Source organism: Croceibacterium selenioxidans (genome assembly GCF_018599195.1).
Lineage (GTDB): Bacteria > Pseudomonadota > Alphaproteobacteria > Sphingomonadales > Sphingomonadaceae > Croceibacterium_A > Croceibacterium_A selenioxidans.
The window spans coordinates 57,672-115,342 of the sequence record NZ_JAHFVK010000002.1 but is presented as its reverse complement, the minus strand read 5'-3'; the positions used below and the strand labels follow the sequence as shown (position 1 = coordinate 115,342).

41 protein-coding genes (2 of these 41 cut by a window edge) are annotated in these 57,671 nt (G+C 64.3%); 25 read left to right on the top strand and 16 right to left on the bottom strand.

All coding sequences use genetic code 11. The features are described from left to right. Window positions 1–842, bottom strand: the 5' portion of a protein-coding gene (gene ispH / locus KK137_RS09420; RefSeq protein ID WP_214536191.1) for a 4-hydroxy-3-methylbut-2-enyl diphosphate reductase. It extends 148 nt beyond the left edge of the window; the window shows 842 of its 990 coding nt (coding positions 1–842); the start codon lies at window positions 840–842; its stop codon lies off the left edge, out of view. Between the two features lie 77 nt (window positions 843–919). On the opposite strand from ispH, the gene KK137_RS09415 reads away from it, so the two are divergent. From KK137_RS09415 to tatC, 11 genes are all read left to right on the top strand, one after another. After that, window positions 920–1,570, top strand: a complete 651-nt coding sequence (locus tag KK137_RS09415) for a hypothetical protein (RefSeq protein ID WP_214536190.1) — start codon at window positions 920–922, stop codon at window positions 1,568–1,570. Between the two features lie 65 nt (window positions 1,571–1,635). Then, window positions 1,636–3,381 carry an arginine--tRNA ligase gene (argS, locus tag KK137_RS09410; RefSeq protein WP_214536189.1) on the top strand — a complete coding sequence of 582 codons (1,746 nt, stop codon included), beginning with the start codon at window positions 1,636–1,638 and terminating at the stop codon, window positions 3,379–3,381. A gap of 2 nt (window positions 3,382–3,383) precedes the next feature. Then, the gene (locus KK137_RS09405; RefSeq protein ID WP_214536188.1) at window positions 3,384–4,094 is read left to right on the top strand and encodes an SPOR domain-containing protein; all 711 of its coding nucleotides are present in this window, start codon (window positions 3,384–3,386) and stop codon (window positions 4,092–4,094) included. Between the two features lie 676 nt (window positions 4,095–4,770). After that, window positions 4,771–6,468: an FAD-dependent oxidoreductase gene (locus KK137_RS09400; RefSeq protein WP_214536187.1), complete on the top strand. Its 1,698-nt coding sequence runs from the start codon at window positions 4,771–4,773 to the stop codon at window positions 6,466–6,468. Next, complete coding sequence (locus KK137_RS09395) at window positions 6,461–7,024, top strand: NADPH-dependent FMN reductase (protein WP_214536186.1); 564 nt, start codon at window positions 6,461–6,463, stop codon at window positions 7,022–7,024. The genes KK137_RS09400 and KK137_RS09395 overlap by 8 nt, the downstream gene beginning before the upstream one ends. A gap of 65 nt (window positions 7,025–7,089) precedes the next feature. Continuing rightward, the gene (gene nagZ, locus KK137_RS09390; RefSeq protein WP_214536185.1) at window positions 7,090–8,109 is read left to right on the top strand and encodes a beta-N-acetylhexosaminidase; all 1,020 of its coding nucleotides are present in this window, start codon (window positions 7,090–7,092) and stop codon (window positions 8,107–8,109) included. Beyond that, window positions 8,106–8,909: a segregation and condensation protein A gene (locus tag KK137_RS09385; protein WP_214536184.1), complete on the top strand. Its 804-nt coding sequence runs from the start codon at window positions 8,106–8,108 to the stop codon at window positions 8,907–8,909. Before nagZ ends, KK137_RS09385 begins: the two co-directional genes overlap by 4 nt. Next, window positions 8,909–9,544, top strand: coding sequence for an SMC-Scp complex subunit ScpB (gene scpB, locus KK137_RS09380; RefSeq protein WP_214536183.1), 636 nt, complete (start codon window positions 8,909–8,911; stop codon window positions 9,542–9,544). The genes KK137_RS09385 and scpB overlap by 1 nt, the downstream gene beginning before the upstream one ends. A 31-nt stretch (window positions 9,545–9,575) precedes the next feature. After that, window positions 9,576–9,821 (top strand): twin-arginine translocase TatA/TatE family subunit, encoded by a 246-nt coding sequence (gene tatA, locus KK137_RS09375; RefSeq protein WP_338028033.1) that lies wholly within the window; start codon window positions 9,576–9,578, stop codon window positions 9,819–9,821. 34 nt (window positions 9,822–9,855) lie between these two features. Continuing rightward, a complete protein-coding gene (tatB, locus tag KK137_RS09370) occupies window positions 9,856–10,227 on the top strand; it encodes a Sec-independent protein translocase protein TatB (RefSeq protein ID WP_214536181.1) in 372 nt (123 codons plus the stop codon). An 11-nt stretch (window positions 10,228–10,238) separates the two neighbouring features. Continuing rightward, complete coding sequence (gene tatC, locus KK137_RS09365) at window positions 10,239–11,099, top strand: twin-arginine translocase subunit TatC (protein WP_214536180.1); 861 nt, start codon at window positions 10,239–10,241, stop codon at window positions 11,097–11,099. A gap of 33 nt (window positions 11,100–11,132) precedes the next feature. Here tatC and KK137_RS09360 read toward each other — a convergent pair whose 3' ends face one another. Together KK137_RS09360 and KK137_RS09355 are read right to left on the bottom strand one after the other, a co-directional pair. Then, window positions 11,133–12,821: an amidohydrolase gene (locus KK137_RS09360; protein WP_214536179.1), complete on the bottom strand. Its 1,689-nt coding sequence runs from the start codon at window positions 12,819–12,821 to the stop codon at window positions 11,133–11,135. After that, the gene (locus KK137_RS09355) at window positions 12,818–13,711 is read right to left on the bottom strand and encodes an NAD(P)-dependent oxidoreductase (RefSeq protein ID WP_214536178.1); all 894 of its coding nucleotides are present in this window, start codon (window positions 13,709–13,711) and stop codon (window positions 12,818–12,820) included. The genes KK137_RS09360 and KK137_RS09355 overlap by 4 nt, the downstream gene beginning before the upstream one ends. Before the next feature lie 92 nt (window positions 13,712–13,803). Between KK137_RS09355 and KK137_RS09350 the strand changes: the two genes are divergently transcribed. The 4 genes from KK137_RS09350 (at window position 13,804) to KK137_RS09335 (ending at window position 22,411) form a co-directional block, all read left to right on the top strand. Continuing rightward, window positions 13,804–15,039: a threonine ammonia-lyase gene (locus tag KK137_RS09350; protein WP_214536177.1), complete on the top strand. Its 1,236-nt coding sequence runs from the start codon at window positions 13,804–13,806 to the stop codon at window positions 15,037–15,039. A 160-nt stretch (window positions 15,040–15,199) separates the two neighbouring features. Next, complete coding sequence (locus KK137_RS09345; RefSeq protein ID WP_214536176.1) at window positions 15,200–16,051, top strand: arginyltransferase; 852 nt, start codon at window positions 15,200–15,202, stop codon at window positions 16,049–16,051. After that, the gene (locus KK137_RS09340; RefSeq protein WP_214536175.1) at window positions 16,011–18,203 is read left to right on the top strand and encodes an autotransporter assembly complex protein TamA; all 2,193 of its coding nucleotides are present in this window, start codon (window positions 16,011–16,013) and stop codon (window positions 18,201–18,203) included. Before KK137_RS09345 ends, KK137_RS09340 begins: the two co-directional genes overlap by 41 nt. Beyond that, a complete protein-coding gene (locus KK137_RS09335) occupies window positions 18,203–22,411 on the top strand; it encodes a translocation/assembly module TamB domain-containing protein (protein ID WP_214536174.1) in 4,209 nt (1,402 codons plus the stop codon). Before KK137_RS09340 ends, KK137_RS09335 begins: the two co-directional genes overlap by 1 nt. A 25-nt stretch (window positions 22,412–22,436) precedes the next feature. On the opposite strand, the gene KK137_RS09330 is transcribed toward KK137_RS09335, so the two are convergent. The 6 genes from KK137_RS09330 to KK137_RS09305 form a co-directional block, all read right to left on the bottom strand. Continuing rightward, complete coding sequence (locus tag KK137_RS09330) at window positions 22,437–22,658, bottom strand: hypothetical protein (RefSeq protein ID WP_214536173.1); 222 nt, start codon at window positions 22,656–22,658, stop codon at window positions 22,437–22,439. A gap of 169 nt (window positions 22,659–22,827) precedes the next feature. Then, a complete protein-coding gene (gene glnA / locus KK137_RS09325; RefSeq protein ID WP_214536172.1) occupies window positions 22,828–24,237 on the bottom strand; it encodes a type I glutamate--ammonia ligase in 1,410 nt (469 codons plus the stop codon). Between the two features lie 112 nt (window positions 24,238–24,349). Beyond that, on the bottom strand, window positions 24,350–24,688 hold the full coding sequence (locus tag KK137_RS09320; RefSeq protein ID WP_055921951.1) for a P-II family nitrogen regulator: 339 nt from the start codon (window positions 24,686–24,688) through the stop codon (window positions 24,350–24,352). 242 nt (window positions 24,689–24,930) lie between these two features. After that, entirely contained in the window at window positions 24,931–25,857 is a 927-nt protein-coding gene (gene argC / locus KK137_RS09315) for an N-acetyl-gamma-glutamyl-phosphate reductase (protein ID WP_214536171.1), read from the bottom strand. After that, window positions 25,854–26,183 (bottom strand): SH3 domain-containing protein, encoded by a 330-nt coding sequence (locus KK137_RS09310; protein WP_214536170.1) that lies wholly within the window; start codon window positions 26,181–26,183, stop codon window positions 25,854–25,856. Before KK137_RS09310 ends, argC begins: the two co-directional genes overlap by 4 nt. A gap of 104 nt (window positions 26,184–26,287) precedes the next feature. Then, window positions 26,288–27,664 carry a leucyl aminopeptidase family protein gene (locus KK137_RS09305; RefSeq protein WP_214536169.1) on the bottom strand — a complete coding sequence of 459 codons (1,377 nt, stop codon included), beginning with the start codon at window positions 27,662–27,664 and terminating at the stop codon, window positions 26,288–26,290. Between the two features lie 47 nt (window positions 27,665–27,711). Between KK137_RS09305 and KK137_RS09300 the strand changes: the two genes are divergently transcribed. From KK137_RS09300 to KK137_RS09280, 6 genes are all read left to right on the top strand, one after another. Further along, the gene (locus KK137_RS09300; RefSeq protein ID WP_214536168.1) at window positions 27,712–28,533 is read left to right on the top strand and encodes a DUF4163 domain-containing protein; all 822 of its coding nucleotides are present in this window, start codon (window positions 27,712–27,714) and stop codon (window positions 28,531–28,533) included. A gap of 25 nt (window positions 28,534–28,558) precedes the next feature. Then, window positions 28,559–29,386: a type I methionyl aminopeptidase gene (gene map / locus KK137_RS09295; protein WP_214536167.1), complete on the top strand. Its 828-nt coding sequence runs from the start codon at window positions 28,559–28,561 to the stop codon at window positions 29,384–29,386. Between the two features lie 115 nt (window positions 29,387–29,501). Then, window positions 29,502–29,633 (top strand): hypothetical protein, encoded by a 132-nt coding sequence (locus tag KK137_RS16745; RefSeq protein WP_275950698.1) that lies wholly within the window; start codon window positions 29,502–29,504, stop codon window positions 29,631–29,633. Between the two features lie 6 nt (window positions 29,634–29,639). Then, window positions 29,640–30,101: a YaiI/YqxD family protein gene (locus KK137_RS09290; protein WP_214536166.1), complete on the top strand. Its 462-nt coding sequence runs from the start codon at window positions 29,640–29,642 to the stop codon at window positions 30,099–30,101. Between the two features lie 264 nt (window positions 30,102–30,365). Continuing rightward, complete coding sequence (locus KK137_RS09285; RefSeq protein ID WP_214536165.1) at window positions 30,366–30,572, top strand: cold-shock protein; 207 nt, start codon at window positions 30,366–30,368, stop codon at window positions 30,570–30,572. Between the two features lie 57 nt (window positions 30,573–30,629). Further along, the gene (locus KK137_RS09280) at window positions 30,630–30,857 is read left to right on the top strand and encodes a hypothetical protein (RefSeq protein ID WP_214536164.1); all 228 of its coding nucleotides are present in this window, start codon (window positions 30,630–30,632) and stop codon (window positions 30,855–30,857) included. Between the two features lie 72 nt (window positions 30,858–30,929). Here KK137_RS09280 and KK137_RS09275 read toward each other — a convergent pair whose 3' ends face one another. Then, window positions 30,930–31,148 carry a tautomerase family protein gene (locus tag KK137_RS09275; protein ID WP_214536163.1) on the bottom strand — a complete coding sequence of 73 codons (219 nt, stop codon included), beginning with the start codon at window positions 31,146–31,148 and terminating at the stop codon, window positions 30,930–30,932. A 97-nt stretch (window positions 31,149–31,245) separates the two neighbouring features. Here KK137_RS09275 and KK137_RS09270 point away from each other — a divergent pair, with 97 nt between their 5' ends. Beyond that, complete coding sequence (locus KK137_RS09270; RefSeq protein WP_214536162.1) at window positions 31,246–32,823, top strand: winged helix-turn-helix domain-containing protein; 1,578 nt, start codon at window positions 31,246–31,248, stop codon at window positions 32,821–32,823. 130 nt (window positions 32,824–32,953) lie between these two features. Continuing rightward, window positions 32,954–33,340 (top strand): DUF2501 domain-containing protein, encoded by a 387-nt coding sequence (locus KK137_RS09265; RefSeq protein WP_214536161.1) that lies wholly within the window; start codon window positions 32,954–32,956, stop codon window positions 33,338–33,340. A gap of 89 nt (window positions 33,341–33,429) precedes the next feature. On the opposite strand, the gene KK137_RS09260 is transcribed toward KK137_RS09265, so the two are convergent. Next, complete coding sequence (locus KK137_RS09260) at window positions 33,430–33,900, bottom strand: substrate-binding domain-containing protein (RefSeq protein ID WP_250893884.1); 471 nt, start codon at window positions 33,898–33,900, stop codon at window positions 33,430–33,432. Further along, window positions 33,846–34,322 (bottom strand): LysR family transcriptional regulator, encoded by a 477-nt coding sequence (locus KK137_RS09255; protein ID WP_214536159.1) that lies wholly within the window; start codon window positions 34,320–34,322, stop codon window positions 33,846–33,848. Before KK137_RS09255 ends, KK137_RS09260 begins: the two co-directional genes overlap by 55 nt. A gap of 102 nt (window positions 34,323–34,424) precedes the next feature. On the opposite strand from KK137_RS09255, the gene KK137_RS09250 reads away from it, so the two are divergent. Beyond that, window positions 34,425–35,126, top strand: coding sequence for a type 1 glutamine amidotransferase domain-containing protein (locus KK137_RS09250; protein WP_250893808.1), 702 nt, complete (start codon window positions 34,425–34,427; stop codon window positions 35,124–35,126). A gap of 196 nt (window positions 35,127–35,322) precedes the next feature. Here the strand turns inward: KK137_RS09250 and KK137_RS16830 are convergent, their stop codons facing one another. The 4 genes from KK137_RS16830 to KK137_RS09235 all read right to left on the bottom strand — a co-directional run bounded on the left by KK137_RS16830 (window position 35,323) and on the right by KK137_RS09235 (window position 57,514). Then, window positions 35,323–35,532, bottom strand: a complete 210-nt coding sequence (locus KK137_RS16830) for a helix-turn-helix domain-containing protein (RefSeq protein ID WP_338028109.1) — start codon at window positions 35,530–35,532, stop codon at window positions 35,323–35,325. Between the two features lie 441 nt (window positions 35,533–35,973). Next, window positions 35,974–41,601 carry an autotransporter outer membrane beta-barrel domain-containing protein gene (locus KK137_RS09245; RefSeq protein ID WP_214536158.1) on the bottom strand — a complete coding sequence of 1,876 codons (5,628 nt, stop codon included), beginning with the start codon at window positions 41,599–41,601 and terminating at the stop codon, window positions 35,974–35,976. 770 nt (window positions 41,602–42,371) lie between these two features. Continuing rightward, window positions 42,372–55,619, bottom strand: coding sequence for an autotransporter-associated beta strand repeat-containing protein (locus KK137_RS09240; RefSeq protein ID WP_214536157.1), 13,248 nt, complete (start codon window positions 55,617–55,619; stop codon window positions 42,372–42,374). 446 nt (window positions 55,620–56,065) lie between these two features. Further along, window positions 56,066–57,514: an NAD-dependent succinate-semialdehyde dehydrogenase gene (locus KK137_RS09235; RefSeq protein WP_250893807.1), complete on the bottom strand. Its 1,449-nt coding sequence runs from the start codon at window positions 57,512–57,514 to the stop codon at window positions 56,066–56,068. A 38-nt stretch (window positions 57,515–57,552) separates the two neighbouring features. On the opposite strand from KK137_RS09235, the gene KK137_RS09230 reads away from it, so the two are divergent. Further along, window positions 57,553–57,671: the 5' end (the start) of a hypothetical protein gene (locus KK137_RS09230; protein ID WP_214536156.1), read on the top strand. 1,078 nt of this gene lie beyond the right edge of the window; only the first 119 of its 1,197 coding nucleotides appear in the window; its start codon is at window positions 57,553–57,555; the stop codon falls past the right edge of the window.

The following is a 57,671-nucleotide window of genomic DNA, read 5'->3' as shown; positions in this document are numbered from 1 at the left end:
AGTGACGATACGCCATCGAGCCAGGAAGGGTCGATCTCGCCTGCTCGTTGGATCAGCCGCGCCTTGGTCCCGCAGCGCTCCGCCACTTCGACCAGGCGCACCGAGTTGGAAGAATTGGGTGCGCCGATCACCAATACGAGTTCGCACTTGCCGGCGATCTCCTTGACCGCGGCTTGCCGGTTGGAAGTGGCGTAGCAGATGTCTTCGGCCTTGGGCCCGACGATGTGCGGATACTTGGCTTTGAGAGCGGCCACGACCTGGGCGGTGTCGTCCACCGAAAGCGTCGTCTGCGTCAGGAAAGCGAGTGGTGCCTCAGCGGGGAAATCGAGGCTTTCGACCTCCTCGACCGTTTCGATCACGGTCATCGAGCCCTCGGGCACCTGTCCGTAAGTCCCGACGGCTTCGGGATGGCCGCGATGACCGATGAAGATGATGTGGCGGTTCGCTTCCAGTTGGCGTTCGGCCTGGCGGTGGACCTTGCTCACCAGCGGGCAGGTAGCGTCCAGGTAGGTCATCTCCCGGCGCTTGGCTTCCGCGGGGACGGACTTGGGCACGCCATGCGCGCTGAAGACTACCGGAACACCTTCCGGCACCTGGTCAAGTTCGTCCACGAAGACCGCGCCCTTGGCTTTCAGGCTCTCGACCACGAAGCGGTTGTGCACAATTTCGTGTCGTACGTAGACCGGAGCCCCAAACCGATCGATCGCGCGCTCGACGATTTCGATAGCGCGATCGACCCCGGCGCAGAAACCTCGCGGAGCGGCGATCAGCACCGTTAGCGGCGCTTTGGCTTCACCGGTTTCACTCGGCCCGGTGGCCTCATTCTGAAAGGGCGCGTTCATCGGGGCCCCTCTAGCTGTTGTCGCGTCGTGGCGAAAGGGCTAGGGCCTGCGCCGATAATTTGGGACAAGGAATTGGGATGCGCTTCCGGACAGCTCTGTTTACCGTGACCGCCGCGTCAGCCGCCCTGGCCGGTTGCGCCAAGACCGGTGATCTCGTGGTACAGGAAGGTGTCGGCATCACTGCGCTCCGGTCGGTGTGTCCGGCGGTGGGCGTCCCCGACTATACCGGCAACATCACGCTGTTCTCTCCCGAATCCGCCCGCACGATCGACGCGCTCGACATGACCGCGTCGATCACCAACGTGCGTAGCCAGTGCGACGATACCGGCAACGACGTCTACGCCAACGTGACGTTCGACGTGGTCGCCCAGCGCCGCGACGTACGCGGGCCGCGCACCGTCACGCTGCCCTATTTCTCCACCGTCGTGCGCGGCGGAGACGCGGTCGTGGCCAAGCGGATCGGTTCGGTCACGCTCAACTTTGCCGACGGCGAAGAGCGGGCGCAGGCCAGCGGCACCGCCGGTGGCGTGGTCAACCGCGCCGCCGCGACGCTTGCGCCGGACGTTCGCGAGCGCATCGTTCGCCGCCGCCGCGCGGGCGAGGAAGAGGCCGCCATCGACCCGCTGACCGATCCCACCGTGCGGGCGGCTCTGGCGCAGGCGACCTTCGAGGTGCTGGTGGGCTTCCAGCTGACCGAAGACCAGCTGGCCTATAACGCCACGCGCTAGTCGGCGCAGACAAGCTTAAGACCGCTCCTTCCCCGCGCCGGCCAAACAGGCTAACGGCGCGGCCCATGGACCAGTCGCACACCCTGTACGCCGCCTTCGCGGCCAAGATCGATGCAGCCCTTGCCGCGCTCGAGAAGGAGGCGGTGCTGCCGCCCCATGCCACCCGCGGATCGGTGAGCGTGGAGCCGCCGCGCGATCCGTCGCACGGCGATCTCGCCACCAACGCCGCCATGGTGCTGGCCAAGGAAGCGAAGACCAACCCGCGCGCGCTGGCCGAACACATCGTGGCAAAGCTGACCGGCGATCCGCTGGTGACTAGCGCCGAAATCGCCGGCCCGGGCTTTATCAACCTGCGCCTTGCTCCGGCCAACTGGCTGAGCGAGCTCCACGCGATTGCGGAGCTGGGGGCCGACTACGGGCGCTCGACGATGGGAGCGGGGCGGACGGTCAACGTCGAATACGTCTCCGCCAACCCCACCGGTCCGATGCACATGGGCCACTGCCGCGGCGCCGTTGTCGGCGATGCCCTGGCGGCCCTGCTCGAGTTTGCCGGACACCGGGTCGTGCGCGAATACTACGTCAACGACGCCGGCGCGCAGGTTCAGACGCTCGCCCGTTCGGCGCATCTGCGCTACCGCGAGGCCCTGGGCGAGGACATCGGCGAGATTCCCGCGGGATATTATCCCGGCGACTACCTCAAGCCTATCGGCGAACGCCTGGCCCAGGAATTCGGCCCGGCCTACGTAGCGGCACCGGAGAGCGAGTGGCTGGACATGTTCCGCCAGCGCGCGGTTGTCGCGATGATGGAGATGATCCGCGCCGACCTGGCCCTGCTCGGCATCCATCACGACGTCTTCTCGTCGGAGGCCGAACTGCAGGCGGCCAAGAAGCCGGAGCAAGCCGAAGCCTGGCTGCGGCAGCACGACCTGGTGTTCGATGGCCAGCTCGAAGCCCCCAAGGGCAAGACAGTCGAGGACTGGGAGCCGGTCGAACTGCCGCTGTTCCGCTCGACCCGTTTCGGCGACGATCAGGATCGTCCGATCCGCAAGAGCGACGGCAACTGGACCTACTTCGGCGCCGACCTCGCCTACCACATGCAGAAGGCGCAGGGCGCCGACGAACTGATCGACATCTGGGGCGCCGACCACTCGGGCACCGTCAAGCGCATCAAGGCTGCGGTCGCAGCCTTGTCCGAGGGGGAGGGCAAGCCAATCCCGTTCGACGTCAAGCTGGTTCAGATGGTCCAGCTCTTGCGTGGCGGTGAACCGGTGAAGATGTCGAAGCGGTCGGGCACCTTCATCACCATTGCCGACATGGTCGAGGAAGTGGGCAAGGACGTGGTCCGCTTCACCATGCTGACGCGCAAGCCCGAAGCGCAGATGGACTTCGACTTCGCCAAGGTGGTCGAGGCGAGCAAGGACAACCCGGTCTTCTACGTGCAGTACGCGCATGCTCGCATTCACTCGACCTTGCGGAAGGCGGGAGCCGAAGGGATCGTGCCCTCGGCCGATGCACTGGCCCGGTTGGGCGAAGACGAGTTGGCGCTGGTCAAGTTCGCGGCGCAGTTCCCGCGTGAGGTCGAAGCCGCGGCCAAGGCGCGCGAGCCGCACCGGATTGCGTTCTATCTTTATGACCTCGCCGCCGAATTCCACGCGTTCTGGAATCTGGGCAATGACGACCCGGCAAAACGTATCATCCTGACGCAGGATCGCGAGCTTACGGCTGCGAGGCTTTTCCTCGCCGCGCAAATCGGGCAGGTTATCCGCAACGGCCTGGCTCTTCTCGGAGTGCAAGCCGTCGAGGAGTTGTGATCATGCCCATGGCGGGAATGGGGCGCGGGGACGAATTCGGAAACCCGGCTGACGGAGCCGAAAGCGTAGAGGCGGAACTCGCTTTCGCCGACGGTGACGAGCGGCTGCCCTGGCTCGAGTCGGACGACGACTTTGACCCGGCCGGGGTCGATACCAGCCGCGTCGCGGTGTTCGCGGCGGCGGGACTGTTGGTCATCGTGCTGCTTCTTGGCGCCGTGTGGTGGGCCCTGCGCGACGATTCGGGCCGGGAGCTGGTCGCCGACGGCAGCGTGATCGAAGCGCCGGATGCACCTTACAAGACCCGCCCGGACAATCCGGGCGGGCTGCAAGTCGAAGGCACCGGCGATACCAGCTTCAAGGTTGCCGAAGGCAAGGAGATCGACGGCCGGATTGCCGGCAGCGGCGAAGTCGCGGCGCCGAGCATCGATCGTGAGCAGGCAGACGCCGATGGCGAGGACGCCCCTGTGGCCACGGCGCGGGGGGTTGGCGTTCAGGTAGGGGCCTATTCGACCAAGGAACAGGCAGAAGCCGGGTGGAACACCCTGTCGGGACGTTTCGATTCCCTGCAGGGCCGCAACCATCGGGTGGTTCAGGGCATAGCCGACAGCGGCACGATCTTCCGCCTGCAGGCCGTCGCCGGCAGTGTCGAAGAGGCCGACACGCTGTGCCGCGCGCTCAAGGCGCAGGGCGGGGATTGCCAGGTCAAACGCTAGCGCGAAATTCTAATTCTCCCTGTGAGGCGCAGCCTCATGGGGAGACCCTCTGCGCAGCGGAGGGTGGAGGGGCTGGCAATGTGCCCGGGCCCCTCCACCCCGACTGCGTCGGCGGTCCCCTTCCCCGATCGAGCTGGGGGAGGATTTGGAGGTATCCCCCCTCCCGCTTGCGGGAGGGGCGCAGGCACAGCCAACCACCCGCGGGCGAGTGCGGGCCTAACGCCGGGAAGACCAAAGTCGCGGACGGGCAAAGGCCGGCGCGTCCTGGGCGTCACAGGATTGCCTTGCGCGAGCATGGGAGGCGAACGGCGGCGAGGGCTGCGGCCAACCTCGCTGCTCGGCCCTGTCGGACCGGAGGCGCTGGCGGTTAGGGCTCGCAGGTCCCGCCAGCGGTTGTCATCCCCGTATCCTACGGACACCCTCTGACGATGTCGGAAGGGCGCCGGCCTTGCGCGGGAGAGAGAAGCGAAGCGCTAACCGCTCCCGCACCCGTCGCTGGTGTCAGTGGCATTCTGACGGCGGGGCCGGTAACCGATATGGTTCGTAATGTCAAGGGAATGTCGCCAAAGCCCGTGTCGCCGCCAGGAGGGCACAAAAGGGGCTCCAAGGCCGCTTTCTTTCCTTGATCGTCTGCCTATGATGCCCAGCGATCGCGTCGGTCGAGGAGCGTACTGGCATGAGTGACTCACTGCATATTCTGGAGCCCAGCCAGCTTGCATCTCCGACCAGGGATGCCCGGTTCGACCAGATGTTCCCGCTCCTCGATCCCGGCGAGGTCGAACGGCTCGGCCGGTTCGGGGAGCCGCACAGCTATGCGGCCGGGGAGTATCTCGCTCGCGTGGGTGATCCCGGAATAGGGCTTCGCGTCGTACTCCGTGGTTCGGTCGAGGTCAGCCAGCGGCAACATAAGGGACCCAACCTGCCCATCGTAGTGCACGAGGCGGGCGGGTTCCTCGGCGAGTTGGCGCAATTGTCGGGCAGGCCCTCGCTGGTCGACGCGGTGGCGCTGAGCGATGTCGAAGTCCTGCTGATCTCTCCTCAGTCCTTGCGCGCCATGCTCATCGCCGAGGCCGATCTGGGCCAGAAGATCATGCGGGCGCTGATCTTGCGCCGCGTGGGTCTGATCGAGTCCGGCGGGGGTGGGCCGGTTATCATTGGGCCGAAGGAACATGCCGACGTCTTGCGTCTGCAGGGGTTCCTGTCGCGCAACGGGCATCCGATGACCTATCTTGATTCGGAGACCGACAACTGCGCGCGGACCTTGATCGCCCAGTTCGAAGTCACGCCGGAAGAACTGCCGATCGTGCTCTGTCCGAGCGGTGCCCTCTTGCGCAATCCGTCGGAAAGCGCACTCGCCCGCTGCCTGGGGCTGGTCGGGGCGATCGATCCGGAGCGGGTCTACGACGTTGCCATCGTCGGCGCCGGGCCCGCGGGTCTGGCGGCCGCGGTCTATGCGGCGTCCGAGGGGCTTGAAGTGCTGGCCCTCGACTGCCGCGCGTTCGGCGGACAGGCCGGAGCTTCGGCGCGGATCGAGAACTTCCTCGGCTTCCCGACGGGCATCTCGGGCATGGCGTTGATGGCGCGAGCTTACAATCAGGCGCAGAAGTTCGGCGTTGAAATGGCCATCCCGGACGAGGCCTTGCGGCTGGAATGTCCGGTGGAGGGCGACGGGGGTTGGCACACTCTCACACTGGCCAATGACGAACGGACTCGCGCCCGGGCGGTGGTGATCGCCACAGGAGCGAAATACCGGCGCCTCCCTGTCGAAGGGCTCGAACGCTACGAAGGCGCCTCGGTGCATTACTGGGCGTCGCCGCTTGAGGCGCGGCTCTGCGCGCGGCAACCCGTCGCGCTGGTGGGCGGGGGCAACTCCGCGGGGCAGGCCGCAGTGTTCCTCTCGGGCTATGCCAGCCACGTCACGGTCATCGCTCGCCGGCCACTGGCCGACACGATGTCGCGCTACCTGATCGACCGAATCGCCGCGCAGAAGAATATCGAGGTGATCGAAGGCGCCGAGGTTGTGGCGCTCGAAGGCGAGGGCAGTGCGCTTCACGGGATCGAGTGGAGGCGGCGGGGCGAGGAGGTAACCACGCCACTCGGCATTCGCGAACTCTTCCTGTTCATCGGGGCCGAGCCCAACACTGACTGGCTTTCGGGCACCGGCATCACACTAGACCCGCGGGGATTCGTCGTGACCGGCGAGAGTGCCGCGCCTTCGCGCCTCCCGCTCGAATGCAGCCGCCATGGTATCTTCGCCGTGGGGGACGTTCGCTCGGGCTCGGTCAAGCGTGTCGCGGCGGCGGCCGGAGACGGCGCGCAAGTCGTGTCCAACATTCATACTTTCCTTTCTCAGGGTGGAGCCGCGCATGGGTGACGAAGTTCGCGTTCTGGCATTTGCAGGCAGCTTGCGGGCGGGATCGTTCAACCGCTCCCTGCTACGCGCGGCGCAGGAACGGGCGCCGCAGGGGATGCGGATCGAGATCTTCGACATCATCGAAGTGCCGCTCTACAACGGCGACGTCGAGGCAGAAGGCAATCCGCCGGCGGTGGCCGCGTTCAAGCAGGCGATAGCTCAGTCCGATGGCCTCCTGATCGCCACGCCTGAGTACAACCACGGCGTTCCCGGCGTCACCAAAAACGCCATCGACTGGGCTTCCCGCCCGCCGGGCAGCGCGCCGCTGGGTGGCAAGCCTGTCGGCATCATCGGCGCATCGCCGGGGATCACCGGGACGGCCCGGGGCCAGAGCCAGCTTCGACAGGCGTTTGAGTTCACCAATTCCTATTGCATGCCCCAGCCGGAGCTTCTGGTGTTCAAGGCGCACGAGAAGTTCGATGCGGAAGGGAACCTGGTCGATACGGCGACGGCGGATTATCTCGGCCGCTACCTCGTCGCGCTGGGAGACTGGATCAGACTCTTCGCATCGCGCTGACTCTGTCCACACCGCTGGAGTGAAGTAATCTTGCCCGTGCAGCGCTTTCCTGCGACTTTCGCGCTATGACGCCCGCCATCTTCGGCTTGTCAGGTATCACGCTTACCGATGACGAACGCGCCTTCTTTCGTGAGGCGGATCCTGTTGGCTACATCCTGTTCGGACGCAATGTCGCCGACCGGGCGCAGTTGCTTGCGCTGACTGACGATCTCCGCTCGCTCCATGGCCGCGATCGGCTGCTGATCTCGATCGACCAGGAAGGCGGCCGCGTGGCACGGATGAAGCCTCCGGAGTGGGAGGCGTTCCCGCCGGGAGAGGCTTTTGCCCGCCTGTGGCAGGTCGCGCCTGCCAGTGCCATCGAGGCGGCGCGGGCCAACGCCCAGGCGCTGGCGCTGGACCTGGCCGAAGTTGGGGTCACTGTTGACTACCTGCCGTTGCTCGACGTCCGGCAGCCGGAGGCACATGACGTGATCGGTGACCGTGCGCTTGGCAACGAGCCGATGCAGGTGGCGGCGCTCGGCCGGGCCGTACTCGACGGCTTGGCGCGCGGCGGCGTGACGGGCTGCGTCAAGCACATGCCCGGCCATGGCCGCGCAGGGGCCGACAGCCACAAGGAGCTTCCGACGGTTGAGGCCAGCGAGGCGGAGCTGGAGACGGACATCGAACCGTTCCGCACGCTCGCCAACGCCCCCATCGGCATGACCGCTCACGTTCGCTATCTGGCGTGGGACCGCACCAATCCGGGCACCACGTCTCCGTTCGTGATCAACGAGATCATCCGCAAGCGGATCGGCTTCACCGGCCTGCTGCTGACCGACGACATCGACATGGAAGCGCTCGACGGCACCGTGCCGGAGCGCGCTGAGCGGGCCCTTGCCGCGGGGTGCGACGTGGTACTGAACTGCTGGGCCAAGATGGGCGACATGACCGGCATCGCCGAGCGCCTCCCGGCGCTTTCGAGCGAAGCGGCCGATCGTCTCGCAGCGGCGCTCAACAGCGCCCATGTTGGGCGCGAGGGCTCCGAGCGCGCCCATCTCATCGCCAAGCGCGACAGCCTGCTCGACCTGGCGAGAAACCTGGCATGACCGAAGACGGCCTCCTGTTCGAAACGCCGGCCGATCCGGGGGACGATTGGGAAGGTCCGGGCGGTACGCCAAATGGGGAAGAGGCGCTTTACCTGGAGCTCGACGGATGGGCCGGTCCGCTCGACCTGCTGCTCGACCTCGCGCGGCGGCAGAAGGTCGACCTCAAGGCGATCTCCATCCTGGCGCTGGTCGATCAATATCTGGCCTATATCTCCCGGGCCGAGGCGTTGAAGCTGGAGATTGCCGCCGATTATCTCGTGATGGCGGCCTGGCTGGCCTACCTCAAGTCGGCCCTCCTGCTGCCCAAGGAAGAACAGGAGGAGCCAAGCCCCGAAGAACTCGCGCTCAAGCTGCAATTGCGGTTGCAGCGGTTGGGCGCGATGCGCGAGGCGGCGGCGCGGTTGCTGGCGCGCGACCGGATCGATCGCGACGTTTTCCTGCGCGGCGCTCCCGAGGGGCTTCGGGTCGACCGCAAGAATGCCTGGCAGTGCGACTGGTATCAGCTCGTCTCCGCTTATGCCCAGATCAAGGCGCGGACGGAGCCCGTCGTGCACATGGTGCGCGAACGGCCGGTGATGACGCTCGATTCTGCGCTCAACCGTGTCGCGGCCATGTTGGGCGTGAAGCTCGATTGGATGGAGTTGCGAGACTTTTTGCCTGCCCACGCCGATCCGCGGCTCAAGCGCTCGGCGCTGGCCTCCAGCTTCGTCGCCGCGCTGGAGCTGGCGCGGTTGGGCAAGGCGGAAATCCGGCAGGAGGACACTTTCGGTCCGCTCCACTTGCGGCGAGTGGCAGTCTGATGGAACCGGCTGACGAGCTTCTTCGCGCTGTCGAGGCGACGCTGTTCGCGGCCGAGGAGCCGATGACGGTGGAAGCCCTGTCGGCGCATCTTGGCGGTGCGGACGTGCGGGCGGCGCTCGACGAATTGCAGGGCCATTACCGCGCGCGCGGCATCCAGCTGGTCGAGCGAGGGAAGCGCTGGCACTTCCAGACCGCGCCTGACCTTGCCCATCTGCTGCGGCGCGAGCGGGAGCAGGTCCGCAAGCTGAGCCGCGCCGCCACCGAAGTGCTCGCGATCGTCGCCTATCACGAACCGGTGAGCCGCGCTGAAATCGAATCGATCCGCGGGGTCCAGACCAGTGGGGGCACGCTCGACGTGTTGATGGAGGCGGGCTGGGTGCGAGTTGCCGGAAGGCGCGAGGTGCCGGGTCGCCCGGTGATCTATGCGACGACCCCAGAATTCCTTAGCCACTTCGGCCTCAAGAGCCGCCGCGATCTGCCGGGAATCGATGAGCTGAAGGCGGCGGGGCTGCTCGATCCGGTCGACGATGCTTATGACGAAATGACTGAAAAGGCTCGCGACGAGCCGACAGGCGGCAACGACGGACCGCCCGAGGATGCCACCGCGCTGGAAAACCCGCAGGAAAGCGCCTAGACTCGGGCGTGAAGCCACTCGGAGAATTCCAGTGAGTATCGGTCTGTTTCAGATCCTGATAATCGCGCTTGTCATACTCGTGTTGTTTGGCCGTGGCAGGATCAGCGAGATGATGGGTGATTTCGGCAAGGGCGTGAAGAGCTTCCGCCAGGGAGTAAGCGAGGATGACGCGAGCCCTGCGGCGGCTAATCCGCCAGCCGCCGAAGGACAGAACCAAGAGGCGCTTTCTGCCGAAGCGGCCGTCGAACCCCAGCCTGCGGACAAGACCGCGGGCTGATACCAACTCACTAGTCTAAGATTACACACAGCCCATGTTTGATATCGGTCCAGACGAATTACTGCTGATCGTCGTCGTCGCGGTGATCGTCATCGGCCCCAAGGATCTACCCTTGGCGCTGCGCACTGCCGGCCGCTGGATGGGCAAGATGCGCAAGGTCTCCGGCCATTTCCGCACCGGCCTCGAAGCCATGATCCGCGAGGCGGAGATGCAGGAAATGGAAGAGAAGTGGCGCGAACAGAACGCCAAGATCATGCGCGAGCATCCGGCCGACGCTCCGCCCGAGGCGGAGCCGACCGGGGCTTATCCCTCACCGGCGGTCCAGGCGGCATCGGCCGAAGCGCGTGTGGCCGAAGCTGCGCCTGAAAAGCCCACCGACGCGCCCGCTCAGCCGCCTGCAGCCTAGGTTCCCGAACGATGCTCAAGGTTAAGGATATCGACGAAACCCAGGCTCCGCTCCTCGATCACCTGATCGAGCTGCGTAATCGGCTAGTCCGTTGTGTGCTCGCGCTGGCGGTCGGCTTCGGAATCTGCCTCTACTTCGCCAAGGACATCTTTGGGATACTGGTCCGTCCACTCGCCCAGGCCTTCCCAGCTGGCGAGGGCAAGCTGATCTACACCAAGCTCTACGAGGCGTTCTTCGTCGACATCAAGGTGGCGCTGTTCGGCGGGTTCTTCCTGAGCTTCCCGATCATCGCCAACCAGCTCTGGCAGTTCGTTGCGCCGGGGCTCTACGCGCGAGAGAAGAAAGCTTTCTTGCCCTTCCTGATCGCCACCCCGGTGCTGTTCGCGATGGGCGCTTCGCTGGCTTACTTCGTGGTCATGCCGACGGCGTTCACCTGGTTCCTAGGGTTCCAGGGCGAAACCGCCAACGGCATCCCGGTCGAAGCCTTGCCCGCGATGGGCGACTTCCTGAGCCTCGTGATGCACTTTCTGCTGGCGTTCGGAATCAGCTTCCTGCTCCCCGTGCTCCTGTTGCTGCTCAACCGGGCGGGCCTGTTGACCAAGGAACAACTGACCAAGGGGCGGCGCTATGTGATCGTCGGCATCTTCATCGTTGCCGCCGTGGTCACTCCGCCGGACGTGATTTCGCAATTGATCCTGGCGATCCCGCTGATGCTGCTGTTCGAGGGTTCGCTGTTCCTTATGAAGTCCGAAGCCAAGATCGCCGAGGAAAAGGCCAAGGCCGAGGCCGAAGAGGCGGCTCAGGAAGCGGCTGAAGCAGCGGCGCGGGCTGCGGCGGTTGAAGAGACAGCCGAGACGCCCACAGGCGGCTGAAACCCTCCGAGCTTACTCGGGGAGGATCGAGCGCTACCGTCCCGGCCCTTCCACGGACCGCCTCTCTTCCGGACTGGCGTCGTAGACCTTCTCACCGCCGATCCAGGTTTCGAGCACGCGGACGTTTCTGAGGTCGCTCGGGTCGGCCGTCAGCGGGTCGGTATCCAGCACCAGGAAGTCTGCGCGCTCGCCGGCAGCCAGCCTGCCGAAGCGGCCCTCGGCAAAGCCGGCATAGGCCGCGCCTGATGTGTAGGCGGCGAGCGCCTCCTCGCGGGTGAGGCGCTGCTCCGGGTGCCAGCCACCGGGCGGTTGGCCTTGGGCGTCCTCGCGAGTGATTGCCGCGGCTATTCCGACGAAGGGCTCGGGCGCCTCTACAGGGGCGTCGGAGCCGAAAGCCAGGGGAGCCCCGGCATCATGCAGCGAGCGCCAGGCATAAGCGCCTGCCAGCCGATCCGGCCCCAGCCGCGCTTCGGCCATGAGCCGGTCGGAGGTCTGGTGAACAGGCTGCATCGAGGCGATCACGCCGTGCTGTCCGAAGCGCGGGATATCCGCCGGATCGACTATCTGCGCATGCTCGATGCGCCAGCGCCGGTCGCCGGTATAGTCCGCGGAGAGTTCCTCGATCGCGTCCAGCGCCTCGGCGTTGGCGGCGTCGCCGATCGCGTGGATCGCGACCTGGTAGTCGTCCATCGCCGCGCGGCTCATGTTGTTGCGCAACTGGGTACCGTTGATCACCGGTAACCCCTTGTTCGCGGGATCGTCGGCATAGGGCGCCTTCAACATCGCCCCGCGCGAGCCGAGCGCGCCGTCGAGATAGAGCTTGAGGCCGTTGAGCCGGAGCCTGTCCTCGTACAGCCATTGGGTGGGTCCAGAACCGCCGATCAGCACCATATCCGGTACGCTGCTGGCGTAAGCCATGATGCGGACGCGCAGCCGTCCCTCGTCGCCGGCGCGGCGGAAGGTCATCCAGTCCTCGATGCTCGTGCCCATGTCGGCGACGGCTGTGACTCCGTTCCGGACCAGCAACTCCTGCGCTTTGTGCAACGCCACGTCACGGTCGGTGGCGCGGGGCGGGGGCACGTTCTTGCCGACGAGATCCATCGCGGCGTCCACGAAAACCCCGGCGGGTTGCTTGCCGCCTGGCAGACGCTCGACTCGTCCGCCAGCGGGGTCGGCGGTGGCGGCGGTAACACCGGACACGCTGATGGCGACGCTGTTGGCCCACCCCGCGTGGCCGTCGACACGCTCGAGCCAGACCGGCCGGTCGGAAACGGCGGCGTCGAGTTCGGCGGCGGTCGGGAAGCGGCCCAGACCCCATTGCTCTTGGTTCCAGCCGCGGCCGACGATCCAGGGGCGCTCGGGATTCGCGGCCGCGTAGGCGGCGATTTTCGCCTGGGCTTCGGCCAGCGATCGCGTGTCAGAGAGGTCGACCGTTAACTGGGCAAGTCCGAGTGCCATCACGTGGACGTGGGCATCGATCATGCCCGGGATGACGGTCCGGCCGCGCCCGTTCTCGCGATAGTCGATATTTTGCGGAGGTCGCTCGCCGTTGCCGATCACCTGAGAAATTCGGCCGCGGTCGTCGATCACCATGGCCGAGAAGTGCGTGACCTTGCCGTCGCGGTCGACTGAGAGGCCGTTGATGTTGTCGACCAGGGTGTCGGCCAGCGCAGCGGCGGGCAGCGCCGCCAGGGCGACGGCGGCAAGCAGGCGAGCGATCATGCGCCGGCTTTCGGCAGATGCCGCACCAGTGCACTGGTGTCCTGCCTGCCACCGCCCATCGCCTGAACCTCGGCATAGAAGCGGTCGACCTGCGCGGTGACCGGCAAAGTCTGCCCGTGCGCTTCGGCCTCTGCCAGCGCGATAGCGAGGTCCTTGCGCATCCAGTCGATCGCGAAGCCGAAGTCGAACTCGTCCTTCGCCATGGTAGGCCAGCGGTTGACCATCTGCCAGCTCTGCGCCGCGCCGCCGGAAATGGCATCGAGCACCTTCTCCAGATCGAGGTCGGCCGTCTGGGCAAAGCGCAGGGCTTCTGAGAGACCGCCGAGAACGCCCGCTATACAGATCTGGTTGACGGCCTTGGTCGCCTGGCCGGCTCCGGCCTCACCGATATGGACCATGCGGGCGGCATAGCTTTCGATGATCGGACGGGCCGCGTTCATCGCTTGTGCAGAGCCACCGCACATGATCGAGAGCTTGCCGCTCTCTGCCCCCGCCTGACCGCCCGACACCGGAGCATCGAGCGCTAGCACGCCGCGGTCAGCCGCGGCTTCTGCAATCTTGCGGGCCATGGCCGGCGAGACGGTGGTGTGATCGACGAACAGCGTGCCCTCCGTCATCGCCGCCAGCACGCCTTGCCCCTCAAGCACGACTTCCGCGAGGTCGTCGTCGTTGCCGACGCACGTGAGAACCGCGTCCTGCCCGGTTGCGGCTTCCACCGGCGTCGGGGCGAGATCGACGTCCAACCGCTCGGCCTTGTGCTGCTCAACCCATGCCTCCGCCCTGGAAGCGGTACGGTTGTAGACGGTGACGCGGTGGCCCGCCCGTGCGAGGTGCCCCGCCATCGGCGCGCCCATGACGCCGAGGCCGAGGAAAGCGATGCGCTTGCTCATGGCCGCCCAAGTGCCGACTTCGCAGGCGCAAAGCAATCTTTGCCGCAGGTGGCGTTCCCATGGCGCCGAAATTCGGTTAGGGCCCGCCCCCTATGACCGGGACGGGAACTCTCGAGGCGAACCTCGATATCGCCGATGTACGCGCTGCAGCCGAACGGATCGCTGGTGCGGTCGTGCGCACGCCGACCATGCACAGCAAGACGCTGTCGAAGATTACCGGCGCCGAGATCTGGCTGAAGTTCGAAAACCAACAATTCACCGCCGCCTACAAGGAGCGCGGGGCCCTCAACGCCCTGCTGCTGATGGATCCGGAGCAGCGCGCACGCGGCGTCATCGCGGCCTCGGCCGGTAACCACTCCCAGGGCCTCTCGTACCACGGCTCGCGTCTCGGCGTGCCGGTGACGATCGTCATGCCGCGCACCACGCCCACGGTGAAGGTCATGCAGACCGAGAGCGTCGGCGGCCATGTGGTGCTCGAAGGCGAGACCTTCGACGAAGCCAATGCCTATGCGCGGAGCATGGAAAAGCAGCTCGGGCTGACTTTCGTCCATCCGTTCGACGAACCGAACGTGGCGGCGGGGCAGGGCACGGTGGCGCTGGAACTGCTCGCCGATGCGCCCGAGATCGAGACGCTGGTCGTGCCGATCGGCGGCGGCGGGCTGATCTCCGGCATGGGCACGGTCGCCAAGGCCCAAGTGCCGCCGGTCGAGGTGATCGGCGTGCAGGCGGAACTCTATCCGTCAGCCTACAGCCGCTTCAAGGGCGAGGAGCTCGAATGCGGCGGCGATACGCTGGCGGAAGGTATCGCGGTCAAGGAGCCTGGTACCTTCACCTCGCGGATCATCGAGAAGGTCGTGGACGACATCGTTCTCGTGAAGGAATCCGACCTGGAGCAGGCCGTCGCCCTGTTGCTGCAGATCGAAAAGACAGTCGTCGAAGGCGCGGGCGCCGCTGGCCTTGCGGCGGTACTCGCCCATCGCGAGAGGTTTGCCGGCAAGAAAGTCGGCCTCGTCCTGTGCGGCGGAAATATCGACACGCGCCTGCTCGCCAACGTTTTGCTGCGCGATCTCGCCCGCTCGGGTCGCTTGGCGCGGCTGCGGATTTCGCTGCAGGATCGGCCGGGTGCGCTGCTCAAGGTGATGCAGGAATTCGACGCGCATCACGTTAACATTCTCGAGATTTACCACCAGCGGATCTTTACCAATCTGCCGGCCAAGGGCCTCGTCACCGACATCGAATGCGAAGCCCGGGACCGCGAGCAGCTCGACAAGCTGGTCGGCGCGCTACAGGCGCGTGGCTATTCCGTTAGCCATGTCGAGCTGAACTGACCCATATCGGGGCGGACGATCCCTCAAAGCAGGTAGCCGGACACATTTGTCCTGCATTCCACCGAATTTTGTGGTTAATGGTCTTCCTTGCGAATCTGTTGCAGATCATAATCCCCTGCAGCTGCCCGCAACCCTTGCTTGGAAGAGGACCGCGTCTGTTGTGACGGCCCCAGTTCGCTTTCCCAGGTTCTTTGTCACGAGCCCTGCGCCGTGCCCGTACCTGCCCGGCAAGACCGAGCGTAAGGTCTTCACCGAGCTCAAGGGCCCGCACGCCGAAGCGCTCAACGATGCCCTTGGCCGCATTGGCTTCCGCCGCAGTCAGACCGTCGCTTATCGGCCAAGCTGCCTGGATTGTCAGGCGTGCGTGTCGGTTCGGGTAGTGGCGCAGGAATTCGAAGCTTCGAATGCGCAGCGCCGCAACTTGCGCGTCAACGATGACCTGATCATCACCGAATGCCGCCCCTGGGCTACGTCCGAACAGTTCGAATTGCTACAACGCTATCTCGCCAGCCGGCACCCCGGCGGCGGCATGGCGACGATGGATGAAGTCGATTACGCCGACATGGTGGAACATACGGCGGTTTCCAGCTTTATCATTGAATACAGGGAACCTTCGCCGGACGGAGGGCAAGGCCGCTTGATCGGCGCCTGCCTGACGGACCGGCAAGGGGACGGGTTGTCGATGATATACAGCTTCTACGACCCGGAACATGAGGCACGGACGGGGCTTGGTAACTACATTATCCTCGATCACATTCGCCGCGCGAAGGAAGAAGGCCTCGTTTACGTGTACCTCGGCTATTGGGTCGAAGGATCGCAGCGGATGCAGTACAAGATCCGCTACCGCCCGCTCGAACGTCTCGGACCAGCGGGTTGGCTGCGTTTCTCCGAAAGCGAGCAATCAGCCCTCATCGACGCTGTCGCCACATCACGGCGCGAAGATGCCGAATGCGTGGAAGGCGGCAGCAAGGATGGTACGCCTGGCGGCCAGGACCAGTACAAGCTCGCATAAGGAAGGCCACGGTCTACGCCGGGCGCTGACGGGTCTTGCTGCATCTGCATCGCTGATCTGTTCGCCGGCACTGGGCCAGACCGCCAGTCCCGAGCTCCAAACGCTCATTCCCGACGAGGCAGTCGCGAACCCGGAAGCGTGGGCGCAGCAGGGCGTTCCGCCGGAAGAGACGGTGGTCGAAGAGCTGCCCGAACTCCAGGCTGACTCCCCTCTGGCCGAAATGCCGCTGGTCGATGTCCCGTGGCCGGACGACGTGGAGCCCGTCGAAATCGCCCCGCTCGAACCGGAAGAGGACATCCAGTTCGCGGACTTTTCCGATCTGCTCCCCGAACTCAACAAAGACAGCACGCAAGTGGCCATGGGGCTGGAGGAACGCATTTCCTCCGAGGTCGTGTTGGTGTTCCCCGCCGACCCGATGCTGTTCCCAGAGCGCAAGGAATTCGTTGAGCGGTTCGACGCGCTCTCGACGATCGAGCGCCTTGACGACGACAACAACGTGGGTCGCCTCGCCGCCCAGGCCCGCGAGGACGAAGCGCTGCTGAACCGCCTGCTCCGGATCTACGGTTACTACGACGCCGTGGTCCTGCGTTCGATCGGCGACATCGAGCCGGGTGCGGAAAAGGCCGAGAGCCGTCCCACGGTTCGCTTCGAGATCGCGCCCGGTACCCAGTACAGCTTTGGCGCGATCGATCTCGGTAACCTGGCCCAGGCCGGAACCGACTATCCCATGCTGCGCGGCGCCTTCGAGATCGTGACCGGCGATCCGCTGCTGTCCGACAAGATCGTCGAGGAGCGCTTCGACCTGGACGAAGCCCTGGGCGAGGGCGGATATCCCTTCGCCGCGATCAAGGATCCGGAACTGCTGGTCGACCACGCGCGGACTGAAGGCGACCTGACGATGTTGGTAACCCCCGGCGGGAAGTACCGCTTCGGCACCGTCACCAGCAACGTTCCGCGTCTGATGTCGGGCAAGCACTTGGCCGACATCGCCCGATTCGAGCCCGGCGACATTTACCAGCGCAGCCTGGAACTCGACTTGCGGCGCGCGATCCTGGCGACCGGTCTCGTCGGCAGTGTGACCATGACCCCGGTGGAGACGGCCGCGCCTGCCAACGGCGAGCCGGGCACCGTCGACATCGCCGTGGACATGACCCCCGCCAAGCTGCGCACGATATCGGGGCGGATCGGCTACGGCAGCGGCGAAGGTTTCAAGGTCGAAGGCGCGTGGGAACACCGCAACCTGTTCCCGCCCGAAGGCATGCTGCGCGTTCGCGGCATATTGGGCACGCGAGAGCAGTTCGCCGGGCTCACGTTCCGCAAGAACAATTTCGGCGGCCGCGACCGCATCCTGACTGTCGATGCCTACGCCAGCACCCAGGACTATGACGCCTACGAAGCGGAGACGGTATCGCTGATCGGGACTTTCGAGCGCATCAGCACGCTCCTGTTCCAGAAGCCGTTCAGCTATTCGGCCGGTCTCGAGCTTGTCGCCACGCGCGAGCAGGAGAAGGATGCGAACGGCGACCTGGGCCCGCCTGAGACCTTCTTCATCGCGGCGGTTCCGCTGTTCGCGCAGTTCGACGCTTCGGATGACCTTCTGGATCCGCGAAAGGGCTACCGCGTCGGGGTGAGGATGTCGCCCGAGACCTCGCGCACCAATGGCGTGGAGAGCTACTATCTCCGAGGCCAGGTGGACGCCACGTACTACTTGCAGACAAGCGAGAACCTGGTGTTGGCGGGCAGGGTGCGCGTTGCGAGTATTCCGGGCGCGCCGCTTTCGGCCATCGCCCCGTCGCGGCGGCTCTATGCGGGCGGCGGTGGGTCGGTTCGCGGCTACGACTATCGCGGGATCGGACCACGCAACAGCGAAGGCGATCCGAGCGGCGGCCGCTCGCTGCTAGAACTGTCCGCCGAGGCGCGGATCCAAACCGGATTGTTCGATGGGGCCCTTGGTGTGGTGCCGTTCATCGATGCTGGCACGGTGGGCGAGGACTCCGTTCCCAGCTTCGACGAGATCAAGGTCGGCGTAGGTGTGGGCGTGCGCTACAATACCGGCTTCGGACCGTTGAGGATCGACGTTGCCACGCCGCTCAACCCCGGGCCGAACGATGGCTGGATCGGCGTCTACGTGGCGTTGGGGCAGTCGTTCTGATGAGCGACGGCGAGATCCTTCCCGACGAAGCGCCCGAGCCCGTTTCGGGGCGGCGCAGGAACTGGTTCGTGCGGGTGGCGCGCTGGCTATTCGGCGGCGTCCTGGTCTTGCTGCTGTTGCTGGCCATCGCCATTGCCTGGCTCCACACAGGTTCGGGCCGGCAGTTCATCGTCGATCGCTTGTCGCGCGTGGCCCCCGCCTCCGGCCTGCGGATCGAGGTGGGGCGAATAGAAGGTTCGGTCCTGTGGAGCTCCACGCTCTACGACGTGAAGTTCCGCGACGCCAACGGCACCCTCTTCCTGCAGGTGCCCGAAGTCGACCTCAACTGGCGGCCGCATCGCTTTCTGTTCAGCGGCCTCGACGTGCGCCATCTCGTGCTGCATCGCGGCACGCTCTCTGCAGTGCCCAAGCTGGTCCCGGGCGATCCGGATGCGCCGATCCTCCCCAATTTCAACATACGTGTCGACCGCTTCGTCATCGACGACCTGAAGGTGGTCAAAGGGCTGATGGGCGAGGAGCGAACCGTCGATTTTCGAGCCCGGGCCGACATACGTAACGGGCGCGTCCTGCTCAATTCCGACGGAGAGCTCGGGGGCGGGGACAAGTTCAAGCTGCTCGTGGATGCCGCGCCCGACGGGAACCGCTTCGATCTCGACCTCGACTACCGCGCACCGGCGGGCGGCCTGCTCGCGACTCTGGTGGGGGCAGAGGAGGATGTGCGGGCACGGATAGTCGGTGACGGTACCTGGGCCGCGTGGACGGGTGCGTTCGTGGTCAATCACGGCGACGACATCGTCACGGCGCTGCGCATTCACAACCATAGCGGCCGCTACAAGGTTGTCGGCCAGGCGCGGCCGGGCGGCTTTGTCACCGGTCTGCCTGCTGCCGCGCTGGGCGAAGTGGTTTCGCTGGCCGCGGTCGGCACGCTGGAGAACAGCGTGTTGGACGGCAGCCTGGCCTTGCGCGGGCGGGGCGTGAGCCTGGACGGTGAAGGCGCCATAGACCTCGGCGAGAACGAGTTCGACCAGTTGCGCGTGAGCGCTGCCTTGCTCGACTCGCAACTGTTCGGCCCCGGCTTGACGCTCGACGATGCGACGGCGGTGGCGACGTTCGATGGACCCTTCCGGCCGCTCGCCGCACCGCTCGAACTGCGCGTGGGCAAGATGGACCTAGGCGGCACCGTCTTCTCCGGGCTCGCCCAGAACGGCATCGTGACTTACGACGGAACCCGCTGGACGTTGCCCCTCGATGCCTCGGTCAAGCGGATCACCAGCGGCAATGCCATGATCGACCCGCGCTTGGTCAACGGCACTCTTCGAGGGACGATGACTCTCGCAGGAAGCGACCTCAGGTCCGACAATCTCACGTTGCGCTTCCCCGGCTTGTCGGCGGACCTCACCTTGCGCGGCGACATCGCGCGGGGCGGCTATGCCCTCGCGGGACCGGTCGAAGCGCGCGGCGTGACGCTGCAGAACCTCGGCACGATCGACGCCGGCGCGCAGATCCGCTTCTCCATCGGCAACGGCGTGCCGTGGCGCCTGGCGGCCAACTTCACCGGGCGAATGCCGCGCGTGACCAACGCCACGCTGGCCAACATCGCCGGCACCAACATTCGCTTCAGCGGTGGGGTGCAGCTCGGGGCCGGACGCCCGATCGATTTCGACCGAACTACTCTGACGGCCAGCAAGCTCACGATCACGCTCGATGGACGCGTCGAAAATGGAAGGACGACGATTGCCGGTAACGGCCGGCACGTCGAGTACGGGCCGTTCACTGTCGAGGCGCGGCTTGAAGGCGATGGTCCGCACGCGACATTGGTCTTCGCCAATCCGTTCCCGCCCGCTGGATTGAAGGACGTTCGTGTCGCCCTGGCGCCAACGCCCAACGGTTTTCGCATCGAGACCGAGGGTCAGTCGACGCTCGGCCCGTTCGACGGCCTGCTGAACCTGGTGATGCCGGCGCGAGGCCCGACGCAGATCGGTATCGAGCACTTCACCGTCGCCCAGACTACGCTCGCCGGTACACTCGCACTCGGCTCCGCAGGGGTGAGCGGCGATCTCACGCTAATGGGGGGCGGGCTAGACGGTACGCTTGCCCTGGCTCCGCGGAACGGCGGACAGGGCTTCGATGTCAATCTGGCGGCCAACAACGCCAGCTTCTCCGGCGCAACGCCGATCTCGATCAACCAGGCGAACATCCAGGCGAGCGGCGTGGTCGGTAATGGAAGCTGGACGGTGAACGGCACCGTGCACGCTGCGGGCATAAGCTACGGCACGCTGTTCATTGGCCGGCTCGGAGCGCGGGCGGAAATCGTGAACGGCCAGGGCCAGTTCGACGCGGCGATCACCGGCCGTCGCGATCGCCGGTTCGACCTGCAGATGACCGGTAGCGTGTCGCCGGAGCGGATCATGGTTGCAGCTCGCGGCAATTACGCCGGCCGCGACATCACCATGCCGCGCCGGGCGGTGCTGATCGCCTCGCGCAACGGCGGCTGGGACTTGCAACAGACACAGCTCAGCTTCGGCCGGGGCTTTGCGATCGTCGAAGGGCACTTCGGCGGCACCGAACCGATGCAGGGCCGGCTCGCGGTCGCCGACATGCCGCTGTCGGTGATCGATCTGGCCGGTACTGAGCTCGGGCTAGGCGGAACCGCCTCGGGCATTATCGACTTCGCTAGCGGCCCTAATGGCGTGCCGACCGGCGAGATGCGGGTCATGGTCGACAACCTTACGCGCTCGGGCCTGGTGCTGTCCTCGCGCCCGATCGATCTTGCGCTGGTAGCGCGGCTGTCTCCGACGATGTTGCAGACCCGGGCTGTGGTAAAGGAAGACGGCGAGACGCGGGGCCGGCTGCAAGGGCGCATTGCGAACCTGCCCGAGACTGGAAGCCTGAACGAGCGGCTCTACAACGGCGATCTGTTCGCTCAGCTGCGCTACAACGGCCCCGCCGATGCGCTCTGGCGCCTGTCGACGATCGAACTGCTCGACCTTACCGGCACGATCCAGGTGGCGGCGGATGTGACCGGGACACTGGGTGATCCGCAGTTGCGCGGCTCGCTAGCCGGTGACGATCTGCGGATCCAGGTCGCCCTGACGGGGTCCGACATCCGTAACGTCCGCGCGCGTGGACGCTTTTCGGGCCCGCGGCTCCAGCTCACGAGCTTCTCCGGCACCGCACCGAACGGCGGCGCAGTCAGCGGCAGCGGCTATGTCGACCTCGCGCGGATTTCCGCCTCGCGCGGCCCGCAGATCGACGTGCGGCTGGCGATGCGACGGGCAGAAGTAGTCAACCTGCCGAACATGGGCGCAACGATCACCGGGCCGATGAGAATCGTCTCCAACGGCGTGGGCGGGACCATCGCCGGGCGGCTCCACGCCGAAGAGGCTCGCTGGGCCTTTGGCGCCGCGGAATCGACCGAACGGCTACCCAACATTACCACGCGAGAGATCAACTTCCCGCCCGATCGCCGCATGACCGCGGCGCCTGGAGCCCCTTGGCGCTTCCTGATCGACGTGAACGCACCCGGCGGAATCGAGGTCGACAGCATGGGACTCGACAGCGAATGGAGCGCCAATATCCAGCTGCGGGGCACGACCGAGGATCCGCGCATCGGGGGCGTGGCGCGAGTGGTGCCGCGGCAAGGGTTCTACTCGTTCGCCGGCAATCGCTTCGAACTGACCCGCGGCGTAATCGATTTTGACGTGAACGGCCCGATCGATCCCCTGATCGACATCATCGCGGAGACCAATGTCGACAACCTGGCCGTGACGGTGACCATCAAGGGTAACGCCAGCCGGCCGGAGATCGCGTTCAACTCGGTCCCGGCCCTGCCTGAGGAAGAGCTTCTATCGCGGCTGTTGTTCGGGGATTCGATCACCAACCTTTCGGCCACCGACGCCTTGCAGCTAGGTGCGGCGCTCGCCTCTCTGCAGGGCGGGGGCGGGATGGATCCGATCAACCAGCTACGCAAGTCGATCGGGCTCGACAGGCTGCGCATCGTCGCGGCCGATCCGGCGATGAACCGGGGCACCTCGATCGCGCTCGGGAAGAACATCGGCCGGCGCTTCTATGGAGAGATCGTCACCGATGGCCAGGGCTACAACGCGACCTCGCTCGAGTTCCGCCTGACGAACTGGCTATCGCTCCTCGCGACCATCAACACGATCGGACGCGGCAGCCTCGCCGGCGTGGTGAGCCACGACTACTAATTGCCTTCCCGCTGGGGGAGAGGATTCAGCGCTTGTGTCGCCGGAAGCGGCCACGGCCATCGCGGCGGTAGGTCAGGAGTCGCGGGGCCCGGCTGAACCAACCGCGCAATCCTGCCTCACGATAGAGTCGGTGGATCTTGCGGTCGTCGTCGACCACTTCCCAGGAACGGGCGAGCCACAGCACCGCTGCCACGAGGATCGCGAGAACCGCGAACATGGCGGTTACGATGGTCAATGTGGCCAGCATGTTCGGTCCCGACGGCGTTATTGCCGGAGGCTATCTGCGCCACGGGGCCGGGTCAGGTCCATCGGGTTGGCGGGCCCCGTCCCGAAATGGGAACGGCGGTGGGGCGGGAATGAAAAAGGGCGCCCGGATCGCTCCGGACGCCCCTTTCGAACAGCTCTGACCAGAGGAATCAGTAGCTGTAGTACATGTCGAATTCGACCGGGCTCGGCGTGGTTTCCCAGCGCATCACGTCTTCCCACTTGATCTCGCAATACGCGTCGATCTGGTCCTTCGAGAACACGTCACCCTTGAGAAGGAACTCGTAGTCAGCCTGCAGGGCTTCGAGAGCTTCACGGAGCGAACCGCAAACGGTCGGCACTTCGGCCAGTTCAGCCGGCGGCAGATCGTACAGGTTCTTGTCCATCGGCTCGCCCGGATGGATCTTGTTCTGGATACCGTCGAGGCCGGCCATCAGCAGCGCGGCGTAGCACAGGTACGGGTTGGCCATTGCGTCGGGGAAGCGGAATTCCACGCGCTTGGCCTTCTCGCCGGTGCCGTACGGAATGCGGCACGAAGCCGACCGGTTGCGGGCCGAATAGGCCAGCAGCACGGGGGCTTCGTAACCCGGCACCAGACGCTTGTAGCTGTTGGTGGTCGGGTTGGTGAAGGCGTTGAGGGCCTTCGCGTGCTTGATCACACCGCCGATGAAGTACAGGCAGTTGTCCGACAGGCCGGCATAGCCGTTCCCGGCGAAGGTCGGCTTGCCCTTTTCCCAAATCGAAATGTGGGTGTGCATGCCGCTGCCGTTATCCTTGGCGATCGGCTTCGGCATGAACGTGGCGGTCTTGCCATAGGCCTGCGCGACCATGTGCACGACGTACTTGTAGATCTGCATGCGGTCGGCGGTGGTGACCAGCGTGCCAAAGGTCAGGCCGAGTTCGTGCTGGGCCGCGGCGACCTCGTGGTGGTGCTTGTCGCACGGCAGGCCCATTTCGAGCATGGTCGAGACCATCTCGCCACGGATGTCGACAGCGCTGTCGACCGGAGCGACCGGAAAGTAGCCGCCCTTGGCACGCGGACGGTGGGCCAGGTTGCCGCCTTCGAGTTCGGAACCGGTGTTGGTCGGCAGTTCGATGTCGTCGATCTGGTAGCCCGAGCCGGCATAGCCGTCTTCGAAGCGGACGTCGTCGAACATGAAGAACTCGGCTTCGGGACCGACGTAGACGGTGTCACCGATGCCCGTGGTCTTGAGGTAGGCTTCGGCGCGCTTGGCGGTCGAGCGGGGGTCGCGCGAATAGAGCTCACCGGTGGACGGCTCGACGATGTCGCAGACGACGATCATCATCGGCGTGGCCGAGAACGGATCGATCCACACGGCGTCGAGATCCGGCTTCAGAATCATGTCGGATTCGTTGATGGTCTTCCAGCCGGCAATCGACGAACCGTCGAACATCAGGCCTTCTTCCAGCTCGTCTTCGCCGATGACCGACGAAACCATGGTCAGGTGCTGCCACTTGCCCTTGGGATCGGTGAAGCGAAGATCGACCCACTCGATCTCCTCGTCCTTGATCCGCTTCACGATATCCGATGCACTGGCCATTCTCGTCTTCCTTGTTGGTCCCGCCCGTCCGGCGGAGTTTCACTTAATTCGTCCCCAGGTGGGGAAGGGTGCAATTATGGGATTCGCCCTCCCGGCCGAGAGGGCGCTGAACCTAGATCGCGTCTTCGTCCTTTTCCCCGGTGCGGATGCGCAGCGCGGAATCGATTGTGGAAACGAAGATCTTGCCGTCGCCGATGCGCCCGGTCTGCGCGGCGGCCGCGATGGCTTCCACCACGGCATTGGCCTGCGCATCGGGCACGATCACCTCGAGCTTAACTTTGGGGAGGAAGTCGACGACGTACTCGGCGCCGCGATAGAGCTCGGTATGGCCCTTCTGCCGGCCAAAGCCCTTGGCCTCGGTAACGGTGATACCGGACACTCCGACTTCGTGTAGCGCTTCCTTCACCTCATCCAGCTTGAACGGTTTGATGATGGCCTCAATCTTCTTCACGACACCCCCTGTGGGCTAAGTCCGGGCACACGGACACCGGACGGCTCTCACCATCCCCTGGCAACTCTTCTTCAAGAATCGTGCCAAGGCGCTGCCATCGGCCTAGACGTTCGCGTTGAGAGGGGAAAGGGCGGAAATCACTCGACCCGAAAGCTGGGCCTGCATCGACTGCAACGATCGTGCTTCCGCTGCTGCCGAGACTATGTCTAAATTTCAGGCAGGCACTGCCTAAAAATGAGGCGTCAGAGCCTCAATCCGGCGGTTTCGTCCAGACCCGCCATGAGGTTCAGCGACTGCACGGCGGCGCCGCTGGCTCCCTTGCCGAGGTTGTCGAGCGAAGCCACGAGGCGAGCCTGGCGGCCGTCGGCGCTGCCGAAGACGAACAGGTCCAGCCGGTCGCTCCCCACGCTCGAACAGCGCAGCAGGAGTTCACCGTCTGGGGGCGGCGGGCCCATGCGGACGATCTTGCTGGAGCCATAGAAGTTCGTCAGCCATTCGCGCATGGCTTCCGGGGTGCCCGCTCCCTTCATGGCTGAAAGGGGAAGGGGAACGTCCACGACCATTCCGCGGTGAGCAGGAATGACCGCGGGCGTGAACAGCGGCGCGACCGCGAGGCCGCAGCGCTCCTGCATTTCGGGCACGTGTTTGTGCCCAAGCTTCAGCGCATAACCACGCCAAGCGATGTCCCGGTCAGCCTCGAAGCGCTCGATCAGCGACTTGCCGCCGCCCGAATATCCGGAGACCGCGTTGCAGGTATAAGGCCAGTCGGCCGGCAGCAGCCCGGCCCGGATCAGTGGCGCGACCAGGGCGATAAAGCCCGTCGAATAGCATCCCGGATTGGACACCCGCATGGCGGTGGCCACCGCTTCGTGCCCGGAGACTTCAGGAAAGCCGTAGATCCAGCCGGGGCTTACCCGGTGCGCCGTCGACGCGTCGATCACCCGGGTGCGCGGGTTGTCGATCATGGCGGCGGATTCGCGTGCCGCGTCGTCGGGCAGGCAGAGGATCACGAATTCGGCTTCGTTAAGTGCCTCGCGCCGGGCGACCGGATCCTTGCGGCGAGATTCGTCGAGCTTGATAAGCTCGAATTCCGGACGGCCGGCGAGCCGTTCGGCAATTTCGAGGCCCGTCGTGCCGACGGCCCCATCGATGAAGACGGTGCGGGTCATCCTGGAAGCTGCTCAAGCCGATCGATGCGGATATAGCCGACGGGACCGTCCATCGAGAGGCAGCCCCAGGCCCAACCGCCGGTCACGTCCAGCACTTCAAAGCTTTCGCCTTCCATCAGCGTGCAGAGTTCCTGCGCGCCTTCGCCGTTGGTCGATAGCAGTGGGGCGCCGCCCGGCATCACCGTGCGCGGTTGCGGCACCGCGTAGTGCGGGACGAAGTAACGGCCCGCGAGCCCGATGTGCGCCAAATCGCCACGCAAAGGCGTGCGGCCCGGTACGGCCTTCGGCTGTGGGCCCGTGAGGGCGTAGGATACGTGGCCGGTCATGTCAGTAGGATCGTAAGGGGCGTAACCAGACACTCGAAAAAGCTCGCGGGGATCATCGTTGCGGCGCGGTTAGACGTCACAAGCCAGCGGGGCAAGCACCGCCGTCAAGCGAATCGCGCCTGAATCATGTGCCAGGCGGCGCGAAGGCCCAGCGCGTCGCCGCCCTTGGGCCGTCCCGGCTTGGGCGTCGGCCGCCAAGCGAAGGTATCGAAATGCGCCCAATCGACACCTTCTGCAACGAACTTGTCGAGGAACAATGCTGCCACGCTTGCCCCGGCAAAGCCGTTGGTGTGGGCGTTATTGGCGTCGGCGATGTCGGACTTGAGCCACTCGCCGTAGCCTTCGTAGAGCGGCAGGCGCCAGCACGGATCGTCGTGTGCCTTCCCCGCCACCAGCAACGCATCGGCCGTCTCGTCCCGGCGGGTGAACAGCGCGGGCAGGTCCGGCCCCACGGCAACCCGCGCGGCCCCTGTCAGCGTGGCGAAGTCGATCACCAGTTCCGGCTGCTCCTCCGACACTCGCGCAAGCGCGTCCGCCAGGATTAGCCGGCCCTCGGCGTCGGTATTGCCGATCTCGACCGTCAGCCCCTTGCGGCTGCGCAATACGTCGCCCGGGCGAAAGGCGTTGCCCGCTACAGCGTTCTCGACCGCGGGAACGAGGCAATGCAGCCGCACCTTCAGCCCGGCGCCCATGATGAGCGCTGCCAGCGCCAGTGCGTGTGCGGCGCCGCCCATGTCCTTCTTCATCAGCAGCATTCCAGCCGCTGGCTTGATGTCGAGCCCACCGGAATCGAAGCAGACCCCTTTGCCGACGATACCTAGCACGGGGGCCTTTTCGTCACCCCAGGTCAGGTGCAGCATCCGCGGAGCATGGCTGCGCGCGGCGGCCCGGCCGACGGCGTGGACCATCGGATATTCGCGCTCCAGCGTTTCGCCCTTGGTGACCGAGAGCTTGGCACCGTGCGCCTTGGCAAGCCGTTCGGCTTCGACCTCGAGCTCCGCGGGACCCATGTCCTCCGCCGGCGTATTGACGAGCGTCCGCACCAGGGCGACCGCCTCCGCCTCGGCCAGCGCCGGTCCAATGGCCTTGGCCTCCTTGCTCAGCAGGATGCGCGGACCTTCGGAATCCTTGTCCTCCCGGTAGCGGGTGAATCGGTATTGCGCGGTCTGCCAGCCGTGCAGGGCCTTTCCCGCATCGTCCTGAGCCAGGCGATAGAGGCCCGCGGGCAACTCTTCCGCCAGTTTGGCGAGGCACCAGCTCGAAAGCTCCGCCGGATTGCGCACCCCGCCGACAGCGAACCAGGCGTCACCGTCAGGCACGATCCCGACCTGGAATCCGGCGGCTGTGAATTTTTGTCCAGCAAGCGCGGCACGTTGTGGCCCGCTGAGAGTTTTTGCAAATTCAGGGAAGCCGTCTTTGCTGACGAGGTGGATCGCGATGGCCTGCTGTCCGCGGTCCGGCTGGATCAAATCGTCTTTCATAGAATTCACGCTTGCCCGTTTGCGCAGGTTTTGGAAAGGCAGTCACGATGATGCGCATGCTTTCGGTTCTGGCGTTGGCCGTTGCGATCTCCGCCTGCAATCCAGGCGGCGGTGATTCGCCAGATGCCGCCGCCACGCCGAGCCCGGCCGCGACCGCTACTCCTACACCCACGGCCACGGCCCGGGCCACCAGCAATGGTGCGCGTTCGGTGTCGGAAGAAACAGACGACTTCCTGTTCGAGTATTCGTATCCCGCCGAAGCCGGGCGCATTGCCGAACTGGCCAGCCAGCTCGACGTCATGCTCGAACAGCAGCGAGGGCAGCTTGCGGACGAATCTCAGGAGGCCCGCCGCGCCGCACGGGCGGATGGATTTCCCTACAACAAGCACAGCTACACCGCCGAATGGAAGGTGGTCGCGGCGCTTCCGGGATGGCTGAGCCTGTCCAACGACGTGGCGACTTACAGCGGTGGGGCGCACGGCAATTACAATCTCGAATCGCTGGTCTGGGACAAGGCCAAGGGCGAATCGAGGAAGGCCATCGACCTGTTCGTGTCCCCTGCTGCGCTGGAGAAGGCGCTCGGCGACCGATTTTGCGACGAGCTGAACCGGCAGCGTGCAAAGCGTCGCGGCGCGCCAGTGACCAAGGGTGGGGACGATCTGTTCTCAGACTGTCCGGCTATCAAGGATCTGACGGTTCTGGTGGGCTCTTCCAACGGGCGGACGTTCAATCGGCTGACCCTCTATGCCGGACCCTATGTCGCGGGCCCCTATGCCGAAGGCGCCTACAAGGTGAACCTTTCGATCGATCGGGCGATTCTCGATGCGGTGAAACCGGAATTCCGCGAAGCCTTCAGCGCTCGCAATTGAGCGCCGGAATGACTACATTCGCGAAATGATCGAATACCAGCACGTCACAGGCGACACGGCCGTCTATCGCGACGGGACCATCAAACTCCACGGACCCGAAGGGTTCGAAGGCATGCGCAAGGCCGGCCGCCTTGCCGCACAGATTCTCGATGAGATGGCTTCGGTCGTTCGTCCAGGCATCTCGACAGAGGAAATCGACCGCGTCGTTCGCGAGATGACGCTCGACGGCGGCGGCGTGCCGGCGACGCTCGGCTATCGCGGCTATACGCATAGCTGCTGCATCTCGATCAACCATGTGGTGTGTCACGGCATCCCGTCTTCCAAGACCGTCAAGGACGGGGACATCGTCAATATCGACGTGACCCCGCTGCTCGATGGCTGGCACGGGGACTCGAGCCGCATGTATCTCGTCGGCGACGTGTCGCTGAAGGCCAAGCGGCTGATCGACGTGACCTACGAATGTCTCATGCTTGGTATCGAACAGGCCAAGCCCGGCGCTCGCCTGGGTGACATCGGCGCGGCGATCCAGGCCCATGCCGAGCAGTTCCGTTATGGCGTGGTGCGCGATTTCTGCGGCCATGGCCTGGGCCGCCTGTTCCACGATGCGCCGGAAGTCGTCCACGCGGCACGCGCCGGAACCGGGCCCGAACTGCGTCCGGGCATGTTCATGACCATCGAGCCGATGATCAACCTCGGCAAGGCGGCGGTGAAAGTCCTCAACGATGGCTGGACCGCGGTGACGCGCGACAAGAGCCTTTCAGCGCAGTTCGAGCATTCGATCGGTATCACCGAGGACGGCTGCGAGATCTTCACGCTGAGCCCGAAGGGTCTGCACAAGCCGCCTTACGCGTAAGCGAGCTTTGCCGCCGCCTGTGCGGGGCTGGCCAACCTTTCCTGAGACCGTGTTCGCTATTCCTCGCCGGAAAGCCTAGGGCAGGGCCGGGCCTATAGCCCGACGGAGAAAGACCATGGCCAAAGGCCAGAAGAAATCGAACAGAGAAATCCGCAAACCCAAGGCGGAGAAGCCCAAGACCAATGCCTCCCAGCCGACGCAGAAGCTCGGCTCGGTCAAGGGGCTCGAGAATATGAAGAACACCTAAAGCTCAATGGGCGAACTCCAAGTTCTCGTCGACGCTGACGCTTGCCCGGTCAAGGACGAGATCTATCGTGTGACGGCGCGGCACGCCGTGCCCGTCAGCGTGGTCAGTAACAGCCCGTTTCGCGTGCCGGTGGGTCCACTCGTAAGCCGAGTGGTGGTCAGCGAGGGCTTTGACGCAGCCGACGACTGGATCGCCGAACGCGCCGACGCGCGCTGCGTGGTCGTGACTGCCGACATTCTGCTTGCCGATCGCTGCTTGAAGGCGGGTGCCACGGTGCTAGCTCCGACCGGGAAGGCGTTCACGCACGCTTCCATTGGCGGAGCCGTGGCGACCCGGGCGATCATGGCCGATTTGCGCGCCGGCGCGGACGGCCTGACGGGCGGGCCTCCACCTTTCACAAAGGCGGACCGTTCGCGCTTCCTGCAAGGGCTCGACGCGGCGCTCGTGCGGTTGAAGCGTGTGGGGTGAGAGGTGGACGATTTCGGCGGGCGGAATGCTCTTTAGGTTATTCGCCGCACCTGTGCTAAGGTGCACAGGCTGACGTCGAATTTACGACGGACTTCGGCGCTAAGACCAAGGCCCGACCCTTCACAGGCGAGGTCCCCGCTCTGACGGCGACTTCCTTTCGATTGACGACCCGACGCACGACGGCCGCATGTCGCGGCTCAACTACCAGGGACTGTCTGCTCGCAACGAGTGGTTTGGCAGTCCCATCTTCGAAAGGAATGAGCAATGCCGATCGGCACAGTTAAATTTTTCAACACCGACAAGGGTTATGGCTTCATCGCTCCGGAAGACGGCGGCGCGGACAGCTTTGTCCACATCAGTGCCGTCCAGGCCGCTGGCATGCAGACGCTGAACAAGGATCAGCGCCTGTCGTACGAAGTCGAACGTGGCCGCAACGGCAAGGAATCGGCTGTCAACCTCAGCGCCGCCTAAAGAGACCCTTCGGCGCGCTGCGCCCTGCTGCCAGCATCCAATGGGGAAACTCTAGGCATGAGCCAGACATTCGAATTCTACGATTCACGTGCTCGTGAGGCTGCTGCAGAGGCGGAACGCGCCGACCTGGTCATGGTGCGCGAACGCGCACTGCGGGCGGAGAAGACCTGGCGCGGCCTTGCCGCTCAGGCCAAGAAGGTCGAGCGCGATCGCGTGAAGGCCGAAGAAGTCCGCGCCGAACGGCGCGCGGCGGAAGCGGCCTTGCTCGCGTCGCCCAACGGCTAGACACGCATCGCAACGGATTTCCGCCTTGAGCACGGATGTGCCCAAGGCGGAAAGTCGCGCAGTTCGTGCCGGCTAGGCGGCCGATTTCAAGGCTTGCACATCGGCTGCCCCAAGCAAGGTTCCGCCGATACCCCAATCGCCCTGCTGAACCTCGGTAATGCGCACCCAGGTCTTGTCGCGCAGCGCTTCGCCTTCGACGGCGATCATGGCCTCGGTCACGCCCTTGATCATGGCGCCCTTCTCCTCGGCGGTGAAGACGTCCTTGATCACGTCGATCGTCACTAGCGGCATCTCAACTCTCCTGTGATAAAGGTCGCCAAGTCGACGACCCGGTAGCCCTTTGTTAGCGGCACCGGCGTCGCATGCTTGAAGTCGGCATGGAGAAATCATGGAGATTTCTGGTTCGCCCTCGGAAGCCGGCTTCATCTATCGATTTGACCTGTTCGAACTGGATCCCGGTCGCTTCGAACTTCGGGCTTGCGGAAGGGCCGTGCATCTCGAACCGCAGGTACTGGCGGTTCTCCTGCTGCTCGTTGGCAATTCCGAGCGGCTGGTCAGTAAGGACGAACTGGTCGAGAAGGTCTGGGGTGGCCGCTTCATTTCGGATGCCGCCATTTCTGCCAGGATCAAGACCGCCAGGCAGGCTCTGGGCGATGACGGCAAAGCACAACGCTTCATCCGAACCGTCCACGGCAAGGGTTTCCGCTTCGTCGCTCCGGTTTCGTTCATTCAGCAGGGCGCGGCTCGACCTGTCGGGTCTCTCGAAGAGCGAAAGCCTGACGGCCCACCCTCCATCGCGGTGCTTCCCTTCCGCTTTTTGAGCGAACCCGGTCCCCTCTCATTCCTTGCCGACGCCATCGCAGACGAGCTGATTGCCGATCTGTCTCGCCTGCGCTGGTTGATGGTGATCGCGAGAGGCTCGAGCTTCCGGTTCCGCGGCCGGGACATTGACAGTCGGGAGATCGGACAAGCACTCGGCGTGAAATACTACCTCTCCGGCAACGTCGAAGCGAACCAAGGGAAAGTCTCGATTTCGGTCGAACTGGTCGACACCCGCGACCGCGCCGTGGTCTGGGCAGAACGCTACGCCATCGGTGCGGATGAACTTCACGACGTTCGCCAGGCGATAGTCGCGTCGATCGCGGCCAATCTCGAGGTCCGCATCTCGCAGAACGAGGCCCAGGCCGCTCGCGCCAGGCCGCCGGCCGAGCTCGATTGCTGGTCGGCGTATCATTTGGGCGTCGACCGGATGTTCCGTTTCAACCGATCCGACAACGCGATGGCCGCCCAACTCTTCGAGCAGGCCTTGGCGAAAGACCCGGAGTTCGGCCGGGCTCTGGGAGGTCTGTCCTTCACGCGTTTCCAGGACGCCTTCCTGCAATACTCTCCCTCGCCACAGGCTTGTGCTGAAGAGGCCAGGGCGCTTGCCGAAGGGGCTCTGAGATGCGATCCGCTCGATCCCTTCGCCTATCTCAATCTCGCACGCTCGCTTTGGCTGACCGGCGATATACCGGCGAGCCTTGACCTCCTGCATCACTCGATCTCGTTGAGCCCGAATTACGCGCAGGCGATCTATTCGAAGGCCTGGGCGGACATGACCCAAGCTAGCCCTGGGATAAGCGATGAAGGGGTTGCCCAGGCCTTGCGGCTGAGCCCGCTCGACCCGCTTCGCTACGCGATGCTGGCGGTGAGATCGGTGAACGCGCTGTTCCGCGGCGACTACGAGCATGCAGCAGAGTGGGGCGAGCGCGCGGCCCGCACCCCGGGCGCGCACAAGCACATTGCGGTAATCGCCGCGCTTGGCACTCATCTGGCGGGCCGGCGAGACAAGGCGTCGGAATGGGTCGCGCGGGCTAGGGAGCGCGACGCGACCTTGAACCAGACCTCGTTTCTCAGCTCGTTTCCCTTTGCCCGGTCGGAGGGCAGGGAGGTCATAGAGTTCACGCTGAAGGAACTAGGGCTTTAGCCCGATCCGCCCGCCTGGCTGAAGCAGCCTTGGGACGAAATTGCGAAGATTCCGGGTTTGCACCGATGGCAGTGGGGTCCGTCCGGGTCGATCTGTGGGCCCATCAACGAGCCGCAGAAAGGACCCGATCATGCTTCTCCGCCTCGTCCTGCCGATTTGTCTGGCCGTCGCCACGGGATCGGCAAGTGCCCAGACGATACCCAAGCTACCAGGTGGCGCCTCCTCGATGCTCGGCGGGGGTCTGCCCAATCTGTCCTCGGTCGGCATTCCCAACGCAGCGGGTGTGCTGAAGTATTGCGTGCAGAACAAACTCCTTTCAGCCACCGGCGCGGACAACGTTCTGGGCGGACTGATGAAAACGCCGGGCATTGAATCGAAACCGGAATATTCGGCAGGAGCGGCCGGCAATATCCTCACGGGGCAGGGGGGCTCGCCGTTCTCGCTGGACTCGATTCCAGCGGAGCTGAAGAAGCTAGCTTGCGACATGATGCTGAAGCAGGGAGCCAGCCTGCTCTGACCGGGTGAGGGCGGGGGCAATTTCGCTCCTCTGCCCAATTAGACCCCCTGCCACGTGTCACTGGCAAAAACCGGCCCGATCGCAAAATGTCAGAGGTTACGCTTCGCGCTCGCCAACAGGTAATCCCGCACATAGACGACGCGGGGATGGCGCAGCGACGGCTTGTTCCAGGCGAGATAGATCATGTTTTCCGGTATCTCGCCCGGAGTTGGCAGCACGACAAGCCGGCCCGCCTTCACTGCATCCGCGCAGAGATAATCGGGCAGCACCGTCCACCCCGCGCCTGCCTTCGTCATCTCCAACAGCAGACGGAGGTCCGGAGCGACCGCTACAGCCTGCATCTCAGTGGTCGTGCCGAAAACCTCTTGGAAGAACTCCCGAATGAGCGGCAAGGACTCATCATAAGCGATACAGGGCAGGCTCGACAGAAGATCGGCCGTCACGGCCCTGGCCTTTACGCGAGCGGCAATGTCGGGGCCTGCCACCGGCAACAGCCGCTCCCGCGTCAACTCGACGAAACCCTGCACATTGCGATCGGGACGCGAGGCTGTGACGGCCAGATCGGCGTGGCCATCGTGGAGCGCGGCGTAGATTTGGTCGCGGTTCCGGTCTGAAGGCGCAGCCTCAAGCCTTCCGCAAGAAGCGGTACCAGAGCAGGCGCGATCTGCAGCGAAAGATATTCGGCCGGCCCCACCAAATGCACCGTGCCGCCGAGATGATCGGACCGCGCTTGCGCGGCAGTCATGGTCGCTTCGATCCCGTCGAGGTTCGAAGCGATAGAGCGCGCGAGATCGTCGGCCGCCGGCGTCGGAGCGACTCCGCGCGCCTGCCGGACGAAGAGAGGCTTGCCCAGCATCGTCTCCAGCGCGGCAATATGCGCGGAAGCGGCGGGCTGGGTGATACCGAGCCGCTGGGCGGCCCGCGTCAGCGAGCCAGCGCGGTAAGTATCGAGAAAGGTGCGCAGATAGATGAGATGATTCATGTCTTTGAAGTCATAGAAATATCTATGGCTGATGGTCCGAGGAATGATTTCTGTCACATGCTTCGGTGAGTCATATGCCTGCCCCTCAGATGGAGAAAGACTATGACCAAGAAGACTAGCATTCTGATGATCCTTACGTCGGCCAGCACCATGGGCGACAGCGACAACGCGACCGGCCTGTGGTTCGAAGAACTGGCGACGCCATACTTCGCCTTCATCGACGCTGGCGCGTCGGTCTCGCTTGCCTCGATTTCCGGTGGTGCAGCACCGATTGATCCGCGTTCGGTCAAGGCCAGAGGCGAGAACGAGGCGAGTGTAGATCGTTTCCTCTCAGACGAAACCGCCTCCGGAGCCTTGAATGACACCATCCCGGTCACCGCCATCGACACTGCGCGATATGACGCGGTCTTCCTGCCCGGAGGCCATGGAACTATGTGGGACCTGCCCGAAAGCGCCGAATTGGCCTCGCTACTCAGCAAGATGTGGGCCGATGGCAAAGCGGTTGCCGCTGTCTGCCACGGCCCGGCCGGCTTGGTGAACGCGAGGGACAAAACGGGCGAGCCTCTGGTGAGCGGCCGCCGCGTGACAGGCTTCTCGGACAGCGAAGAACGCGCAGCCGGATTGGACAAGGAGGTTCCATTCCTTTTGGAAACCCGGCTTCGCGAGTTGGGCGGTCTTTATGAATGCGCCGCCGACTTCCAACCTTTTGCGATAGCCGATGGACGTCTGGTGACGGGGCAAAACCCGGCATCTTCTGCTTTGACGGCGAAGCTAACGCTAGAGGCGCTGGCGGACCGAGCGTAGTTGGCGAGGGCGGCGTTCAATCGTTGATCGTTTGCCCGTGGGGAATGCCAATCCCGTCTGGGATTCTCATTCCCCATGCTACGCTCATCGAGGTCTCACCTCGCCGAAGATTCACAGGCCGTCCCATCCGGTTTCCGACCACTTGTTCAAGACACCAGAGGCAGAGTTTGTCGATGGTACGGACTGACGGATCTGGTCACTCAGGAGCGCAATCCGGATCGTAGGCGGCGAACAACTCCGACAGGGTTAGCCCGAGCGCCCATGCCAGAGCCTCGACCTCGCGCAAGGTAATCCTCCACGCCTCGCCGTTCGCAATCAGCGTTAGCCTGTATATGCCTATTCCACTGCTCAAAGCTAAATCATTTAGCGCCAACTTTCTTCGAGTGAGTTCCGCATTTAACCGCAACTGCAATATTCTGTAAGATTCACATGCCTCCTCGTCCCTATCCGGCAATTATCTCTCCATTCCACTTTATTCCAAGAGATGAGAGATTCAGAATTACGGTTGGTCCTGTCTACTTCGGAATAATACGTATTTCTCCGATATTCGTGAGTAGATGAAGATCGAGACTGATGCCGATAGCAGTCGAACTGCAACTCGCTTTACCTATCCGCTCCGCGCTGATCAGGTCAGCGCAGGTGACGCGAACCAAGCTCACACTATAGAAACTTTGGCCATTGCCTCGGGGCTAGCCTCGGGCAGTTGGGGTTGATTCCTCCTTCAGGCCGGACATTGCCCCTTGGCGCGCGGACCTGTCCGCTGCGGCAATTGCAGCGCGACCTTCAAGAAAAAGGCCGGCCCTTTCTCGGGCCGGCCTTGTCTTGAGTTTTCAGGGTTGGCCTGGACTTACCACTTGATGCGGAGGCCAACGCGGCCGCCGACGTTGTAGCTGTCGGCCGGGTTGTTGAGGCTGGTGTCGGCGGTGACTTCGCCGAACACCTGGACCTTGCCGTCGTTCCAGCTGTTGGTTCCGCCAACCGCAAGCCCACCCCAGAGCCGGTCGTCACGGGTCGCGAGCGTTCCCGTATCGGTTGCGGTTTGCCCGGCCACGGTGACCTGCGAGCCGTTGAGGAACTCGTAGTGCAGGTTAGGCTGGACGTAGAGGTGCGAGGTCGAACGCTTGCCGTTCTCGCCCACACTGCTCGTTTCGTGATCGAGCGCCACGCCCAACCGGCCGCGCAGGCTCTTGCTCCTGTCGAGCGAGACGTCCGCATCGAAGGCATCCTTGAAAGCCTCGACGCCCACCTGCGAGTAGGTCAGTTGCGCCTGCGGGGTCAGCGAAAACTCGTCATCGAGCTTGTGCTTCCAACCCGTTTCGATCGAGCCAGCCACGCCGTGGCCCTTGTTGCCCTTGGCCAAGGTGGTTTCGGCAGTCCGCGACGTCAGGTCGCTGTCGTACCAGCTGTATTGCGCCTGGGCGTCGGCATAGAGCCCGTTGTCGCCGTACCAGGTGAGCGTGCCACCCACACCGGCCACATCGGTCTCGATCTTGCCGGTACCGAAGCGCGAGCGGACATCGGTCGTGCTCTGGCCATAGCGACCGTTGATCCCGGCCACGAGCGCGCCGTCCTCGGTCTCCACCAAGGGGACGTCGACTCCCATCTGAATCAGCGCCTGGTTCTGGCTGCGATGGGCACCGGTGGTCGAGTTCGTCGGTTCGGTCCGGCCGACCTTGCCGACGACGCGGCCCCAGGCCCGCGAACCGTTCACGGACTCGCCCCCGTCCTCCTGCCAGGCATGCTGGCCCACGCGCTGACGCAAGGTCGGCAGATCGTTCAGCCCCTGCAGCGCCTGCGGATACTGCTCATAGATCGGAGCACCGGCCTGGTAGACCTCGGGGCCCGGAATTTCTTCCGGCTCCTTGGGTGGGGTTGGAGTCGGCGTCGGCGTCGGCGTCGGAGTGGGTGTCGGCACCGGGGTCGGCGTCGGCGTAGGAACCGGCGTCGGAGTGGGCGTCGGCGTCGGCGTCGGCGTCGGCGTGGGGACCGGCGTCGGAGTGGGCGTCGGTACCGGGGTCGGCGTCGGCGTGGGGACCGGCGTCGGAGTGGGCGTCGGCGTCGGCGTCGGGGTCGGCGTCGGCGTCGGGGTCGGCGTCGGCGTAGGTGTCGGCACCGGGGTCGGATCGAGCTCCGAGCGCAGGTACCAGTCGCCGTTTTGGTCGGTCAGGCCATCCTTCTCCAAGGTATAGCCATAGAGCCCGCCGACCACGACTTGGCGCCCGTTTTTGTCCACGTAGTCGCCGAGCAGCGCGAAGTCGCCGTCCGACCGGCCGTCGATCTCGATCAGCTTGATGCCGTCGGTGGTGTAATCGCCCTGTCCTCCGGCGTTCTTTACCTTGACCTTGCTGTCGCCCGAGGTGTTGCCCTTGACGTGCAGCTTGTCGGTCCGCGAGTTGTCGTCACCCAGTTCGGTGTCGAACGCGATGGTGCCGCCTTGCCCGACATAGTCGCCCTCGATCGTGAGCGTATCGCTCGCGCCGCTGGTGCCATTGGTCAGGTCGATGAGACCGGCATTGAACACCGTCGCCGGGCCACCATCGGCCGAGATCGTGGCATTGACGTTATTGCCGGCAAGGAAGGCCGTGCCGACTTCGACATTGAGCTTGCCCTGCGAAGCGAGCTTCAGGTCCCCGTCTGCGGTCAAGGTGGACTGGTTGGTCAGGCTGACCTCGTTCCATTCCGCGAGACGTTGCGTCCCCGTGGTCTGGCTGTTGTCGAACACCAGGCGGTCGTTGCCATCCGCGCCGCCGATGCGGGTGAGACCTGCGATCTGGGCGTCGGTGACATTGCGGAAGGTAGCCCGGTCATCGCCCGCTCCCGTCGTCAGTTCACCGGTGAAGGTGCCGCCGCTCATCTCGAAGATGTCGTCGCCACCGGCCAGATCGACCTTCCCGGTGATGCTGCCGTCTTCCTGATAGACGCCCTGACGCTGATCGCCGCCGAGGATGGCCACGCCATCGACCGGCGCGGCGATCGTGCCGCGGTTGACGAAGATCTGTGTGGTCGCGCTACCAGGATCCGGGAAACCGGACGAGGCAGTGTCCGTCAAATCGACTGTCGGGGCCGCTGTGCTCAAGGAGACCAGCGATCCATTGTTGGCAATGTGTGGGGCGGGGCCTGCGACCAGGGCCGAACCGCCTTCGGCATTCGTCACCGTGACCTGCGCGCTGGTATCGATAGTCCCGGTGGTGTTCGCCCGGATGCCGGTCGCTCCAACGCCGTGGGCGTTAATCACATAACCGCTGCCCAGGACCAGATCGTCACTGGCTGTGTAGTTACGTGGGTCACTTGCGTTCCACCAGTAACCTGGCACCTCCTCGTCGCCAATTACCAGAATTACGTTACTACCGTTGAATGCGACGCCTTCCCCCGATCCATTCACGTTGATGGTCACATCGGAGTCAGGATCGATTGTAACCGCGGTGCTGATGCCAGCACCGTCGGCCACGTTGATCGTGGTCCCGGCAAAGCTGATGTTTCTATTCCATCGCGTGTTATAGACGCCATTACCCGTGCCGTTGACGGTGATGGTGTTGGCGCCGAGCTGCAGGCCGGTTGCCCCCAGTCCGACCAGCACGCCATGCGCGCTGCCATCGGTCACGATACTGCCGGTACCGTTGGTGGCCACCAGTGAGGCGCCGTCCTGGATTTGCACGCCGGCCCGACCGTCGTTTACGGTGATAGTGCCATTGTTACTCAGCTGCGAAGCGGCACCCGCCCCTTCGACAAGAACGCCGATGCCGTTCGCAATAGTGATGTCGCGGTTGTTGTCGAGAACGCCGCCGCTGCGCGCAACCACGCCGATGCTTTGGCTTCCGGTCAGGTCGATAGAACCATCGTTGACCAGCTTTCCGCCAGACTGGGTGACGAAGCCAATAGTCCGGTCGGCCGAAGACGAAATATCGGCCTCATTCGTCAAGAGCGATGAATAGGTCCCGGAGCTCGGAGTGCCTGCCAGGTCGATCTTCCGCCCATCGACAACGCCGGCCACGGCGTTGTTACTATCGAGCGAGACCGTGGTGCCCGACCGCAAGTGGCCCGTTGCGCCGCCATCGACGCGGATGCCGGTGGCACCATCGCCCGTCATGTTGAGCCTGGCGTTGCCGGTATCGACCGTCGTGCCCTGGCCCGAGGCCACGATAATCGTCGAGTCCTTGCCCGAAGCGGTCAGAGTTTCTCCGGACGCGTTGAACGACGCGCCGTCCTCGATCCGGAACAGTGTCGAACGCTCCGTGCTGACCTCAAGCGCGCTCGAGGCGTTGGTGATCGTGGAGCCCGCGCCATGGGTGAAGTAGCCGATCTGATCGGTGCCGGATTCGAAGTCGACGCCAGCGTCGGCCCCGATGTTCACGGTGGCGCCGTCGCGCGCATGGACACCGATAGCGCCCTGGCCTTCAAGATTGACCGAGCCTGCTGCCATGTCGGCCGTGGCGGTCGCGCCTTCCGCCCAGACCCCGAAATTGCGGGTTCCGGACGCGGGATCAGCGTACCCGGCCACGTTGATCGTGCCAGCGTTGGTGACACGGGTTGCGCTTGTCCCAGTGCTGACCGCCTTTAGGCCGACGCCGTTGACGCCCGTGAGATCGATCGTGCCGGAGTTCGTGACGGTGGCATTGTCCGAGTTTTCGGCGAACATGCCGATGTTCTGGATCGGCGTGCCGCTCGCCGCACCGAGAACAGAAATCGTCCCCTGATTGTCGACAACAGCGCTAGCGTTGGTCTTTTCGATCTTCATCCCCACAGCGCCTTGCGTGAGGCCGCCGATGGTGATTTGCCCACGGTTGGTGGCTTTGGCGTTGCCGCTTGCGAGGATGCCATAAGCGGGCAGGCTATTCGCCACATCCTCAACCGCTTCGGGGGCGCGAACGTCATATTGCGCGGCGCGGCCAATATAGATCTCGCCGTTGCTCTCATTGGTGAAGCTGGGAATGCTGGTCGCGCCTGCGCCCCCGCGAACGTGAACGCCCGTCACCCGGCCTGACCTGAAGTTCGGGTTGACCGCGACGTTGATTGTGCCGCTACTGGTCGCCGAGGCTCCGCTGTGCAGATCAATCCCGGAGTTCACCTGCCAACTCGCGTTGCTGGTCGGGCCGATGTCATAGCCGGCAACGTTCATGATTCCGTCATTGACGAATGTGGCTCCCGCACCGCCGATCTGCGCGCCATAACCGGCGTGGTACTGCCAGGTCGGCACACCTCTGGTGTCAACGTCATCAGCCGAAAGGTAACCGCTCGAAATGACGCCGTTATTGATGCCGGCGCTGCCCGCGTCGACCCGCACAACCGCCGTGTACTGGCCGGAGACCTTGCCGCCTCGATCGACCTGAACGGTACCGCCATCGCTTGCCCACAAGGCAGGGCCGATGTCAGTGCCGATGATCGGGATTCTCACATCGATCTGGCCGCCATCGCGAACCACGCCGAGCGCCCCGGCGCCCTGAGCGTGAATGACCGAGCGGTTCCCGACTGCCATGGCAACTTCGTCGTCCGGCGATACCGGGTTAGCGAACTGTACAGTCTGCGACTCAAAGGTGACCGCCTGGGCAAACGCCGTGTTATAGGCCGCTTGAGAATTGAGCGCGCCACTCGCCAGCGCGCCGACCAGGCGGTCGTTGTAGGCCTTCAGATCATCCAGGTTATTGACGGTATATTCGTCGCCGTCGAATCCGGTAAACGTTCCAGCGTAAACGGGAACTTGCACGCCCCAGCCCTGCACTGCCGGGTTTGCAGGCTTGTCGACCGAACTCATAACCGTGTTGCGCGAAGTCCATTCGACCGTGCTTCCGGCCTCAGCCTTGGTCAAATCCGTCCGCTTCATATTCATGTTGATCAGATTTCCACCGGCCGACGGGGCCTTGGTGGGATCACCGATGTTCACCGCGAGCGTGCCGCCCGTCTTGGCAGTGCCCAGGCGCGCATCGACGTACATCTCGTCGTTCACGTTTTGAAAGCGTCCGACAGTGTGATCACCCCAGTCCCGGGTCGTGAAGGAGTCGCTCGAGTAGGTCCTGACGACAGTGGTGCCGTGCGTGATCGGATCGGGCGTGCCGACACCCATCGACTGTTCCCCCAGGAGGAGCCGTTCCATACCCTCGGTCGAAGGGACGATATCGCCCAACCGAGTTGACGCCCAACCGACTGCCCCGGCAGCAATCGAGCTGCTCGATCCGGTCAGCGTAATCGTGTCGCCGCCCTCGGCAATGACGGCGCCAGCCTGATTGTCATTGTCGCGCGGGTTGAACCCAAGGGTCGAGAGGTCGCAGCTGTTGCCATCGGTGACCGGCGAACCATCGCCGCACGTCGACGCAGCCGCGGCCTGTTCCGCCGCGCCGGTGAAGGCGAGCGCCGCGAACATCGCCACACTCGAGGCGCCGGACCGCAAGCCCATCGACCGCGCACGAGGGCGGCGTTCGACGTCCACGGACCGCTTGCGGTCAATCCGCACGTAGTCCCCATCCTTAAAAAGCAAAGCCATAAAAAGGTCCCTAAATGTCATGAGTTGGCGAATAAATAATTCGCCAACCGGTAATTGGTGAATAATAATGCTAATGAATGCCTGGCCTTTATCGGCTTCTTGCACCACGAAATAAGGTCCCGCATGAAGTTGCGGAAAATCATTCGTTCTGCGCAACTCTAAGGGTTGCGCTCGGATCGTAGATTTGACCCATTGGGGCCCTCGTCGTCACGGTAGTATCCGTGACACCCCTAAGGTTTGCTCATGCTAGAGGAGCATCTCAAGCAACAAATCCAATTCATGCGATCAACATGAGTCGTTGGATAGGGCAAAGTGGATTACAAAAAGATGAATGAGCGACAGGTCCGCATTAAATATCTTTAACGTTCAATCCATATTGCGTATAGAACATGGTAAATAGGCATATTCACATAAGTTCAATATCAAACATGGCCTATATTTATATAAATGCATGGTCATTTGTAAATTACATTACATATAACCTATCCTTACGCTAGGATGCCACTTCCTAGCGGTTGGGTCATTACGTAAGTTCCCGTATTTAGCTTCGGCCATTGACTCCCCCGTGTGGGGGGGGCCTCGAGGGCGAATTCCGCCCCTGGTCGAGTCCTCCGGCGATCCGGCTCTTCTGCGGACGCGCGGTGGCTTGGTCTGCACCTTTGGGTAAGGGTATTCCCCTCCCGCGTGCGGGAGGGGAATTGGTGGGACGGGGAGGGAGCTCTCCCTCCTCGGTCCCTAGTGGCGCTCTGTTGCCTTCAGCCCCGTTCGTGTCACCACTTGACCCTCAGGCCTACGCGGCCGCTGAGTTGGTAGCTGTCGATGGGGTTATCGAGGCTGGTGTCGAGGTTGGCTTCGGCGAAGAGCGAGATCCTGTCGTCGTTCCAGCTGTTGGTGCCCCCGATGCCGAGGCCGGCCCACAGGCGGTCATCGCGATTGGCGAACAGCAAGGGGTTGGCGCCGTTGGCGTCCGAGACGGTTGCCTGGGCCCCCTCGAGGAGCTCGTAGTAGAGGTTGGGGACGACATAGAGATGCGAGCTGGTCCGCCGGCCGTTTGCGTCGGTGGCGCGGGTCTCGCGGTCGAGAGCGAAGCCGAGCCGGCCGCGCAGGCTTTCTCCCTTTCCATCGGAGACGTGGGCGTCGAAGGTATCGTCGAAGGCGGAAAAGCTCACGTTCGAGTAGCTGAGCTGCACTTGCGGGGTCAGCTTGAACCCGCCGCCGATATCGGTCTGCCACCCGCCCTCGAGCGAGAGGCCATAGCCGTGGCCGCTGTTGCCCTCGACCATGGATTTGCCCACGGTGTTCGAGGCGAGGTCGCTGTCGTACCAGTCGTAATGCGCCTGAGCGTCGGCATAGACACCGTTGGCGCCGTACCAGGTCAGCGTTGCACCGAGGCCGAGCCCATCGGTCTCGATCCGGCCGTTGCCCTCAATTGAGTGCACGTCCGACCGGCCGCTGCCATAGCGCGCGGTCAGCCCGCCCACCAACGTCGAGCCATCGGCCCGCTCGCTCAGCGCCATCTCGGCGCCCACGTTGAAGGTGTAGAGATCGTCGCTGCGTTCGGTCAGCGCGGTCGACAGGTGCGGATCGGACCGGCCTAAGCGCGCATCCACCCGGCTCCACACCTCGATGCCCTCAAGCGCGAGGGCGTCTCTACCGGCGAAGGACCGGTAACCCACCCGCTGCCGCAAGGTGGGCAGGGCGTTCATCGTTAGCAGGGTCTGGGCATAGTTTTCGTAAAGCGGCGTGCCCGGATTGAACAACGGTACCGGTGTCGGCCCCTCGCCAATGGGCGCGGTCAGCTCCGAGCGGAGGTACCAGTCGCCGTCGGCCGGGTCAGCCTTGCCGCCCTGGTTCAGCGTATAGGCGTAGGCGCCCGCTACCACGGCCTGCTGGCCGGTAGTGGTCACGAAGTCGCCGTCCAGTTCGAACACACCGTCGGAGGTGCCGGTAACGTCGATCAGCCGGATGCCGTCATCGGTGCGCGCTCCGCCACCGCCCGCGTTGACCACTTGCACCACGCTCGAGCCCGCGCTGTTGCCGCCGATCCGTAGCAGATCGGTTGCCGACCCGTCGCCTTCGAGCGCGGTGTTGAAGACCAGCGTGCCGCCTTGCCCGACATAGTTGCCCAGCACAGTCAGCACCGTGCCCGGCGCACTCGTCGCGTCCGCGACAAAGGTAACAGTCCCGGCATTGGCCAGCGCGCCGACGCTTTGGTTGAACCCACCGAGAGTGAGCGACGCTCCCGACGCCACGGTGTGCGCCGAGGCCGCGCTCAGGCTGCCCGCCACGCCGGCTTGGAGGGTGCCCGCGGCGATCAGGGTCGCCCCGGTGTAGTCGTTGGCTCCACTCAGCACTGTGGTTCCCGAGCCGGCCTGCGTTACCGCTCCCGAACCGCTGATTTTCCCGGCAAAGGTGGCCGTGTCCGAACGGTCGAATACCAGCGTGCCGTTGTTCGCCACATCGCCCAGGATGGTGCCGGAAGTCCCGCCTGCGCCCAGCTGCAGCGTACCCGCCGAGATCAGGGTGCCGCCCGCATAGTCATTGGCGCCGGTCAGAATCAGCGTTCCGAGATCGCTCTTGACCAGCTCACTCGCGCCGGTGAGCCCGGCGGCGATGGTGGCGGTGTAACCGGCGCCTGCCGCCGTGCCGTCACCAACCCGAAGCTCGGAGAGCGGTCCTGCGAGCGTCAGCGCGTCACCGTCGATCACATAGCCATCGACCAGGAACTGCATCCCCGAGGCGGTGACAGTACCCAGACTGTTGTCCACGCTGACCGTGCCCGGCGCGCCCATGAAGATCGCGAAGCTGCCGTCGCTGAAAGGCGCGTTCAACGCTCCGGTGGCGTCGGTCCAGTTGTCGTTGCCCGCGCTCGACTGCCACAGGCCCGTGCCGCCGTTCACGACGTTGTTGTTCTTCGGCCCGGCCGCGCCGTCCCAATAGTTGAGCGTAAGCCCGGCGTCATTGACCAGGTTGACCTGGTTCGCGATCGAAGTCTGCACATAGAGGCCCGTGACCGGGACCGTGCCCAGCTCCAGGCCGTTGTCGGTTAGCGCGCCGGCATAATCGAACACCCGATAGATCCCGGTCGCGAACGTGCCGCCCGCAGACACCGCGACATTGAGGGTGCCGTCGAGCACGAGGTCGCCCCCCACCACGGTCAGATCGTTGAGGCTGCCGCCGACAACGCCCGCCTCGCCGAACTCGTAATGCAACACCGCACCGCCACTCAGAGCGAGGTTGCCGTTGATCGTCAGCGTTCCCGGGCTGTCGCCCGGTGCCAGGATCCCATCATCGGCCACCGTCACATCGCCGCCGATGATGCCGCTCCCGCCCAAAGTCGCGCCGGCTTCGACGCTCGTGAGCCCTGTGGCACCCGTCTGGTCGCCGTTGACCAGCAGTGTGCCGCCTGCTGCCCGCGTGGGTCCGGCATAAGTGTTCGGGCCCGAAAGGATCAACGTGCCGAGGTCTTCCTTGACCAGGCCGGAAGGCCCGGCCAGCGCCGCCTCGATCGTGGCGACATAACCGGCACCACCGGTCGTCCCGTCGCCGACGCGGACATGCGTCTCGGCGGGGGTTGCCGGGCTTCCGACCAGTTGGATCGCATCGCCGGTAATCACGTAGCCGTCACTTGCGAACTGCATCCCCGCGACATTGATCGCGCCGAGGCTCCCATCGACGGTCACCACGCCCGGAGCCGCCTCGAAGATCGCGAATGAGGCATCGATAAAGGGCGCGTTCACCAGGCCGTCGGCCGTGGTCCAGTTGTCGTGGCCCTGCGCGTTCTGCCACACGCCGTCGCCGCCATTGACCGCACCGTTGTTCTTCGGACCCGCATCGCCATCCCAGAAATCGAGCGCGAGACCCGCGGTGTTGATCAGGTTGACCTCGTGAATGACCGAAGTCTGGACGAAGAAGTCGGGCGAGGGGATCGACCCCAGCACCAACCCGTTGTTGGTCAGTGCGCCCGCGTAGTTGATCACGCGGTAGATTCCGGGGCCAAACGTTCCGCCCGGCGACACCGTCACGTTAAGCGTGCCGTCTAGAACCAGATCGCCGCCGACCTCTGTCAGATCGTTGATCGGGCCATTGATAACTCCGGCTTCGCCAAAGCTGTAGGCGAGCAGGGACCCGTTGCCGAGCGAGAGATCGCCACTCACGGTCAGCGTGCCCGGGGCCGCGCCGACATCGCCTGGCGACAGGGTTGCGCCGTCGGCGATCACAACGTCGCCGCCGATCGTGCCGATCCCGCCGAGCGTTGTGCCGCTCAGCGTGCTGGTCGGACCCGTCGCCGCCGACTGGTCGCCGTTCACATAGAGCGCACCCGCCGTCACCATGGTGGGGCCACCATAGCTGTTGGCGCCGCTCAGCACTGTGGTGCCGCCGCCCGCCTGCCGCACCGAACCCGTGCCGGAGATCACGCCCGCAAAGGTCAGAGTGTCCGACCGGTCGAACACCAGCGAGCCGTTGTTGGCCACATTGCCCGTGATCGAACCGCTTGTCCCGCCGCTCCCCAATTGGAGCGTTCCGGCGGTGATCGTCGTCCCTCCGCCGAAGCTGTTGTTGGCTGTCAGAGTCAGCGTGCCGGCGCCGGCCTGGGACAAGGAGCCCGAGCCCGATATCACCCCGCCAAAGGTCACCGCGTCCGAACGGTTGAATACGATCGCTCCATTGGTCACCACGTTGCCGCTGATCGAGCCGGTGGTTCCACCCTGGCCGACCTGAAGCGCGCCCGCCGCGATCGTGGTGCCGCCGCCGTAACTGTTGTCGGCCGCGAGGATCAGCGTCCCCGCGCCGGATTTGGTCAACGCACCGGCGCCGCTGATAGCATTGCCCTGGGTCAATGTGCCCGCAGCAACCTCGAACGTCCCGCCGGCGGGGCCGACAAGCGTGTCGCGCGCCATCGCGATGTCAGCCGTCGTGCGCAAGGTCCCGCCATCAAGCGTCAGGTCGGTCCCGGCGGCGCCGAGGCCGCTGTCGGCCCCGATCTCCACCACGCCGCCGTTGATGACAGTCCCCCCGGTATAGCTGTTGGCTGCCGACAGGAGCAGCGTGCCTGCTCCTTGCTTGGTCAGCGCGGTCCCGTTCCAGCCTGTGGCCGAGGCCACTTGATCGGTGAGGGCGACGTCGACATCGAAGGTTTGCCCCGCCGCGAGCGTGAATGTACCGTTGCCTTCGATGGGGCCGGCAAACCAGGCCAGTCCAAACCCGATGTCGTAGTTGAGGCCCGATGGGCTGATCGCGCCAACGAGCGTCAGGTAATCGACTGGGCTCGCGGCGCCGCCGAAGCCGATCGAGGCAAAGTCGCCGGTGATCCCGCCGGTCGTTTCGATCACGGTGAACCGGCTTGCGGGCAGGGCACTGGCCGAAGCAGGCGGCGTTCCTGTGAAGCCCGTGACATTGAGCGTTCCGCCAAGGCTGGCCGAGGACGCCGTGATCGCGGGCTCGACCGGACCCACTGCCACATTGAGCGTCGATCCGGCTTCCTGGGTAAAGCTCCCTCCCACCGCGAGTTGCGCAGTGCCGCTCAGCACCGTGGTTGCGCCATTTCGCGTGACGTAGGTATTGCTGACGGTGAATACCCCGGGTTGCGCAAAGGCGAGCGTTCCGACTTGCGCGTCGACATCGCCAGTCTCGCTGCCGCCGGTGAGCGTGACGTCGCCGAGTCCGATCTTCAATAGCAGCCCGGATCCGCTGAAACTGTTCGCCAGCGTCACATCGGAGTTGAAGGCGAACTCGATGCTCCCGTCGTTCGAGACTGCGCCAGAACCCAAGGCTGTGTCGCTCGTGGCGATCAGGGTGCTTGTCGCCCCGTTCGTCGTGCCTCCGCTATAGGTGTTCGCGCCATTCAGCACCGTGGTCCCGGCGCCGCTAAGCTCGAGCGCCCCGGTCCCGGTTATCGCGCCGTCAAGGAACAGCGAGGTGTCGATCGCGGTGTCGATCTCACCGCCCAAGTCACCGAGCGTGATGGCCCTTGCGGTAACAAAGCTATCCGTCGTGCGCAGCGTTCCGCCATCAAGGCTCAAGGCTCCCGCGGCGGCGCCAAGATTGCTGTCGCTCGAAATTTGCAGCGTGCCGTTAGTGATGGCGGTGCCGCCGGTGTAGGTGTTCGCCCCGTCTAGGACGAGCGTTCCGAGGTCGGTCTTGAGCAACTGCGTGGCGCCGGTAAGATTGGCCATGATCGTGGCCGTGAAGCCGGCTCCGGCGGCTGACCCGTCACCCACGCGGATGGTAGATTGCGGACCCACCAGCGCTAGCGGATTACCTTCGATCAAGTATCCGTCGACGGTGAACTGCATGCCTGCAGCGGTGACTGTGCCCAAGCTGTTGTCCACTGTCACCGTGCCCGGCGCGGCGGTGAAAAGGGCAAAGGCTCCGTCGGCGAAAGTTGCGTTGATCGTGCCCGTCTCTTCGGTCCAGAACTGGTTGCCCACGCTCGATTGCCAAAATCCGTCACCGCCGGTGATGATGCCATCGTTCGGGGCGCCGGTGGCTCCGTCCCAGAAGTCGAGAGCCAGCCCTGCCGTGTTGACCAGGTTGACCTGACCAGTCACCGCCGTCTGGATCAGCAGGGAGGGGCCGGGCGTCGTTCCCAGCAACAATCCGTTGTCGGCCAGCGTGCCGCCGTAGTTGACGATCCGGTAAAGCCCCGGCGCGAAATTGCCGCCTGCGGACACCGTCACATCGAGCGTTCCATCAAGGACGAGATCGCCCGAGACATTGATCACGTCGTTCAGCGGTCCGCCCGCCACATTGGCCTGCCCAAATTCAAACTCGAGCGTCGAGGCCGCGTCCAGCGTCAGATCGCCGTTGATGGTGAGCGCGCCGGGGCTGTTGCCCGGCGCAAGGGTGCCACCGGTGCTGGTGACATTACCCACTGTGCCAACACCCTCGAGCCGTCCGCCCGCAGCTATCTCAACTTCGGCACCCGACATGTCTCCGTTGACTTGGAGAGTGCCCGCGCCGCGCGCCCGCAGCGTTCCTGTGAAATCCCGGTGATCTGCGTTGAAAAGGGTGCGTCCGCCAATCGCGTCGAGCAGACCGGTGCCGACCAGGCCGGTCCCCGATCCCAGCGCGTTGTCCGCCCCGCCGTTGATGGTGGCATCGAACACGTAATCTTGCGCCGTATGATTGAACAGGATCGATCCCTGGCCCGCGCCGAACGCGATGAGGTTGGTGGAGATCGTGCCGGGCGCGAGCGCCGAAGAGCCTTCATGCGAGCCGATAATGAGTTCGCCCGTTGCAGTCGCGCTGCCGGTGGCGACTCTCAACGCAGCGGTGTCGACCGCGCCGCCATTGGCAACCATAAGACTGCCGTCTCCAAGATCGCCCAAGGTTATCGCGCTTCCCGGGTCCGTAATGGTCCAGCTCGATCCTGTGCCGATCACAAATACGCTGCCGCTAATGCCGGCATTTTGCCCTATGATCCCGGAACCGCCGGTCACGAGACCGCCATTGTTGATCTGCAAGGCTCCTGCGCCCGACGCACCGATGTAGAGTTGAGCGCCGCTTGTGGAGTAGTCGAGGTTCGAGCCCGCTCCGTTGACGACGACGACGCTGCTGTCGCCAGGGTCGCGCCCGATATAGCTCGTGCCAACATCCAGCGTTGTCGCGGGAGCAAGGGTCAGAAAACCTTCTTTTGCGACAAGACCGCCGGCGCTGCCGCCGCCGGTCAACGTCGCGTTGCCGAACCCGCTCTTCACCAGTTGTCCGGTACCGGTCAGGGTGTTCGCCAAAGTGCCGTTGGCGGCGAAGTTCAGCTCAAGCGTGCTGTTGTTGAGTACTTGGCCTGTGCCCAACGCACTGCCGTTGGTTGCAATCAACGTGCCGGCGGATACGGTCGTGCCGCCGGAATAGCTGTTGCTCCCTTTCAGGAACGTGGTCCCGAGCCCCGACTGCACGACGGCGCCACTGCCCGAGATCGCCCCGGTAAAAGTGAGGGTATTCGACAGATTGAGCACGAACGTACCGTTGTTCGCGACATCGCCGGTGATCGAGCCGGTGGTGCCGCCCGCGCCCAGTTGCAAGGTCCCCGCGGCGATCGTTGTCCCACCGGTGTAGGAGTTCGTGCCCGTCAGAACCAGCGTGCCTCCACCCGCCTTGGTCAGCACGCCAGAGCCAGCGATCGTCCCGCTGTGCGTGAGCGCAGTGGCCACCAAGGTATCAAGGGTTCCACCGCCCGTGCCCAGGGTGGTCGATCGAGCGGTCGCGAAGCTGGACGTCGTGCGCAGCGTGCCACCGTTGAAGCTCAGGCCGCCCGCTGCTGCGCCGAGGTTGGCGTTGCTCGATACTTGCACAACCCCGCCATCGATCGCCGTGCCGCCAGTATAACCGTTGGCCATCGAGAGGATCAGCGTCCCGGCGCCTTGCTTGGTAAGCTCGGTCCCGTTCCACCCGGTTGCCGATGGCGTCTGGTCGTTCAGCGGAACGTCGACCGTAAACGTGGTGCCTGCGCCGAGAGTGAAGGTCCCATTGCCCTGAGTGGGGCCGGCTAACCAGGTCAGGCCCAGGCCGACGTCGTAATCGAACCCCGAAGCGCTGACGGCGCCGGTCAGGGACAAGTAATCCACCGGGCTCGACGACCCGCCAAAGCCCACTGAGGAAAAGTTGCCGCTGATCCCGCCCGAGGTGCTGATGACCGTGAATCGAGTCGCGGGGAGGGCACTCGCCACGGCGGGCGGGGCGACCGTAAATCCTGTGACGTTAAGCGTGCCGCCAAGATTTGCCGTCGCCGCGGTGATGATCGGTTCAACGGTGCCGATCGCGATGTTCAGGGTGGCATTCGGAGCCTGGACGAGCGCTCCGGTTACGCCAAGCCGTGCCGTGCCAGTCAGCGCGGTCACGGCGCCGTCCTGCGTGGTGTAGGTGCTGTCGACCGTGAACACACCCGGCTGGGCAAAGGTCAAAGTGCCGTTCTGCACATCGACTCTGTCGGCCGCGCCCCCTCCGGTTAGCGTCGCATTGCCCGCGCCGGTCTTCAGCAACTCTCCGGGTCCGCTCAGACTGTTCGCCAATGTCGAATCCGCGGCAAAGGCGAGTTCCAGTGTCGCGCTGTTCAGGATGCTCCCTATCCCCAGCGATCCACCCTGAGTAGCGGCCAACCGGCCCGCCGTTATCTGCGTACCCCCGGAGTAAGTGTTGCTTCCGCTCAGGGTAGTCGTGCCCGCTCCAACCTGCAGCACCGAGCCCGAACCGGAAACCAGGCCTGAAAGGGTAAGCGCGTTCGATCGATTGAAAACCAAGGCGCCGTCATTGACCACGTTGCCCACAATCGAGCCCGAGGTCCCTCCATTGCCGAGCTGGACCGCACCCGTCGCGATCGTCGTGCCCCCGGTGTAGGTGTTCGCACCGGTGAGGACCAGCGTGCCGCCACCCGCCTTGGTCAGGCTGCCAGCTCCCCCGATCGTCCCGCCGAGGGTGAGCTGCGTGCCGGCCAAAGTCTCGAAGGTTCCACCTTCGGCGCCTAGCGTCGTGGCGCGGGCCACTGTGAGATCGGCGGTCGTGCGCAACGTGCCGTCATCCAGGCCAAGGCCGCCGCCCGCGGTGCCAAGGCTGGCGTTGCTCGCTATTTGCAGAACCCCGCCGTCAATCGCGGTGCCCCCGGTGTAGCTGTTCGCGCCCGACAGGATCAGTGTGCCCAGATCGGTCTTGAGGAGCTGGGTGGTGCCCGTCAGATCGGACGCGATCGTTGCCGTGTAGGCGGCCCCGTCAGTGCTGCCGTCGCCCACCCGGATTTCGGATTGTGGGCCGGTGAGCTCAAGCGGATCGCCCACCAGCGAATAGCCGTCGACCGCGAACTGCATTCCCAAAGCTGAGAAGGTGCCGAGGCTGTTATCTACCGTGACCGTTCCGGGCGCGGCCTCGAACAGGGCAAAAGTATCGTTATTGAAGGGCGCGTTGATGAGGCCGCTCGCATCGGACCAGTTGTCGTTGCCCCCGCCGCTTTGCCAAAGCCCGTCTCCTCCGCTGATGACACCGTCATTGCGGCCGCCGGATCCACCGTCCCAGACATCGAGCACCAGACCGGCCGTGTTGATCAGATTGATCTCGTTCGACACGGAGGTCTGGAGGAAGAAGTCCGGCGACGGAATCGTACCGATCGTCAGCCCGTTGTCGGTCAGCGTGCCGGCATAGTTGATCACGCGGTAAAGTCCGGGACCGAAGCTGCCGCCCTGGGCGACCGTGACGTTGAGCGTGCCATCGAGAACCAGGTCGCCGCCAACGTCGATCAGGTCGTTGGCCGGGCCGCTGACGACGCCAGCCTCTCCGAATTCGTAGTCCAGGATCGAGCCATCGGAGAGCGACAGATTGCCGTTGATGGTCAAGGTGCCCGGGCTTTGGCCGGGAGACAAGGTCCCGCCGTCGGCAACGGTCACATCGCCGCCGACGATTCCGATGCCGCCGAGGGCCGCACCTGAACTGACGGTGGTGAGGCCGGTCGCAGCCGATTGGTCGCCGTTGACGTAGAGCTTGCCAGCCAGCACCTGCGTCTGACCTGCATAGCTGTTTGCGCCCGTCAGCACCGTAGTGCCGCTACCCGCCTGGACCAATGAACCGCTGCCCGAAATCGTCCCGGCGAACGTCAAGCTGTTCGACCGGTTGAAGGCCAGAATGCTGTTATTGGTCACATCGCCCACGATGCTGCCCGTGGTGCCGCCGTTGCCCAACTGCAGCGTGCCGCTGCTGATCGTCGTCCCGCCAGTGTAAGTATTGGTTCCGGTCAGCGTCATCGTATTGCCGCTAGGCTTGCCGACGGAACCGGTCCCGGAAATCGTGCCCGCGAAGGTCGAAGGCCCCGACGCGTTGTTGAGGCCGAGCGTCGCAGAACCCAGCGTTATGGTCCCTGCGCCCGACAAACCATTAACGATTTGATTGAAGCCGTTAAGGTTCAGCGTGGCGCCGCTTGCCACCGTGACGGCGTTGCTTTGCGCAAAGGAATTGACGACGTTGGTCTGCAGGGTTCCCGCGTTGATGACAGTCGCGCCGGTGTAAATGTTTGCGGCGGACAGGATCAGGGTCCCCGCGCCCTCCTTGGTGAGCGTGGTCCCGCTCCACCCCGTCGCCGATGCGGCTTGATTATTGAGCAGGACATCGACGTTGAACGTATCGCCCGCACCCAGCGTGAATGTGCCGTCGCCCGCTACCGCGCCCCCGAACCATGTCAGACGATAGCCGAGATTGTAGCTGAGACTGTCGGTGGTTGTTCCTCCCGTGAGCAGCAGATAGTCGACCGGACTGGCTGCGCCAGACAGATCGATCGCCGCGAAATCACCGGTGATGCCGCCGGTTGTTTGAATGATCGTCCTCTGCGTCGATGACAAGGAACTGGCCGATGCACCTGGGGCAGGCGCAAAACCGGAGACGATCAACTCGCTCCCTCCGAGAGCTGCAGTCGCAGCGGTAATCATCGGGCTGTTCGACGCGCCAACGTCGATATCGAGCGTCGCGCTCGGCGCGGCTTGGGTGAAGGTGCCGGTCAGCGCCACCATCGACGAGGGCCCGATGTGCGTGGTCGCACCGGCCTGGGTCGTGAGGCTGGCGGCCTGGAACGCACCGTTTTGTTCGAAATCGAGCGTTCCGGCGGAAACGTTGACGGCTCCGATCGTCGACGCGGCATGGGTCAACGTCGCAGTTCCGACGCCGGTCTTGCTCAGCGTACCGCCGCCTTGCAACTGGTTGGCAACCGTTTCGTCACTCGCGAAGTCGAGCTGCAACGTCGCCACGGGATTGACCGTCACCACGCTAGTGCCAAGCGCGTTGCCCGTGGCCAGGATCAGCGGTCCGTCCAGTATTTCGGTAAAGCCGACGAAGTCAGGACTGCGGCCCGTCAACGTGAACGCAGCGGTACCATTCTTGGTTAGCGTACCCGCGCCCGCAATAGTCCCTTGATAGGTCAACGGGGAAAACTGAACGGCGATTAGTGTTGCCGCGTCACCAATATCGATGTGGGCTCCCGAAGCCCCCGACAGTTCGCTGGCAATCTGGAACGTGCCTGTAACGACGTCGAGGATGCCCCCGTTAAGCGTCACCGACGAACTGTTGCCATAGGCGCTGTAATGCGTTGCACTCAGCGTCCCTTCGTTGAGAACCGTCGGTCCGGTATTCGCGTTTGGACCGGCCAGTATCAGAGTGCCGGTCCCGTTCTTTGTGATGCCGCCGGTACCGATCATTGTCCAATCGAGCGTCAGCGTATCGGAACCCGCGATGTCCGCCAGAATCGGACCGGTAAGATTGACTGGCGTTTGGGATTGCAGGGTTCCTTGCCCGGAAAGACCGCTCCCGGCCTGCATCGTGATGCTTGGGGCATTGATGATGAACGTGCCGCCATTGCCCGCGATAAAGCCGCCCGCCTGTGCGGTCAGCGCGGAAGCGGAGAGTTGTGCGCCCGTATCGCCGCGCACCGTGCCGGAGCCACCGACGGTGAACGTACGTCCCGCTGCGGTGCTGCCGTAATACACTCCGTTTGCCAGCGTGAAGTAACCGCCCGAAACATTGGTGATGGCCTGGATATTTGAATTGTAGAGACTGCCCGCTCCGGTGGCATCCCCGTGAAAGATCACCTCCCCGGCGCCCGTTTTGTTGACCGTGACCGTCGAGGCCGCTTGCGAAGCGATCGGATCGTAGAAGTGGATGGTCTGGCCCGTGGCCGCGTCGAGATTGAAGGTGCCGGAGCTGCCGAGGTAGACCGCATTTGGCGTCCCGGTTCCCGCGACTGGCTGGTTTCCGCTGACCGAAACGCCTTGCCGGTTACCCTGGAAGAGGATGTCGTCGGTCTGAGCACTCAACGAGATCGTGCCGGCCTGAAGATAGATCGCCCCGCCGAAGGTCGAGGCGGAATTGTTGAGGAATTGCGTGCCGGAATTGAGGCTGATCGAAGCGGCTGCGGAATCGTAGAAGATCGCGCCGCCGTAACCCCCTCCGGCGCCAGTGCCCGCCTTAACGGCGTAGTTGTTCTCAAATATCACAGGCGCGGTGAAGACGTACCGGTAATCGTACGAGGAGCCGTTGGCGAAGGCGCTGATGGCGCCGCCCCGCGCGCTTGCGCCCGTACCGGTAGATACGACGTAGTTGCCGTCGAACGTGGCAAGGTCGTTGAACTGCACGATCGTGGCGCCGCTTCCGGGGCTGAGGTATCCGATGTTGATCGCGCCGCCGCGCGGTTCCCCAGCTCCGGTCGCGCCGCTGATGACGTGATTTCCGCTGAAGACGCTGGGGCCGTCAAAGTTCAGCCGGGAATCGCCGCCCCACAGGTCTATCGCCCCGCCGAAGTAGTTGATGGCGCGATTGTTCCTGAAGGTCGCCGTTCCGCCGCTGAAGGTCATGACGTTCGCGGCCTGATAGAGGCTGATCGCGCCGCCATAATTGTCGGTCACGTTGTTTTCGAAGAGGAAATCTCCGGACATGTTCATCGTGCCGGGATAGAGGGCGGCGACGCCCGCCGCGTCGCCGTGCCCGACGTTGTTCCGGAATGTGGCGCCATTCGTTCCCGTTCCGGCAACGACGTTGAGCGTCGAGGTCGCACCGTTGACGAAGAGGACGCTCCCCTCGACGCCTGAACCTCCATCGAAGGTCTGAAAGGCCGCGTTGTTCAGGTTGAGCGTCGCGGTGTAGTTCGCTCCGGCATATCTGAACAACGGCAGGTCATAGGCCGTCGTCCCCTGGAAGGTGATGTCCGAGAATGTCGCGTTCGACGGAACACTGGCTACCGGCACGAGGATCGAGTTGGCCAGCCCCGTTACCGTGATCGTCGAGTCCGCGCCATCGAGCGTCAGTTCGGCGTGCGCGGCGTTCTGGGTAACAGCCGTATTCCAGGTGGAATCGCCTTCAAGAATGAAGTCGGTGTTTCCCGCGTCCAGATTGGTGTTGAGGTAGGCCCCCACATCGGTGCCGGCCGGTATCTGTGATTGCGCTGACGCTGGGGACGCCAGCGCGAGGGCGGAGACGCCGACGAGCAGGCCGATTACGGTAGGCTTTCTAGTCCGTCCGGTTCCGGGAAATGAACCATGGGAAGGACGCGTCATAGCTTTCTCCTGCGTTGTCGCGGGGATCGACCGTGCAGGCGGCCGGGATTGATGGTTTTAGAAAGGGTCGGCTCAACCTCGTGCCCCTCGGCTCGCTTGAGGTTGGCTGACTTCGCGGGACGTTGATTTTGAGCGGATCGGCGCCCGCAGCCGGAAAACAAAAACTGTCAGGAATCATGCTCTTCTCTTGCCGGCGCCCGGTCAGAACGCCTTACTTCCTAGCGCGACCCGGGTGCCCCGACAGACCCCATTATGGCCTCTTTGAAAGGGCCCACCATCGGGAAAAATACCTACGGGAAATCTACCGCCTGGGTGGGCTCCCAGCGCTACGAAGGGGCAGGACGGATCCACCAGAATTTTCCCTGGGCATTATCCCCGAGGACGATCCCAATGTTCGGTAAGGCCAATCGCCCGACGGCTTATCGGGGCTCCTCGACCGATCGAATTCAGGCCGCAAACCCGCCGATCAATCCGTATTTCAGTTCGAGATATTCATCGATCCCATGGTGCGAGCCTTCGCGACCAAGACCGGATTCCTTGATGCCGCCGAATGGCGCAACTTCGGTCCCAAGCAAGCCCTCATTCACGGCCACCATGCCGTATTCCAGCCCGTTCATCACGCGGACCGCGCGACCCAGATCGCGCGTGTAGAAGTAAGACGCGAGGCCGTAGCGCGTATCGTTCGCGATCCGCAGCGCCTCTTCCTCCTTGTCGAACGACATCACGGAGGCAACCGGGCCGAAGACTTCTTGCTGCGCGATGTCCATGCCGGGCGACACGCCGGTCAAGACCGTGGGCGTGTAGAATTGCGCGCCCGCATTGTGATGCCCACCGCCCCATGCGAGCGAGGCCCCTTGCGAGAGCGCCAGGTCGGTTAGCGATTCCACCTTCCGGAAGGACTTCTCGGTAATCAGCGGGCCGATTTGCGCGCCATCCTCCAGACCGTTCGCAACCTTGAGGGCGCTCACGCGGGTCACGAATTTCTCCACGAAGCGATCGTGCACCTCGCGCTGCACCAGCATGCGGTTGGCTCCGATGCACGACTGCCCGGCGTTGCGGAACTTGGCGATCATCGCACCCTCCACCGCGGCATCGATGTCGGCATCCCCGAACACGATGAAGGGCGCATTGCCGCCCAATTCCATGCTGACGCGCTTCACGGTGCTTCCCGCCTGTTCGAGAAGCAGCTTGCCGATGGCGGTGGAGCCCGTGAAGCTGATCTTGCGAATGGTAGGGTGCGTGCAGAACAGCTTTCCGACCATCGACGCGTTGTCGCTCGGAACGATCCTCAGGATTTCGGCCGGGATTCCCGCCTTCACGGCCAGTGCTTCGAGCGCGAGCGCGGACAAGGGCGTCTCTTCGGACGGCTTGATCACCATCGCGCATCCCGCCGCAAGCGCTGGAGCAGACTTGCGGGTGATCATGGCGAGGGGAAAGTTCCACGGAGTGATCGCCGCGCACGTCCCGACCGGTTCCTTGTTTACGACAATGCCCTTGCCCGCGGCAAAGCTGGGTATCGTTTCCCCGTAAACGCGCTTGGCCTCCTCCGAATACCATTCGACGAAGCTGGCGGCATAGTCGACCTCGGTTCGCGCTTCGGCCAGGGGCTTGCCGCTTTCGCGCGTGCAGATGGCCGCCAGGTCTTCCCGATGGAGAATGATAAGGTCGAACCATGTCCGCAGCTTGGCGGATCGCTGCTTTGCCGTGGCCGCGGCCCAGTCGGCCCGTGCGTTGTCGGCCTTGCGGATGATCTCGCTTATCTCGGCCTCGGAATAGGTCCGCACCGAAGCCACCCTATCCCCATTGGCGGGGTTGAGCACCGCCATGCCGGCGGCATCGTCGAGAGCTTGTGGGAAAAGGTTGGAGAGCAGGTCCGGCATGATTTCGCCTCTCATTTGGCGGAGCTGAAAGAACGCTGCGCCCGCCAACGTTGATGTGCCTGCTCGACCTTCGTTTGCCAAGCGCTGGATCGGGACCTATCCTGCCGCTGCAGCCGGAGCGAGCGATTGAAGTGAAAGCGCTTTACGCATTGCCGGACCACGAAGTCGTCGC

Coding starts and splice junctions, on each gene's coding strand:
- KK137_RS09400 (WP_214536187.1), top strand. CDS start 4,771: ATGAGTGACTCACTGCATATTCTGGAGCCCAGCCAGCTTGCATCTCCG.
- KK137_RS09405 (WP_214536188.1), top strand. CDS start 3,384: ATGCCCATGGCGGGAATGGGGCGCGGGGACGAATTCGGAAACCCGGCT.
- KK137_RS09300 (WP_214536168.1), top strand. CDS start 27,712: ATGATGCGCATGCTTTCGGTTCTGGCGTTGGCCGTTGCGATCTCCGCC.
- tatC (WP_214536180.1), top strand. CDS start 10,239: ATGCTCAAGGTTAAGGATATCGACGAAACCCAGGCTCCGCTCCTCGAT.
- tatB (WP_214536181.1), top strand. CDS start 9,856: ATGTTTGATATCGGTCCAGACGAATTACTGCTGATCGTCGTCGTCGCG.
- KK137_RS09330 (WP_214536173.1), bottom strand. CDS start 22,658: ATGCTGGCCACATTGACCATCGTAACCGCCATGTTCGCGGTTCTCGCG.
- KK137_RS09355 (WP_214536178.1), bottom strand. CDS start 13,711: ATGAGCAAGCGCATCGCTTTCCTCGGCCTCGGCGTCATGGGCGCGCCG.
- argS (WP_214536189.1), top strand. CDS start 1,636: ATGGACCAGTCGCACACCCTGTACGCCGCCTTCGCGGCCAAGATCGAT.
- KK137_RS09305 (WP_214536169.1), bottom strand. CDS start 27,664: ATGAAAGACGATTTGATCCAGCCGGACCGCGGACAGCAGGCCATCGCG.
- scpB (WP_214536183.1), top strand. CDS start 8,909: ATGGAACCGGCTGACGAGCTTCTTCGCGCTGTCGAGGCGACGCTGTTC.
- map (WP_214536167.1), top strand. CDS start 28,559: ATGATCGAATACCAGCACGTCACAGGCGACACGGCCGTCTATCGCGAC.
- KK137_RS09360 (WP_214536179.1), bottom strand. CDS start 12,821: ATGATCGCTCGCCTGCTTGCCGCCGTCGCCCTGGCGGCGCTGCCCGCC.
- KK137_RS09265 (WP_214536161.1), top strand. CDS start 32,954: ATGCTTCTCCGCCTCGTCCTGCCGATTTGTCTGGCCGTCGCCACGGGA.
- KK137_RS09235 (WP_250893807.1), bottom strand. CDS start 57,514: ATGAGAGGCGAAATCATGCCGGACCTGCTCTCCAACCTTTTCCCACAA.
- nagZ (WP_214536185.1), top strand. CDS start 7,090: ATGACGCCCGCCATCTTCGGCTTGTCAGGTATCACGCTTACCGATGAC.
- KK137_RS09245 (WP_214536158.1), bottom strand. CDS start 41,601: ATGGCTTTGCTTTTTAAGGATGGGGACTACGTGCGGATTGACCGCAAG.
- KK137_RS09240 (WP_214536157.1), bottom strand. CDS start 55,619: ATGACGCGTCCTTCCCATGGTTCATTTCCCGGAACCGGACGGACTAGA.
- KK137_RS09250 (WP_250893808.1), top strand. CDS start 34,425: ATGACCAAGAAGACTAGCATTCTGATGATCCTTACGTCGGCCAGCACC.
- KK137_RS09350 (WP_214536177.1), top strand. CDS start 13,804: ATGACCGGGACGGGAACTCTCGAGGCGAACCTCGATATCGCCGATGTA.
- glnA (WP_214536172.1), bottom strand. CDS start 24,237: ATGGCCAGTGCATCGGATATCGTGAAGCGGATCAAGGACGAGGAGATC.
- KK137_RS09280 (WP_214536164.1), top strand. CDS start 30,630: ATGAGCCAGACATTCGAATTCTACGATTCACGTGCTCGTGAGGCTGCT.
- KK137_RS09270 (WP_214536162.1), top strand. CDS start 31,246: ATGGAGATTTCTGGTTCGCCCTCGGAAGCCGGCTTCATCTATCGATTT.
- KK137_RS09335 (WP_214536174.1), top strand. CDS start 18,203: ATGAGCGACGGCGAGATCCTTCCCGACGAAGCGCCCGAGCCCGTTTCG.
- KK137_RS09285 (WP_214536165.1), top strand. CDS start 30,366: ATGCCGATCGGCACAGTTAAATTTTTCAACACCGACAAGGGTTATGGC.
- KK137_RS09290 (WP_214536166.1), top strand. CDS start 29,640: ATGGGCGAACTCCAAGTTCTCGTCGACGCTGACGCTTGCCCGGTCAAG.
- KK137_RS09395 (WP_214536186.1), top strand. CDS start 6,461: ATGGGTGACGAAGTTCGCGTTCTGGCATTTGCAGGCAGCTTGCGGGCG.
- KK137_RS16745 (WP_275950698.1), top strand. CDS start 29,502: ATGGCCAAAGGCCAGAAGAAATCGAACAGAGAAATCCGCAAACCCAAG.
- KK137_RS09385 (WP_214536184.1), top strand. CDS start 8,106: ATGACCGAAGACGGCCTCCTGTTCGAAACGCCGGCCGATCCGGGGGAC.
- KK137_RS09340 (WP_214536175.1), top strand. CDS start 16,011: ATGGTACGCCTGGCGGCCAGGACCAGTACAAGCTCGCATAAGGAAGGC.
- argC (WP_214536171.1), bottom strand. CDS start 25,857: ATGACCCGCACCGTCTTCATCGATGGGGCCGTCGGCACGACGGGCCTC.
- KK137_RS09415 (WP_214536190.1), top strand. CDS start 920: ATGCGCTTCCGGACAGCTCTGTTTACCGTGACCGCCGCGTCAGCCGCC.
- KK137_RS09275 (WP_214536163.1), bottom strand. CDS start 31,148: ATGCCGCTAGTGACGATCGACGTGATCAAGGACGTCTTCACCGCCGAG.
- KK137_RS09310 (WP_214536170.1), bottom strand. CDS start 26,183: ATGACCGGCCACGTATCCTACGCCCTCACGGGCCCACAGCCGAAGGCC.
- KK137_RS09255 (WP_214536159.1), bottom strand. CDS start 34,322: ATGAATCATCTCATCTATCTGCGCACCTTTCTCGATACTTACCGCGCT.